This window comes from Micromonospora sp. LOL_023 (assembly GCF_048060115.1).
Classification (GTDB): Bacteria; Actinomycetota; Actinomycetes; order Mycobacteriales; family Micromonosporaceae; genus Micromonospora_E.
Genome location: NZ_JBHMIM010000004.1, coordinates 1 through 57,671, shown reverse-complemented (window position 1 = coordinate 57,671; position 57,671 = coordinate 1). Strand labels below are relative to the sequence as shown.

Sequence of the window (57,671 nt, the reverse complement as noted above, 5' to 3'; positions counted from 1 at the left end):
CGCCGTACTCGATCCTGCAACGCGGCATCGAGGCCCACGTCCTGCCGGCCATCCAGGAGTACGGCATGGGTGTGCTCGCCTGGAGCCCGCTCGCCTCCGGCTGGCTGTCCGGAGCGATCCGCGCCGGCCGGGAGATCGCCACCAGCCGGTCCGGCAAACTGCCTCAGCGCTACGACCTGAGCGTGCCCGCCAACCGGGCCAAGCTCGCCGCGGTCGAACAGCTGGCCACCGTCGCCGACCAGGCCGGTCTCACCATGATCCAACTCGCGCTCGGCTTCGTCACCGCGCACCCCGGCGTGACCGGCGCCATCATCGGGCCGCGCACCGTGGACCACCTGCACGCGCAGCTGGCCGCCGCCGACACCGTGCTGACCGCCGACGTGCTCGACGCCATCGACACGATCGTCGCCCCCGGCATCGACCTCGCCCCGCACGAGAAGCACGACACCCCGCCAGCCCTGCTCGACCCGGCGCTGCGTCGCCGCTGACCTCTCGGATCGGATGGACGGACCTCATGTCACGAACGACCCGGCCCAGCTTCGGCATCATGACCGCCCCGTCCCAGGTCGACTACCGCGACGTGCTGCGGGTCTGGCGCGAGGCGGACACGATCCCGGCGATCGAACACGCCTGGCTCTACGACCACCTCATGCCGATCGGCGGTGACCCGAACGGGCCGACGTACGAAGGCTGGACCCTGCTCGCGGCGCTCGCCGCGCAGACCCGGCGGCTGCGCCTCGGGCTGCTGGTGACCAGTAACCGGTTCCGGCCACCGGCGATGCTGGCCAAGATAGCCGCGACCGTCGACGGCGTCTCCGGCGGACGGCTCGACTTCGGCATCGGTGCCGGCTCCCGGCCCAGTCACCCGCTGGCCCGACGCGAGTACGACGCCCACGGCCTGCCGTTCGACGACTTCGGCCACTCGGTGGGCAGCCTCGCCGAGGCGTGCACCATCATTCGACGCTTGTGGACCGAGACCGAGCCGTTCGACTTCCACGGCACCCATCACCGGCTTACCGCAGCGTTGGGCAACCCGAAGCCGGTGCAGCGCCCGTACCCGCCGATTCTGATCGGGGGACGGTCGGCGGCCGTGCTGCGGGTGGTCGCCGAGCACGCCGACCTGTGGAACATCCCCGGCGGCGACATCGCCGACGCGGCCAGCCGCAGCGCGCTGCTGGACCGCTACTGCGCCGAGATCGGCCGCGACCCGGCGGCCATCACCCGCTCCATCCACCTGCCGGTCTCCTACGACCAGCCCAGCGTCACCCGGGCCGCGATCGGCGAGGCCGTTGACGCCGGCTTCGGGCACCTCGTCCTCGGACTGTCGACGCCCTACCCGGCCGACGTCGCCCACTGGGTCGCCGACCGGATCATCACTACCACGGTAGTCTGAGGAAAGCAGTACTACCGAATACCCGTATGCCAGAGAGGCAGGAATACGCCTCTCTGGCATACGGCGCAAACGGGGGCTCACTGCGTGCGGGCAACTGTGCGTTACTCTTTGTGGTCGCCGAGTCCAATCTGGCTGCACCTCAGCACACATCAAGGAGACTGAGCATGGCGATCAAGCGGATGGACAACGTCCTCATCGTTGTCGAGGACCTCGACGCTGTCATCTCGTTCTTCGTCGAACTCGGCATGGAGCTGGAAGGCAGAGGGCCAGTCGAGGGACGTTGGGTGGAGCAGGTCATCGGGGTCGACGACGTCCGCCAGGAGATCGCGATGCTGCGTACCCCGGACGGGAACAGCAAAATCGAGCTGGCGATGTTCCACACTCCGATGGCGATCAGGCCCGAGCCGAAGGACGCACCCGCCAACACGCTGGGCATCCGTCGCGTCATGTTCGCCGTCGACGACATCGAGTCCGTCGTCGCCCGGCTGCGCACCCACGGCGCCGAACTCGTCGGTGAGCTCGCACAGTACGAGGACCTCTACAAGCTCTGCTACGTCCGCGGCCCCGAGGGCATCATCGTCGGTTTGGCCGAGCAGCTCAGCTGACGGCTGCCGGAGCGGCCCTGGGTCCTCGGATCGTGGGGTCAGTGATCCTCGCTGGGTGCTGTGGCAGGTGGAACGGGGCGAGAACGGCCCGGCGAACGTCACGCAACGCCCCCGGGTCGGGCGACCAGGCTGCCGCGTGATCGTCATAGCAAACACTTCCGGGCTGATCGCGGCTTTCAACACCCGCGACCCCGAACACAAGACCGCAGCCGAGGCGCTGAACCGTGCAGGACTGGTGATCGTTTCACCGTTGGCGCTTGGGGAGATCGACCATATGGTGGCGCTGCGACCACTTACTCCGCATCCGGCGTTCCGGCTACTTCCGGACGATAGGTAGCCAAAGGCCTTTGGTATCTCAAAAAGGTGGTAACCGCCCGGCGGAAGTCGTCGGGGGCTTCGACCCACGGCAGGTGCCCGGATCCGGTGAGGCTCACCCGTTGGCTGTTGGTCAGCGCCCGGTGCAGCGAGTCGACGGCCCAGCGGGGGCGGATGTCCTCGGAGCCGTCGATGATCAGGGCCGGCAGGTCGAGTGTTCGGCAGCGTACGGCGATGTCGGTGTTGGTGATTTCCTGCTTGACCTCGGCGTTGATGGCCCGGCTGCACTCGTAGTTGATGCCCCTCCATGGTGTGGCCATGCGTTCGGCGTGTCGCAGTGCGGTGTCGTGGTCGGCGAAGTCGGCCGACCATTGCAGCACCGCCCATTCGCGTTCCTCGGCGGGCGTTCGGGCGCGGGAGTCGAGGTTTTCCCACCGGTCCAGATGATTCCCGAGCCGCAACCGCAGATTCCGCTGGTAGTGCGGATGCCAGTCACGCCCAGGGTCGATGCCGGTGCCGGAGACGTAGATCAGCTGGCTGACCCGTTCGGGGTGTTCGATGGCGTACCGCAACGCCAGGTGCGCGCCCCACGAGTGGCCGAGCAGAGCCATTCGCGGTCCGGCCAACTGGTCGCGTACCGCGTCGAGGTCGGCGACGAAGCGGGCGACGCTGTACGGCCCGTGCCGCTGCGAGCGTCCGCAGCCGCGCTGGTCCCACCGGATGACGCGGGCCTGATCTTCGAGCAGCCGGGCGACCGGGCCGAGGTAGTCCCACAGACCCGGACCGCCGTGACAGAGCACCAGCGGCTGGCCGGTGCCGGACTTCTCGGACCACAGCCGGCAGCCGTCGTCGCCGCGCACATCCAGGCTCATGGCGTCATTGTCGCGGTGGAGGCGGACGTCGAACATGATCCGGTGGTTGGTACTACTCGCCAACTGAGTACGAAGACGGATGGACCGACCCTGACGCTCATGGCAGATTGCCCTACATGGATGTCGTCGATGCGCCGCGCCGAGCGTCGTTCGGACTGAGCCTTCTCGTTGCGCTCGGCTGGTACGCCACCGTGATCAGTGCGGTTTTCGTCGGAAGGTCAGGGATACCGGCTGCACCGCGTACGGATTGCTCGGTCATGTTCAGCTGCCTGACACCGTATGAAGAGTTCGGCCTGCTGGTGCTCGTCGGCAGTCCGGTCCTCGTTGGTCTGCTGGTCTGCACACTGGTGGTCGCCGGTCTGCTGGCGCGCCTGATCTCCTCGCCGATCGTCGCCGGCACCCTGTCGGTGCTGGGCAGTGTCGTTGTCGTAGCAGTGGTCGGCGCGGTCTGGCAGGGTGCTCGATGAAGCGCCTCGGACTCGGCATGCTGCTCCTCGGTTGGCTCTACGGCGTGCCGTTCCTGCTCATCGTCGGGTTGATCCGACGTTCGTCGTCGCCCTATCTCGAAACCCGTGCGCAGGCGCAGGCGTTCGGTGCGGCCACCGACACCATTCTGACCACCGTCCTGGTGCTCAACCTGGCCCTCCCGGCGGCGGGGATGCTGCTTGCCTGGCTCATCCGCGATAGGTACTGGATTCGCCACTTCGTCGGGTCTCTGGTGGGGGCGGCACTGATCTACTGTGCAATCATGATCGCAGGGCAGGCGGCCACGACACCACTGATCGGTTGGACACCAGTCGACAACGAGCCGCAGCCGCAGGTCACGCAGTGCATCCCGACCAGCGGTGGCCGTAGCTGCCCTGGCGGCTGATCTCGGCGAACAGCCACCGTTGGCGTTGATCCACTACGCCCCATCGACTCGACACGTCGACGCCGAGTCAGCTGACCGCATCCGATCCCGCGCCATCGGGTTGAGTTCGCGTATCGAGAACAGGCGTCTGTGCGGTCATGGGTACGCGGAGTAATGTTTGCCGGAGTGGCGAGAGCCGGGGTGAGCGTCGGCTGTTGCCGCCAGGCAGCTACCTGGGTGGTGAGGTGCGTGTCCCGCATTGTCGATCCGCGCTGGCCGTCAACCTTCCGCGCGTTCCGCCAACAGGCCGGTCTTTCCCTTCGTGACCTCGCGGCGAAGGCTCATTACGCCAAGTCGTATCTGCACGACCTGGAGACCGGTCGCAAGACGCCGACAGCCGAACTTGCCCGCCGCGTCACCGCCACCGACATCAGCACCACCACCATCGCCGGTATCGAGGCTGCCGTCGACGAGCTCGCCACCGCCTATCCCACCACTGCCTCCCACGTCCTGCTGCCGCGTGTCCGCCGGCACCTGACCTACGTCACCACCCTCGTCGGCTCCGGCCGCCGGATGACACTGGACCAGCACCGCCGGATCCTCGTCGCCGGCGGATGGCTGTCGTTGCTCACCGCCACCGTGCTGATCGACCTGCACCGCCGCGACGCCGCCGCCGGGCACCTGCGCGTCGCCGATGAGATGGGCGCGCACACCGGGCATGACGAGATCCGGGCCTGGTGCCTCGAAACCCGGGCGTGGGAGGTACTTACCGGCGGCGACCCGGCCGCAGCGCTCGACCTGGCCCACGGGGCGCAGACCATCGCCCCAACCGACAGCAGCGCCAAGCTGCAGGCGACCGCGCAGACCGGCCGGGCGCTGGCGCTGCTCGGCGACCGACAGGCGACCGGACGGAGACTGGCCCAGTTGGAGCGGATCGTGTCACCGCTGGGTCAACCAGACCGGCCTGAGCATCACTACCGCTACGACCCGGGCAAAGCACGGGCGTACGTGGCAACCACTCTGGCGTGGGTCGGCGACCCGGCTGCGGCCACCGAGGCCAGCGACGTCCTGGCCGGCCTTCTCACCGAGGGGAGCCGGCCGCGGCGGATCGCGTCGGCCCGGCTGGATCTCGGCCAGTCCGTGCTGCCGGTGGACCCGCACGAAGCGGTGGCGCAGGTCGCGGCGGCGGTGGCATCGGGACGGGTCGCGGCGTCGAACTGGTGGCGGGTCGACCGGGTACGCCGAGGCTTGGCGCGGATCGGTGTGCCGGCTCCGGAGCTGGATGAGCTGTGCGAGACACATCAGCCACTGCCGTGATGGCGGACAGCAGCCAGCGCTGGCGGACAGCAGCACTGTAGACCGTCACCGGGTGTCCCGGGCAGGCTACAGGTGGGTCGCATCGCCGTCTGGGTTCGCGACCTGCCAGCTGGGCCCGACGTGTACCCGTGATCGCCTTCCCGCGTCGGGCCCGTCTGCGGCGGCGGCTCGGGGTTGACGTGGAGAGCCACCTCGGGTCGCCGCCCTTCCAACTCTCGTTGAGGGGGCTCGTGATGCTCGGGAAGTGGTTTCAGCGTGCGGATGTGCCGGTGGATGTGGTGTATCCGGTTCCGGGTCGGCGGCGGTACGCGGACCAGCCCACCCGGCCCGCCGACGTGCGGCCGGGCACCCGCACCGACCGGGCTGAGCGGCGTGGCGGTAACGCCGGCCGGGACGCCGTGGCCGTGTCCGCCGGGCCGGGTGCAGTTGGCGAAGGCGCATGTCGGGGGCCGGTCGCGTTGTCGGTCGACGTGGCGTGTTCGCGGATCGGGTCGGCCGATCGAAGAGCTGGGTGGAGAAGGTGGAGCGGGGCGTCCGCAGGTTGCCGAGGTGTTGCGGGTCGACCCGGCCGAGCTGCTTGGCACCGACCGTCTGCCGGAGACCGACAAGGCGGCGGACGGTGTGCAGGCGGTGCGGGCGGCGTTGGCCTGCTACGACGTGTTCGCCGCCGGCTCGCTGGGGCCGGCACCGGACGCCGGGGACGTGGGGCGGCGGGTCGAGCATGCCTGGTCGACGTACCGGCACGGGGATCATCCACGCCTGTTGCGGATGGTGCCGGGCCTGCTGGACGCCGCCCGGCAGTTGCACGCGGGGCGGCCCGAGCAGTCGGTGGTGCCACTCGGGCAGGCGCTACGCGGGCTGGGTCAGGGCCGCCGTGGCGCTCGGCGACCCCGCCGACCCCGCCGACGCCGTCGACCGGCACACGGCGATCGTCCTCCGCGACGGCTGGCTACGGCTGCCGGCCGAGCACCGGGCCGCGTACCTGGTCGACGCCGCACGAGCCCACCTCAACACCGGCAACACGGCAGCGGCCGGCCGGTGGCTCGTCGAAGCCGACCGCGTCGCGCCAGCCGTGGCGACGGCCCTCGGCCTGACCCGCTGACCAGAAGACCTACCGGTACCCCGATTTGGTCTGATCCCCTTGAGGGATTTTGATCCCCCAGCGGGATCAGAGTGAAACAGACTTCGGTGTCCGGGCGGCGGTGGCGCGGTCAGTGTTGCCGGCCCGAGATGTCCTTGGCCAGGCTGACGGTCCCTTCCGGGCAGGGGAGTGGCACCAGTTGGTATCCCTCGCTGCGGTACAGGTCGATGTTGCGCAGGCTCCTGGCGCCGGTGAACAGCAGGATGCGGTGCAGGTCCTGTTGAGCAGCGGCGGCGGCTTCGGCTTCGGCGGCGCGCAGCAGCCACCGACCCAGTCCCTGGCCGCGTACGTCGGGAGCGACCGCGAGTCGACCGAGGTGCAGGTCCGTTCCGTCGGTACGGGTCCGCACCATGCCCAGCAGCCGGCCGTCCCGCCAGAGGCCGGTGGTGTGCCAGTCCGCCAGCCACTCGTGCACGTCGGTCAGCGACTCGTGCAGTGCCGGGATGTCCAGTCTGTCGTTGAGTATGGCCTCGTCCGCCCAGCAGCAGCGCTGCAGCACGGTGACCTGCGGGGCATCGTCGGGAGTCAGCCGTCGCGCGTAGGTGCCGGGCAGCGGGCCGGGCTGGGTCCCGGCTCGCGTGCGTTCGCCCGTCGGGTAGCGGGCGCGCATCGCCTCGTCTGCCGCCGGGCCGGCGGCGAAGGCGAAGGTGCCGTCGTCGACGCGGCGGCCGGTCGCCCGGTCGACCACCACGGGTTCGGCTTCCTGGCCGGTGGTCCGGTCGACCAGGATCATGCTGCGTCGTTGGGCCGGTAGCTGGGAGTTTCCCCAGCCGGCGAGGGCGACGATCACCGGCCGCAGGCTGCGGCCGAGGTCGGTCGGCAGGTACTCGTAGCGGTCGGGGTTGGTCTGGTAGCGGTGCCGTTCGAGCAGCCCGTTCGTGGTGAGTGTCTTGAGTCGGCTGGTCAGGATGCTGGACGAGATCCTGAGATGCTGCTGAAACTGATCAAACCGGGTGAATCCGTCCAAGGCGTCGTGCAGGATCAGCAGCGTCCACCGCTCGCCGACGACGCCGAGCGTCGCCGAGAGCGGGCATTCGCGGTCCTCAAGTCTGAGCCTGCCTGCCACGTCGCCCCCCGCCGTCGGTGCCGCAGCCACGCCGTGACCGCCAGAGTCAGAGCCCAGTAACTTTCACTTCGGAAGTAACTGTACGCCGACTGCGCATCGCGCCCGGACCCGCTCACCCGCCGGTGACAGCCGTGCCGGACGCGGAGCGGACTCCGCGCCCGGCACGAGACCTCCTGCACCTACGGGGCGTCAGCGTCCGGGCACCGCTGCGGTGGTGGTGATCGGGCCGCGATGCAGCCAGTCGACCAGCTCCGGCTCGGCCAGCTTGCGGACCTGCTCCTCGTACCGTCGCAGGTCGTCGTCGCCGAGCAGCTCACGCCACTGGCCGCTGACCCCTCGGTTGAAGAACTGCTGCGGGTCGCGCCACATCGCCAGGACCGGGGCGAACTCGTCGGCCCGGCTGCGCATCGAGTCGAAGGTGGCCGCCCGCACCAGCTCCGGCCACCTCTGCTGCGGCACCTCGATGTCGAGCTGGCGGGCGAGCGCCCGCATCTGGCCCTCAAGGTCGGATTTCAGCTCGTCGTAGTGCAGGAGCAGGACGTTGGAGCGCTGCCGCTGCGCCCAGAACCCCGACATGTGGTGCAGCATCGACGGAAGGCCGATCTGCACGTCGGGGTGTTCCATCCAGGCCCAGAGCCGGTCGTACGCGGATTCCAGGGGTGGTGGCGCGTCGTCGGTGAGCTCGCCGGTCAGGTCGTCGTTGCCGACCGCCGCGTCACGCAGTGCCAGGACCACGTCGTAGTCGGTGTTCTGGAAGTGCGCGTCCCAGGACAGGGCGACGTCGCGGGGGTCGCGTCCCACCGCGATGTAGGTGACCCCGTCGTGGATGGGCAGCCCGTCGAACGGGGTGTGGGTCTTGATGATGCGCCGGTGCTGCTGCGCCTCGTAGAACGCGAACACGTCGGCCTGGCTGCGGGTCTTCATGTCCGGCCAGACGCAGATGTCGTCCAGCCGGTGGGGGAGTTCTGGCGTCTGAAAGATCAGGAGCGCGCAGATGGTCTGGGTCCACGTGGTGCCGCACTTCGCGGGGGTCGAGATGACGATGTCGCCGTCGCGCAAGGGAAACCCCTGCCACCGCTGACTGTCCATGATCGCGTTCTGGTACCGAACTGTCGGTTGGTGCACCGGCCCTCCAGCACTGTCGGTCGCCTGTCTAGCTGAGACAGTTGACTCCACTGTGTATCGCTGTCGGCGCGGATCTTACGCGGGTGACTTCCCGATCGCTCTCTGCAGGCCGAGTATCGGGTGAATGGAGCTGAAATCTAGGGTTTGCCCCCGTACAGTGGGTCTCTCAGTTGCGCCGGAAGGCGTTGCGGCGGGCCAGCAGCACCATCAGCGCGGTCCCCAGCCCGGCCAGCCCGGCGAGGGCCAGCAGCACCAGGCCGCCACGGACCAACCACGTCTGCCCGCCCACTCCCGCTGGCCCGGCGGCGTCGGCGTCCGAGGCGGCGGCGGTCGGCGGCGGGGGCGGTGACTGGGCCGGCACGGCCCGTACGTCGACGGTGACCTCGCCGACGTACGGGGCCGGCGCGCCCACCGTCACCTGCCAGTCGCCGGGCTGCAGGATCGGCCCGGTGGAGTAGAAGCCCCGCCCCTCGCCGGCCGGCTGCAGCTGCATCGGGCCCACGGTCTGGCCGTCCGCACCGGTCGCGGTGAGAACCAGCCGGATGACCTGGGCGGGCCGGTTGCCCTCCGAGTCGGTGACCTGCACGGTGACCCCCGTGGCACCGTCGCCGGCCACATCCAGTTGGAGATTGTCGGATTGCGCCGCCGCCGGACCGGCCACTGGCAGGACCGCCAGCAGCAGGCCGACCAGCACGGCGGCAAGTCCATGGGTGAGACGCATCATCGAAACTCCTCGAAAGAGGCGGGGAAGCAGGGCCGGCCCCGCCCGCCCACGGGTGGGCGGGCGGGGCCGACTCGCTGTCAGAGTTGCTGGTCGGGGCCGATCCGGGTCGGGTCCTCGTCGAGGCGACCCGCACCGGTGACCGGCTTGCCGTCGTTGGCCGCCACCCCGGCCGCGCTGGCCGTGCCGCCGAGGCGCACGATCATCGCGTCGGCGTCGCGGACCAGGGTGTCCCGTACGTCGGTGTCGGTCACCAACGCCGGGTCCGTGGCGAGCCCCTTGAAGGCGGTCAACTGCTGCACCGCCCGCTTGTCGCTGCCGGTGGCCTCGGACAACCGCGCCGCGTCCAACTTGTTGGTCAGCTTGCGGTGCGCCAGGTTCGACAGCCGGCCGGTCGACTTGAACCGGTCGATCAGGTTCTGCATGTCCCGGAACGACGTGGTCACGTAGAACCGGACCGTCGAGGCGGTGGAGTTGCCCGCCTTGTCGGTCGCCGTCACCGTCAACTCGTGCATGCCCAGCGGCAGGGCGTACATCACCTGCACGGTGTCGTTGGCGTACGGCTGGCCGTTGAGCGTGCCGACGACCGTCTCGATGCCGGAGGTCGGGTCGACCGCCTGCCACGAGACGCGCACGTCCTGGCTGTCGCCGTACAGTTGGCCGTCGGCCAGCCCGGAGATCAGCAGGGTCGGCTTGCTGCCGTCGATCTTGACCACGGCGGACTTGAGCGCCTCGACGTTGCCGACGGCGTCGGTGGCCCGGTAGAGCAGCTCGTGCTCCCCGTCGCCGCTGATCGCCACCGGCTCGGTGTACGGCGTCCAGTCGCCATCGTCGAGCGACCACTCCAGCAGGGCCACCCCGGAACCGGCGTCGGTCGAGGTGAGCACCACCGGGATGGTGCCGTCGTGCCAGCCGTTGTCGTTCGCCGGGGCGAACTGCGCCGAGCTGACCGGCGCCGTACCGTCGATCTTGATGGTGACGGACTTGGCCTGCTCGACGTTGCCGGCGGTGTCGGTGGACCGGAACCGCAGCTCGTGGCTGCCGTCGCCGGTCACCGTCACCGGACCGGTGTACGCCGTCCACCCGGTGTCGTCGTCGAGCGAGTACTCGGTGCCCGCCACCCCGCTGCCGCCGTCGTTGTCGGTGGCGTCCAGGGTGACCGTGACGTCCCCGGCGTAGAAGCCGTCGACCGGCTCGCCGGATCCGGTGACCGTCGCGCTGGTCACCGGTGCGGTGGTGTCCTCCTCGGTCGGCTCCGTGCTGAGCCGGAAGTAGTCGAACGAGGCGGTCTTCGACGCCGTCTGGTTGGCGCCGAGGGTGAACACCCCGACCTTCGGGGCTGCGCCGACCGCCGTGCTGGTCAGCGAGTCGAACGTCGTCCAGTCGGTGCCGTCCGCCGAGTACGCGGCCGTGAAGGTGTCACCGGTGCGCGACACCCGCAGGTGCCACACCCCGGAGGTCAACCCGGTGACCTGCGGCTGCGGGTCCTGTACCACCGCGTCGATCTCACTGCGGAACTCGATCCGCCGGCTGACCGCCGCACCGGCCGCGTTGTCCGTGACGAAGTCCAACTTCAGGTAGTTGTCGTCGTCGGCGTACACCAGCAGACCTGCCTGCTGGTACTGCTCGTCGAGCAGGCTGGCGTCGACCTTCGTCTCGATCGTCCAGTCGCCCTCGGGAGCGGTCTGCAGGATGAAGTTCGTCGGCCCGGTGTTGCTACCGGTGTAGATGTCACCGTTGGGCACGTCGATGCGCAACGCCCCGTCGACGACCCGGTACGCGGCCGCGTCCTCCCGCACGATGGCGTCCCACCGGCACTTGTCCAGCGAGCTGCCGTCGAACTCGTCGGACGCCTCGACCGGCCCGGCCGGTGCGTCCGGCGTGAACTGGAACCAGTCGAATACCGCGTCGACCACCGGCGCCACGGTGCCGCCGTTGAGGGCGAACATTCCGATCTGCGGGTTGTCGATGCCGGCGAGCGTCGCCGCCCGCCCGACCGGGGTGAAGGTCTGACCGTCGGGCGACATCTCCGCCGTGACGTTCGTCCCGTCGCTGGTCAACCGCAGGTAGATGGTGTCACCCGCGGGTGCGGCGGTGGCGTCGGTGCCCTCGTTGCGCGGGGTGCCGGCGGTCTCCCGGATGAACTCCACCCGGCGGCTGCCGGAGTGGAGCACGTCCAGCTTGGCGTAGTTGTCGTCGTCGCCGTAGAGCAGCAGGCCAGCCTGCTGGTAGTTGGCGGTCACCGGCAATGTGACCTTGGTGGTGGCCTGCCAGGCGCCGCTGGGCAGCGGCTGCAGGACCAGGTTGGTGGCGTCGTTGCGGGTGCCGTACAGGTCACCGACGCCGGTCGGCAACAGCAGCGCGCCGTCGGCGACCGAGTAGAGCTGGTTCTCCCGGACGATCGTCCACCGGTCACGGTCCAGCTCGTCACCGAGGAAGTCGTCCGAGCGCGCCCCGAAGCAGGACGTGTTCGGTGCCTCCACCCTGATCTGGGCGTACGCGGACGACACCGCGCCCCGAGCGTCGGTCACCGTCAGCACGGCGGTGAAGGTGCCGGGTACCGCGTATGTGTGGCTGGCCGCCAGGGTGTCGGCGGTGCCGCCGTCACCGAAGTCCCAGGCGTACGTCAGCGGAGTGTCGCCCTCGGCGTCGGTCGCCGTACCGCTGAACTCGACGGTGACCGGCGCGGTGCCGGACGTCGGGGTCGCGGTCACGCTGACCTGCGGCGGCGCGTTGTCGGTCACGCCCCGGCCGATGAAGTCCATCCAGTTGACGTTGAACAGCGAACCGGTGCCGCCGGCCGGGTCCCGGGCGACGAAGAACAGCGTTCCGCTGTCCAGCGCGCCGGTGACCGGTGCGGTGACGTCGGTCCAGGACTGCCAGCCACCGGTGCCCGGTACGGTCGCCGTGGCCACCAGCGGGCCGTCGGCCGCGTCGGCTCGGACCTCGATCCGGCCTCCGTTGACCGCGGAGGCGACCCGGAACCGGATCTCGTCGATGCCGGTCAGGCTGGCCGGGTCGACCGACCACCAGTCGCCGTCCTCGATGAAGCCGATGTTCTGGCCGCCGCCGGTCGGGTCGCTGGTGGTCTCCAGCTGTACGCCCGGGTCACCGCCGCCGGTGGAGCCGGCTACCCGCCCGGTCACCGTGTAGTACTCGGCCTGCTTGCGCTTGGGCTGCAGCAGTTCGATGGCCCGGCCGGTGAGCGGCCCGGCACCGCCGACGCCACCGTCGTCGGTGTAGGTGGCCTCGAAGACGGTGAAGACGTCCGCTTCCGCGCCGTGGCCGTCGGCGAGCTGGGTCTGTACCACGCCGGAGCAGCCGGTGTGCTGCTCCAGCGGGTGGGCGTGCTCGTCGTGGCCGAGCAGCACCTGCAGCTGCACCCGGTCACAGTCGATCTCGCCGTCCTCCGGGTCGGTGACCGTGATCGTGTACTGGACCTGGTCACCCCAGTTGAAGAAGCCGCCGGCCGGTGGGAAGGCGATGGTCACCGTCGGGGCGGTGTTGCCGACCGTCACCGGTACGTTGGCCACCGCGGTGCGCCCGTTGGGGTTGGTGACGGTGAGCTGCGCGGTGTAGTTGCCCGCTTCGGCGTACGTGTGGCTCGGGTTGGCCTGCTCCGAGGTGCCGCCGTCGCCGAAGGTCCAGGCATAGGTCAGGGTGCCGCCGTCCGGATCACGTGATCCTTCGCTGGAGAACTGGACGGTCAGTGGTGCCGGTCCGGAGGTCGGCGTGGCGCTGGCCTGGACGATCGGCGCCCGGGCGCCGGCGATGTAGTCGATCCGGTAGATCCCGGAGTCGTCGTTGTTGCCGCCGAAGCCACTGCCCCATTCGATCAGGTACATCGCGCCGTCGGGGCCGAACTCGAAGTCCATCGGCCGGATCATGTTCATTCCGGCCAACAGCTGGTTGATGTCGACCAGTTCGGTGCCGTCGGCGGTCACCTGCATGGTGTACATCTTGGACTGGTTCCACTCGCCGAGCAGCGCCTTGCCGTCGTAGTAGGCCGGCCACTTGCGGTCGGAGACCAGCTCGGCGTCGTAGCGGTAGACCGGTCCGCCCATCGGTGCGCCGCCGCCCCCGATCTCCGGGTAGCGCGGGTCACCGCCGTAGCCGTAGTCCACGGTTGCCGCGATCGCCGCCGGCAGGTTGGTCAGGCCGGTGTTGTTGGGGGAGTCGTTCACCGGGGCCGAGCAGTCAAACTTCGCGCCGCTCGGGCCGGACGGGAACTGGTAGTCGTTGTACGCCTCGTTCGTCCCGGTGCAGTACGGCCAGCCGTAGTTGCCGGGGGTGTCGACGATGTTCCACTCGACCAGACCTCGGGGGCCCCGGTTCGGGTTGTCGGCACCGGCGTCCGGGCCGTAGTCGGCGACGTAGAGGGTGTCGGTGGCCGGGTCGATGCCCATCCGGAACGGGTTGCGGAAACCCATCGCGAAGATCTCTGGGCGGGTCTGCGCGGTGCCCGGTGCGAACAGGTTGCCCTGCGGAATGGTGTACGACCCGTCGTCCTCCGGGTGGATCCGCAGCACCTTGCCGCGCAGGTCGTTGGTGTTGCCGGAGGTGCGCTGCGCGTCGTAGTCCTGCCGGCCGGCCCGCTCGTCGATCGGGGTGTAGGCACTCGACTCGAACGGGTTGGTGTTGTCCCCGGTGGCCAGGTAGAGATTGCCGTCGCTGTCGAAGGCCATCGTGCCACCGGCGTGGCAGCAGGTGTTGCGCTGGGTGTCGACCTGCAGCACGATCTGCTCGCTGGCCGGACTGATCGTGTCCGCGGTGACGGTGAACCGCGACAGCAGGTTGCGGGCGACGCCGTCGTTGCGGGCGTAGTAGAGGTAGACCCAGCCGTTGTCGGCGAAGTCCGGGTCGAGCCGGATGCCGATCAGCCCGTCCTCGTTGCCGGTGAAGACGTCCAGGTCGATTGCGGTGACCGTGCTGCCGGTGTCCGGCTTGACGATCTGCACCCGCCCGTCGCGTTCGATGTAGAAGACGCGGCCGTCGGGGGCGACGTCCAGCTCCATCGGGTTGCTGGTGTTGCTGTCCAGGGTGATCTTCTCGAAGCTCTCGGTCAGCGAGGCGCCGCAGTCGGAATCGACCACGCCGGCCACCGACTGGATGCCACCGAGCAGGTGGTCGAGGAACTCCGGCTCGGCGAACGACTCGTTGGTGTGGCCGCCGCCGGTGTACCAGGACTGGCCGCCGTCGTAGTCACGGCACCAGGCGATCGGATGGTCGGCACCCATCGCGCCGGCGCCGGCGGTGTAGGTGGATTCGTCCAGGCTGGCCAGCACGTGCACGTCGCCGCGTGGGTTGGTCTGGAAGTTGTACCACTCGTCGTAGCGCGACCACCGCGCCGGCAGCCCGTCGGTGGACGGGTGCGCCGGGTCCTCCACGTTGACCGTGGCGCTCTGGTTGGCCGGGTGGTTGGCGAAGTAGGCACCGACGAGTTCGCCGTACCAGGGCCAGCTGTATTCGGTGTCGGAGGCGGCGTGGATGCCGACGTACCCGCCGCCGGCCTGGATGTAGCGCTCGAACGCGGCCTGTTGGTCGGGGTCGAGAACGTCGCCGGTGGTGGAGAGCCAGATGACCGCCCGGTAGTTGGCCAGGTTGTCGTCGGTGAAGGCGGCGCTGTTCTCAGTGGTGTCGACGGTGAAGCCGTTGGTGGCACCGAGCTGCTGGATCGCGGCGATGCCGGTCGGGATGGAGTCGTGCCGGAAGCCGACGGTCTTGGAGAAGACCAGCACCGAGTACGGGTCGTCGGCTGCGGCGGCGGGCGCGGGTTGGGCGACTGGCGGCTGGTCGACCGGCGCGCCTCCCGGGTTACCGGGGGCGGCCTGTGCGGTGTGGGTACCGAGCAGGACGGTCGACAGGAGGGTGATCGAAAGCAGGGCAGCGGTCATGGGGCCGCGCGCGACGTGGCGTCGGCGGGTTCGGGACACGTGGTCTCCTCGTCCTGGTGAACAGGTCATCCCGGGCCAACCCGCCGATGGCCGCCCGAGGCGGCTCGGTGCGCACGCTGCCACGACGCCCGCATCGATTTTGTAAAGCCGCTGGACAAATTAGGGACTGGAGACTGTGTTTCCGGCAAGAGCTGTTCGTGTAACGGTTTCGTAACCGCCCCTGCGTGTCGGTCAATTCAGGAACAAGCCGGGCATCATCGCCAGCGCCGCGAACCGGATCGACCGGCCGACGAAGCAGACGACGGCGAAGACGACCGCCCGCACCTTCGTCCCCCCGGCCAGCACCGTCGTCACCAGCAACGGCGGGATACCGAAGACGGCGCTGGCGAACAACGTGGGCACCAGGAAGGCAGGCTCGTAGAGCCGGCGGTGCTCCCGGGCCACCCAGCCGAACCAGACTTTCAGCCGGCCCCGCAGACCCTGCGGCAGACGCGCGGCAAGCGACGCCGCCGCCCGGCGTACCCGGCCGGGCCGTGGCCGGCCGTCCACCGTCGGGCGGGTCGCGGTCCGCTTCGCCAGCCACTGGTTCAGCCTCGGCGAGCGGATCACCCCCCGGGTGGCCAGGAACATCGCCACCTTGGGGCCGGTCTGGCCAAGTGCCGCGGCGATCCCCAGCGGTAGCGGATGGTACGACGTGGTGGCGGTCAACGCGACGAGGTACGGCTCGACCGGAGTCACCGGTGACACCGCCGACACCGCCCCCAGGGCCAAGGTGGCCAGGAGTACGGCGATCACGAGACGGCTGTGCGTACGCCCGGAACGGTGAGGGCGAGTGGGAGCCTGGCAACGACGACGATCGAGACGATCTTCATTGCGGCGATCGTCAACGCGAACACCACCGGGTACACCGGCGACGGCGCAGCCGCGACCAGCACCACCAGCCCGCCGGTGTTCAACGCCTTCGCCGCCGGCGACCAGTTGTACCGGTAGACCTGTGGATGCACCAGGTGGAAGTAGTTCGGGCTGAGCACCGGCCAGCGCAGGAAACTCAGGCTCAGCAGCAGGTCGACCAGGACGAACTGGGCGAGGAAGATGCCCAGCGGCACGCCCATCGACGGCAACTGCAGGATCAACGCGGCGACGACCACCAGGCAGCAGACCCGGTCGCAGACGATGTCATAGACCGCACCGACGCGGGTCTCCTGGCCCAGCAGCCGGGCCACCAGTCCGTCGAGAATGTCGCCCACCCAGTAGCAGCCGATCGCGGCGGCGGTGAGCACCGCGCTGTCGCCGACGATGGCCAGCACCCCGAGCCAGACCGCGACGACCGTCCGTACCGTGGTGATCAGGTTGGGCACGTTGACGATCGGGCCCCGCGGGCCGGTCACGTAGCCGTGCGGGACATCGGCGCTGCTGCTCCCAGGCGAGCCGGTGTCCCGGATTTCCGGAGACGAAATGGCAGCCCCCGCCTTCACTCGTCGTGCCGCTTGTAGACGGCCAGACCGTAGCACAGCGAGGCGAGCCGGCCGCTCCATCGAAATCGGGGTCAGGGAACCCGCCGCTACACAGGCTCCCCGACCCCGAATCGGTGTCACATCCGCAGCTGCGGCCAGTCGAGCACGTCTGCGGCCAGCGCCGCGACGGTGGCGAGCAGGCCCAACCGCGCCTGCCGCAACCTCGGGTCCTCGGCCATTACGAACACGTCGTCGAAGAAGTCGTTCACCGGGCCGGTCAGCGCACCGGCGATCTCGGTGAACCGGCCCAGATCGGCGCCGTGGTCCAGGTCGGTCTGCACCTGCTTGACCACCTCGTGCAGGCGCACCTCGGCCGGCTCGGTGAGCAGCGCCGGATCGTACTCGGCGGCGACCTCGGCCGGCACGATCCGCCGGGCCCGCTGCAACGCCTCGGCCAGCGCCCGGAACTGCTCGTCGGCCAGCAGCCGGTCCAGCTGGGCCAGCAGCCGGTCCATCAGGTGCGGCCGGTCGGCGTGCGGCAGCACCGCCCGCACCCGGTCCACCGGCTGGCCCTCCTCGGTCAGCAACTGCTCGACCCGGCGGGTCAGGAACTCGGCGATCTCGGCGAGCACCCGGTCGTCGACTTCGACCGGCTGCAACCGGGCCGCCGCCGCGAGCCCTGCGGTCAGCGAGATCCCGGCCAGCCCCGGCTGGGCGCGGTGCACCGCCAGCAGGCCCAGCACCGCTCGTCGGATGGCGAACGGATCACTGCTGCCGGTCGGCAACCCGACGGTGGCGGCCAGCCCGGTCACCAGGTCGAGCCGGTCGGCCAGCGACAGCAGCCCGCCGGGCAGGGTCTGCGGCAGCTGGTCACCGGTGCTGCGCGGCAACTCGGCCTCGAAGATCGCCTGGGCGACCGCCGCCGGCTCACCGGCGTGCTCGGCGTAGTCCCGGGCCATCACCCCGGCGAGGCTGGTCATCTCGGTGACCATCTGCGAACCCAGGTCGAACTTGACCAGCTCGGCACCGCGCAGCAACGTCCGCCGGTCGGCCGCCGACACGTTGATCATGCTGGCCAGCTCGCCGGCCAGCGCGGCGATCCGGTCGGCCCGGTCCGCCATCGACCCCAGCTTGTCGGTGAAGGTCAACCGGCTCAACCGGGACCGCAGCTCGGCCAGCCCGACGGCCCGGTCGGCGCGGTAGAAGAAGGCCGCGTCCTCATAGCGGGCGCGCAGCACCGCCTCGTTGCCGGCCCGGACCAGGTCGGCGTCGATCACGCCGTTGGCGACCGCCACGAAATGCGGCAGCAGCGCCCCGTCGGCGTCGCGCACGGGCAGATACCGCTGGTGCTTGCGCATCACCGTCGCCAGCACCGCCTCCGGCAACTCCAGGTAGCGCTGCTCGAAGGCGCCCAGCAGCGGCGTCGGCTGCTCGACCAGGTCGACGACCTGAGTGAGCAGACCCGCCTCGGCGGCCAGATCGACCTGCCCGGCGACAGTGGTGGACAACTCGTCGGTCGCCGCCGAGATGATCGCGCGGCGTTCGTCCGGGTCGACGACGATACCGGCGTCGCGCACCGTGGCCAGGTAGCTCTCCGCGTCGGACACCTCGACCGTCGGCGCGGCGGCGGTGCGGTGCACCCGGGTGGTCCGGCCGGCGGCCAGGGTGGACACCTCGACCGGCACCACCTGCCCACCCCAGAGGGCGAGCAGCCAGCGGACCGGTCGGGTGAACGCCAGCTGCGGATCCCGCCACCGCATGTTCTTCGCCGACCGCAGGCCGGTCACCACCCCGGCGAGGACCTCGGTGAGGACCTCCACCGCCGGGCGGCCGGGCTCGTCACGCAGCACCGCCAGATGCGGTACGCCACCGATCTCGACCTGGGCCAACTCGGCCACCTCGACGCCCTGGGACCGGGCGAAACCGGCGGCGGCCGGGGTGGGCGTGCCGTCCGGGCGGAACCCGGCGGCGACCTTCGGGCCGCGTACCGTGCGGGTGTGGTCGGCCTCGCGGGCGGCGACCGCGTCGACGACCGCGACCAGCCGGCGCGGGGTGGCCAGCACCTGGACCGCACCGTGGGCCAGCCGGGTCGCGGCCAGCCGGTCGGTGACCAGCTTGGCCAGCTGCTGGCGGCCCGAGCGCACCTCCGCTGGCGGCATCTCCTCAGTGCCGATCTCGAACACCAGCTGTCGGGTCGGGCCGGACTCAGCGGGCGGCGCGGCCGACCGGTCGGCCTGCCCGGCCGGCGACGGCGACACCACCCCGAGCGGGTGACCGAGCTCCTCGCGGCGGCGGACCCACAGCTGGGCCACCTCGCCGGCCAACCGGCGCATCCGGGCGAACTCGGTGGCCCGCTCCGCGGTGGAGACCGCACCCCGGGAGTCGAGCACGTTGAACGCCTGCGAACACTTGAGGACGAAGGTGTGCGCCGGCACCGGCAGCCCGGCGTCGATCATCCGTTGCGCCTCGGCGGCGTACAGGTCCAGCAGCTGCCGGTTGGTGGCGACGTCGGCGTCGTCGAGGTAGTAGCGCGACATCTCGTACTCGCCCGGGCCGAAGATCTCGCCATAGGAGACGCCGGGGGCGTACTCGATCTCCTTGAAGTGGCGCACGCCCTGCAGCGCCATCATGATCCGCTCGATGCCGTAGGTGATCTCGACCGACGGCACGTCCAGGTTGATCCCGCCGGCCTGCTGGAAGTAGGTGAACTGGGTGATCTCCAGCCCGTCCAGCCACACCTCCCAGCCCAGCCCCCAGGCGCCGAGCGCCGGCGACGCCCAGTTGTCCTCGACGAAGCGCACGTCGTGTGCGGCCACGTCGATGCCGAGTGCGGCCAGACTGCCCAGGTAGAGCTCCTGCGCGTCGCCCGGCTCCGGCTTGAGGATCACCTGGAACTGGGTGTGGGTCTGCACCCGGTTCGGGTTCTCCCCGTAGCGGGAGTCATCAGGGCGCACCGACGGCTCGACGTACGCGACCCGCCACGGCTCCGGCCCGAGCACCCGCAGGAAGGTAGCCGGGTTCAGCGTGCCGGCGCCGACCTCGGTGTTCATCGGCTGGACCGTCAGGCAGCCCTGCTCGGCCCAGTACGCCGCGAGGCGGGCCAGCGCGTCCTGCATCGTCAGCACGATTACTCCCCAGGTCGGAGTCCCCAGGTCGGGAACGGCCGGCGGGTCGAGCGGCCCGGACCGGCGGCGGATGATTCCGGGCCATTCTATTTGCCCCGCCGAGGACGGCCGAACGGCCGGTAGTCGTCCCTGCCCAGGCCCGGCCGAACGCACTGGTCCCGCCGAACGCCGGTCAGCCTTTCAGGCCCCACGCGTGGTAGCTGTCCACGGCGAGCCACGCCGAGACCCGTGGGCTCTCCCGGCTCGGGTACGGGTCCCCGGTGTAGTGCCGCGCCAGCAGGTCGATGTCGGCCAGGTCGGGGTCGTCGACCAGGGTGACGCTGCCGTGCAGACTGACGTGCCGATACCAGGACTCGTCGTCGAGCACGGTCAGCGACACCCGTGGATCCGTCCGCAGATGCGCCAACCGTTTGCGGCTGGCGTCGAGGTTGAGCAGCACCCGGCCGTCGATCCACCGATACCAGGTCGCCACGGTCACTGGCGCCCCGGCCGGATTCACCGTGCCCATCACCGCCGGATTTGGCCGTTCCAACATCTCGATCAGATGCTGCGGCAACGGGGGCTTCGCCATCGGTGGATCCTCTCTGCTGACGCGGCGGTCGGGGTGCTACGGCCACTCTACGGTCGGAACCCGCCCTCAGAGCTGGTCACGCAGGCTTTCGATGCGCTCGGTGATTAGAGCCCGCAGTTGGTCGAGTTCCTCGGTCGCCGCCTGAGCGTCCTGGCCGTCGATGGTGGTCAGGACGGCGGCCAGGCCGTCCAGCGTGGCAGTCGCCGCGCCGCTGGCGTACATCTGCTGGTAGAGATCGCGGTACGCGGCCTCGTACACCTCGGTGAACGCCTCGCTGGCCAGGAAACGCTCCTTGAGCGGGTGCCCCGTCATGCGGCCCCCCGGCCCGCCGCCTTCCCCCACGGTGGCAGGCCGGCCGAGGCCACCCATGCCGATGGCGTCGTGCGGCCCGGACGTGGCGTCGCCGCTGAACGTCAGGTTGTGGTCCCAGCTGATCACCGTGAACTTGCGGGTATCCAGGTCGTGGTACAGGTAGTAGTTGCGCCCCGGGCCGGCCATGTCGTCGAAGTTGAGCAGCAGGTTCTGCGCGGCGACGTAGCGGGCGAAGGACTCGACGTCGACATGGTCGGCCAGTTCGGCGTCGAACTCCTCGTCCGAGGCCTCGGACAACCAGCGGATCAGGTTGATCACCGGCTGCAGGTCCTGACTGCCGGTCAGATTGATCTGCTTGAAGTCGTCCTGGTACTCGACCAGATCCTCGCCCTGGTAGTCGAACGACCCGGAAGCCAGCGACTTGTAGAGCACCCCGCTTGTGCCGACCCCGGCGGCGTACTGCTCGTCCGGGTGTTCGACGACGAGTCGGGCGGTGGTCGGCCGGTCGTTGACAGTGAACGAGGTGTACGCGTACCGCTGGGTGGTCATTGCGGCGGTGGCCAGCAGGGACAGCGCCAACGCCTCGTTGGCGACGGCGGCACCGCCGCCCATCCCGCCGACGCGCACCGCGACCTCCTGCAGCCCCTGGTAGCGCCGGCCGTCGACGAACTCGTCGAAGCTGATCAACCAGGGAAGGGTCTCCGGCTCCTCGGCCGCGAGCCCGGCCATGCCCATGCCCATGCCCATGCCACCACCGGGCCCGTTGCCGCCCTGCGGCGCGCCGCCGGGCTGGCCCTGACCGCCACCGAACTGCCGGCCGCCACCGAACCGGCCTTCACCACCGCCGGGCGGGCCTTCGCCCCCGCCGAACTGGCCGCCGGTACGCTGGGCGGTTTCCCCGTCGCGGGTCAGTCCGCTCAGCGTGGAGTTGCCCTTGAGCCGGATGCCCACGCTCGGAATCGCCGTCCCGTCGACGACGAGGTCGGCCGCCAGGTACTCCTTCTCGCCGTCGTCGAAGTAGGCGTCGAGCAGCCGTTGGTAGTCGTCGTCGCGGAAGACCAACGAGAACTCGTGTGCCACCGTCGAGTCGAACAGGTCGACGGTGCCGGCGATGTCGATCGTGACCACACTCGTCGCGCTGTCGGCCGCGCTGGTGACGTAGGGCCGGATCCGAGTACTGCCCAGCACGACCGTGATCACCAGCAGGAAGGTCGCGCAGGCGGCCAGCAGCCGGTAGTTGTGCCGAACGCGGACCGGGATCCGATGTCGCAGTCGTCGTCGGGCCATCACAGGTCCGTCTGGTCGTAGCCGGTGAGTACGGTGACCCGCTGCCCGGCGGTCAGCTCACTCAACGCCGCGATCAACTCACCGGGTTCGGAACCCTTCTTCAGCCGGACCGTGTACATCAACTCGGTCAACGCTCCGCCCCGGATCGATTCCATGCTCACCAGCTCGAACTCGGAGGTCAGCCGCAGCAGCACGTCCTGGATGCCCTGGGTGTGGTCGCCGTCCGGCGGCACCTGCACCTTGACCACCTGCCGTTGCACGTTGAGCGCGAACCAGTCGAAGCGGTCCATCACCACGATGATCAGGCAGATGGCGACCGTCGCGATCACCGCGAGCAGGTAGAACCGGGTGCCGCAGGCCATCCCGATGCCCATCACCAGGAAGATGAAGCCGACGTCGCGGGTTTCCTTGATCGCGTTGCGGAAGCGGACCACCGACAGCGCTCCGACCAGCGCGAACGCCCGCGCGATGTTGGAACCGACGACCAGCATGATCAACGAGATCAGCATGCCGAGGATGATCAAAGTCTGTACGTACGACTGGCTGTACGAGACGTTGCGGTGGGTGGCCCGGTAGACCCAGCCGATGATCGCGCTGAGCACGAACGACAGCGCGAGGGACGCGGCGATGTCGCCCAGGCTGAACGTGCTGGACAGGTCCTGGAAGGTGATTTCCACGTCGATTCAGTCCTTCGCCGATGCGCCGGTGGTGAGCAGTTCGTGGCCCGACCGGTCGACGACCGGTGCGGGTTCGTCGTCTGGCACGTGGAACACCGACCGGGGTGCCCGGCCGAACACCTCCACGCTCTGGCAGTACTTGCTGACCCGGACCACCGACAGGTTGGCCTCGGCGGCGAGGTCGGTCAGCCAGTACGGGACCCGTTCGTTCGCCTTCACCTCCATGATCGAACGCGACGGCGGCACGATGAACCGGTTCTCGGCGTCGGCGCCCAGGTGGAAGTCCCGGTCGCGGCCGCGTACCCGGGTGTCCAGAGTGACCCGCAGCCCCAGGTCGGCGCCGGAGCCGACGAACGCCTGCCGCTGGTAGCCGGTGATTGCCGTCGGACGCAGGTCCAGCCGACTGACCAGCCCGAGCACCTCCTGCACGAAGGCCCGCTGCGGCTCGGAGTGTTCGATCATCGCGCGGGCGTCGCAGAGCTGACGGGCGAGCCGGTACGGCACGGCGATCCGCCGCTTCTGGGTCACCCGGTTGACCCGCTGCTTGATCTCCACGTACACGGTCGTGTCGTCGTCGATGCCGGTCCGGTCGCCGTAGTGCCGGATCCGGATCTTGCGCCGGAACCGCAGACCTTCGATCTTCTCCCAGTAGAAGCGCAGGTCGTCGGTGTCGTAGTAGACGCTCCACACCCCGTACCCGCCGACCCCGGCGTGGCTGTCGCGGCCGAGTCGGCGGGCGAGCCGCTCGCGCAGCGCGGGCACCGCCGCGTTGTCGACGAGGTACTTGATCTCGTACCGGTTGAAGGCGTGCAACCGGGTGGCACCACGCAGGGCATGTCCGGCCCGTTCAGCTCCGGATTCAGCTCCGGGACGGGTCGCTGTCGGTGCCGCCGATTCGGGGCGCATAGGCAGGTCCTCACCTTCGGGTAGGGCGGATTCGGTGCGAAGGTGAGGAGACACCACGCAGATCAGAACAACCGCGGAACGAACTGCAAACTAGAGGTGCACGGAGGCGTCCGACTGGAGGTACGCGAGGTGACCGGCGGTCCGGGCGGTAGCGGGCGACTGACCGGGTATCCACAGCCGGCTCCCAGCCGGCTCCGAGGCACGGCCGGTATTCATAGGGAATGTCCTCATCAGCCGCGACCGAGCACCCGACCGGCACCGGACCCGACCGGCCGCCCCGGATCCTGGTGGTCGACGACGAGCCGAACATCGGCGCCCTGCTCGCCGCCACGCTGCGCCTGATCCGGTTCGATGTACGGGTCGTCGACGGTGGCCGGGCAGCGCTGGTCGCGGTCGAGGAGTTCGACCCGGACCTGGTGGTCCTCGACGTGATGATGCCGGACATCGACGGTTTCGAGGTGGCCCGCACGATGCGCCGGGGCGGTCGTCGACACGTACCGGTGCTGTTCCTGACCGCCCGCGACGCGGTGCAGGACCGGATCGCCGGGCTGACCGTCGGGGCCGACGACTACGTCAGCAAGCCGTTCAGCCTGGAGGAGGTGGTGCTGCGAATCCAGGCGATCCTGCGGCGCAGCGGCGTCGCGACCGTGCCGGAGTCCGCCGGCCGGGTGCTGTGCTACGCCGACCTGGAGCTCGACGAGGACGCCTACGAGGTGCGCCGGGCCGGTCGGCGCGTCGACCTGTCACCGACCGAGTTCAAACTGTTGCGGTACCTGATGGTCAACGCCGGCCGGGTGCTCAGCAAGAGCCAGATCCTCGACCGGGTGTGGAGCTACGACTTCGGCGGTGACGGGCGTATCGTCGAGTCGTACGTCTACTACCTGCGCAAGAAGATTGACCAGCACGAGCCGGCACTGATCCACACCGTTCGCGGCGTCGGCTACACGCTGCGGCTGCCCCGGGCGGTCGACGGCTGATGCGGCGCCGTCGGTGGTCGCACCGGGCCCTGCGCCCGCGTCGGTGGTCGCACTGGACCTTGCGGTCCCGGCTGGTGCTGGCGACCGCGGTGCTCACCGCCGTCGCGCTGGTCCTGGCCAACTCGGCCGGCCTGATTCTGCTCCGACGTAGCCTCACCGACCGGATCGACGAGCAGCTGTCGTCGATGGGCCGGCCGTTCGCCGGAGCCGCCCCGCCATCGCTCGACTCCGACGGGCGACGGCCACGGATGTTCCCCGGGCCGGCGCTGCAGCCCGCCCAACTGGTCAGGTTGTACGAGGCGGACGGCTCCTCTGCGGAGGAGTTCTCCTCCGATCCGGAGATGTCCCCGCCGGAGCTCGACGACTTCGCGACCCTGGTCGAGGCCGCCGCCGCCGGGCGGCCGTTCACCGTGCCGGCGGTTGACGGCGACGGCTCGTGGCGGGTGCTCGCCATCGCCCGCGCCGACGGGGGAGTCACGGTGGCCGCTGTCTCGCTGCGCCAGGTGGACGCCACCGCCGACACCCTGCTGGTCATCGACGTCGTCGTGGTGCTGATGATCCTGCTGTTGCTCGGCATGGTCGCGGCGGCGACGGTGCGGCTCGGGCTGCGGCCGCTGACCCGGATGGAACAGATCTCGGCCGAGATCACCGCCGGTGATCTGTCCCGGCGGGTGGTCGACGACGCCGACCCGCACACCGAGGTCGGTCGTCTCGGTGGGGCGCTGAACTCGATGCTCGACCGGATCGAGGCCGAGGTCGCCGCCCGTACCGCCTCCGAACAGCGGCTGCGTCAATTCGTCGCGGACGCCTCGCACGAGCTGCGTACCCCGCTCACCTCGATCCGCGGCTTCGCCGAGTTGTACCGGCGCGGCGGGGCGGCCCCGGGTCCCGAACTCGACGAGGCGATGCGTCGGATCGAGGCCGAGGCGGCCAGGATGGGTCTGCTGGTCGAAGACCTGCTGCTGCTGAGTCGGCTGGACCAGCGTCGGGTGCCGGTACGGCGACCGGTCGACCTGCTCGCCGTCGCCGCCGACACGGTCCGCGACGCGCACGCCAGGGCGCCGAATCGTACGGTCCGGTTCGCCCCGGCCGAGTCCGGCACCGTGGCCACCCCTGACCTGCAGCCGGTCTCGGTGCCCGGCGACGAACCGGAACTGCGCCAGGTGGCGGCCAACCTGGTGGCGAACGCGTTGCAGCACACCGGACCGGGCGCCGAGGTGACCGTCCGGGTGGGGTGCTTGCCATCGTCCGGCGCCGTACCGCCGGGTCGGCGGATCGCCGCGGTCGGCCGGGACCTGCCGGCGCACGTCTCGCTGGCGGTGTTCGAGGTGGCCGACGACGGCCCCGGCGTACCGGCGGCGCACGCCAGCCGGATCTTCGAGCGGCTCTACCGGGTGGAACCGAGCCGCACCCGGGCCAGGGGCGGCGGATCCGGGCTTGGGCTCGCCATCGCTGCGGCCATTGTGGACAGCCACGGCGGGCGGATCGAGCTGTTCGAACGACCCGGCGGCGGCGCGGTGTTTCGCGTACTGCTGCCGGTTTCGCTGTTGTGCCGGCCCTCGGCGGCCCCCATGCTGTAACCGGGTCGGTGCGCGGTCCGCTGTGGCCGGCCGGAGACTCGAGGAGTTCAGTTGCCCCGGCGCGTACTGACCGGCTACCTCGCGGTGCAGGCTGCCCTCGGGGTCGCGGTGTTCGTGGCGCCGGCCGGTGCCGCGCTGTGGTGGGGGCTGATCGGCGTACTCAGCGTGGTCGCCGTCGGCTGGGGGATTCGCCGGCACCGGCCACCCCGCCGCCGTCCGTGGTTGTTGCTGGCCGGCGGCGTTTCGACGTTGGCGATCGGCGACGTCTGCTACGAGCTGTCGATCCGGGCGGCGGACACGGTCGGTGAGCCGCTGGCAGTCCTGGCCGACATCGCCTACCTCGCCACGTTCGGGCTGCTGGCGGCCGGCGTACTCAGCCTGACCCGCATGACGGTGGCGCTGCGTGACCGTTCCGGCCTGCTGGACACCCTGGTGCTGGTCCTCGTTACCGGGCTGATCACTTGGATGCTGGTGGTGGCACCGGTGTTGGCCGATGTGGACCTGCCGGCACCGGAGAAGGCGCTGCGGGTGGTGCACAGCATCGGTGGGGTGCTCGTCGTGGTGGTGATGCTGCGACTGACGGCCGCCGCCTGGCGGGACCCGACAGTGATCGCGTTGACCGTCGGCGCGACCGGGATGCTCGTCTCCGACGTGTGCTACGCCGTGGCGGAGCTGGGTGCCGGTTGGCAGCCGGGCGGCCCGGCGGAGCTCGGCTGGTACGCGTTTTACCTGAGCTGGGGCGTCGCCGCCTTGCACCCGAACATGGCGCGGTTGGCCACGCCGGCGGATCCGCGTCCGCAGGACATCGCCGCGATGCGGATCGGCCTGGTCACGTTGACCTGCCTGACGGTGCCGGTTCTGCTGGCGATCCAGGCGTTCACCGACGGTCCGGCTGACCTGGCCGATGGACTGGTCGCCGCGGCGGTCGCCGGGCTGACCACGCTGCTCGCGGTGACCCGGGTCGCCGACTCGGTCGCCGGGCACCGTGACGCCGTGCATCGGGAACGTTCGCTGCGGGCGGCGGGAACCCGGCTGCTGTCGGCCACCACCACAGTGGAGGTGGCTGACGCGCTGCGCTGGTCCGTCGCCCGGTTGTTGCCCCCGAAGACCCGACACGAGCTGGTGTTCGCGATCTATCCCCCGGCGGTCGAGTCCGGCGCCGACCAGGTCGACGTCGAGGCGTGGGCCGGTTGGCAACCGCAGGTCGTGATCGGTCACCGGTTGCCGGTCGACGCGGCCCGACGCCGTTGCCGGGTCGTTCCGACCCGGCTGCTGCATCCGGAGTTGGCGAGTCGCCTCGGATCGGCCCCGGCTACCCTGGTGGCCTCGCTCGCGGCCCCGGCTCCGTCGGCGGGCTCCGGCACGGCGCTGCTGGTGACGGCCACCGACGGTGTGTTGACCGCCAGCCAGGACGCGATCGAGGTGCTCGCCGGCCAGGCCGCGCTGGCCCTGCACCGGATGGCGGCCACTGAGGAGTCGGCCCGCCGGGACCGGGACCGGTACCTCAACCTGGTCGCCGGCAGCACCGGCGACGCCGTGATGATCATTGGCTCGGACGGGCGCGTCCGTTATGCCAGTCCGCCCTGCGGCCAGCTGCTGGGGGTCGAGCCGCAGATTCTCGCCGACTGGCACGACGTGCTGCACCCGGACGACCAGCCGCAGATGATCCGGCTGCTGGCCGAGGCCGGCGAACGGGACGACGGGTCGGCGGCGGGTGCCCAGTGGGTGTTGCGCCGTCCAGACGGCAGCCACGTGCTGCTGGAGGTCCGCTGTCGGGATCTGCGCCAGGTGCAGGGTGTCCGCGGGCTGGTGCTGACCATGAGCGATCTGGCGGACCAGCGGCGGCGGGATTCCGAGCTGGCGCGGCGGCGGCTCGACCGCAGCGCACCGGGCCAGAACCGGCGCAGCCTGCGGCACCGGTTCCGGTGACAGCTGACGGTTAGCGCGCTACCTAGATCCGGTAATATTAGGACTTGTCCAAAATTATTGCTTTCGGCTGTTGTGCCGGCCAGTGCGGAAGGTCAAACATCCCGCCGCTGGCCCGTTGTGTCACCCGGCCCCGCCTGGTTAATATTTTCTTGCGCGCCCCTATCGCCCGCTTCCCCCGTGGCAGGCGATCGGGGCGCGCTTTTCTGTGACTGACACCCTGCCGCCGCTTCGTCCCTACTGGTCTGCGGAGCTGCCCGCCGCCGAAAGGCACAGAGGACACAGGGCGGCCTTCAGTCCATGATCGGCTGACCCGAGTCCGCTGCACCGCCCGGTTTCACCGGGGCCGCCGGCTCAGATCCAGCGGCCGCCCAACCACATCCGCGACGACCAGTCCTCGTACGGCAGCGCCTCGCCGACGAAGATCGGATAGAAGTACGCGAAGCAGATCGCGACCAGCAGCAGGTACGCGCCAACGATCACCGCACCCACCATCCGACGATCACTGCCAGTCGGATCCGAGACCGCCGGCTGGCCGTACGGCGTCACGATCGCGCCGAGGACGTAGGTCACCGCCAGCACGAGGAACGGCAGCGCCGGAGCGGTGTAGAAGGAGAACATCGTCCGGTCGTCGGCGGCGTAGTAGAACCAGGGCAACAGACCGGCCCCGGCCCCGGCCAGGATCGCCCCGGCCCGCCAGTCGCGCCGTGCGACACCGAGCCAGAGCAGCGCCGCCAGCGCGGGCAGGAACGACCACCACAGCAGCGGCGTACCCAGCAACAGCACCTCCTCGGCGCAGCTGGGCGCGCCGCAGGCGGCCTGGTCGGTCCAGTGGAAGGCGACCGGTCGGCCCAACAGCAGCCATTGCCACGGCCACGACTGGTAGCGGTGTTCGGTCTCCAAAGTGCTGTGGAAGCCGTACGCCTGGGTGTGGTAGTGCCACAGGTTCTGCAGTGCGCCGAGGAACGGCGGCTCCGACATGCCGTTGTCCGCCCGGTAGTGCCGCAGGTAGCCGCCGTCGGTCCCCAGCCAGCCGGACCAGCTGACGATGTACGTGCCGAGGATCAGCCCTGCGCAGAGCACGAACCAGCCAGCTTCGTCGACGACCGTGTCGCGCCACGGTCGGCGGACCCCGGCCGACCGGCGGGCACCGACCTCCCAGAGCAGCACCAGCAGGCCGAAGACCGGAATGAACCACAGCGCGCTCCACTTGACCGCCAGCCCACAGCCGAGCAGAACCGCCGCGAGCAGCCGCCACCACGGCACGCCGAACGGCGGACGGCCCGCCCGGCCCGGCTGGCTGGGGTCGAGCCCATTGTCGATGGCCCGCAGCCAACGGCGGCGGGTCCAGTCGCGATCGACCACCAGCGCGGCGAACCCGGCGAGCACGAAGAAGGCCAGGAAGATGTCGAGCAGCGCGGTGCGGGACAGCACCAGATGGAATCCGTCCAGGGCGAGCAGCAACCCGGCGGCGCAGCCGAGGGCGGTGGAGCGGAACAGCCGCCGGGCCGTCCTGGTGATGATCAGGACCATCAGGATGCCGGTCACCGCCGCGGAGATCCGCCAGCCGAACTCGGTGAAATCGAAGATACGGATGCCGATACTGATGATCCATTTACCCAGGGGTGGGTGCACCACGTACGCGGGGGTGTTGTTGGTCTCGTCCCACTCGAAGCCGTACGCCAGCAGTTCGTTGCCTTCGTTGGCGTAGTAGACCTCGTCGAAGATCAGGCCCGGCGGGTGGCTCAGATTGAGCAGCCGCAGCACCCCGGCGATCACCACGACCACGACGGTGGCCAGCCACGACCACGGCTCCAGCCAGCTGTCCAGCGGGGCCAGTCGGCGCCGCAGCACCGCCGGCAGGGCGCCCTCGCCGGCAGAGTGCGCGGCGGCACCGCCGGTCGGGTCGACGCCGTCGGACCGGCTGCGGCCCGTCGGGTCGGTTTCCGTCGAGCCGAGGGCCGCCGGGCTGGCCGGTCGAGTCGTCACGCCCGCCGCCGCTGGCTCACCGCTTGTCGCTTCCGAAGCTGCCGCCGAGATCACCCAGTGATCGTAGGCCGCCGACCCCCGATTAGGGGACCGTCGGGCACCAGCTGCCATCACGAGTCGTCGATATCTCTCACCAACCGGTGATCAGGAATCCCGCGCCCAGCAGTGTCGGCGCCGCCAACGCCACCAGCGTCGCGCCCCGGCGGGCGGGGGCGGTGGCCAGTCGCCGCGCGCCGCTGCCCCAGACCAGCAGCACCCCCAGCAGCAGGATCAGCGCCCATCCGACGACCCAGCGCAGGTGCAGGACGACCTGGTCCGGGTCGACGTACGCGGTGTCCCGCTCGTGGTGCAGCATCCGCGCCGGGAACCGGTCGTCCGCCGCCTCGTCGGCCGGCGGTACGCCGAGCAACCGGACCGGGTCGACCGTCAGACCGGTGTGCGAGACGAACACGCCGAGGCACCGTTGCCGCAGCCCCTCTCCGGTGCAGCCGGTCACCGTGGCGGTGCCGGCCGTACCCCGGCCGACGGCCAGCCACAGCGGCTCGGCGCTGACCCAGCCGAGAAACGCCGCTGCCGCGCAGACGACCAGGATCCAGCTCAACCCGGTCGCCGGCCGCCGGGCCGGGCGTCGTCGTCGCGCCGGCACCTGCCGGGGCGGAGTACGGCCAACCGGCACGACGCGTGCGGGAGCTGCGGCCGGGGCGGGTGCCGAGGTGGGAGCCCCGGCCGGGGCCGGGGGCACTTCGGATTCGGGCACCAGATCTTCGTCGGCCGCAGGCTCCGGTGCGGCCTTGCGCAGCGGGACGGGTGGGACGTGCGGCGCCGAGCCGAGCGCCGGGTTGGTGGTGCCGCCGTGCCACCAACTGCCCTCCGGGCCGGGTGCTGCCCAGGGGCTGGGCACCTTTCGTCGCGGTGGTGTGCGGCGCTGCGGCACCCGCGGCTGCTCGGCAGCCGCCTTCCGCGTGGGCGTCGCCGCCTCCCGATCTCCGCCAGACTCCGGTACGGCTGATTCCCCGGTCACCTCGTCATTTGACACCCCGGACAGCGGTGCCAGGGCGAAGCCCTCGGGCGTGTCGCGCATCGGTGACCTACCTCGGCGACTCGTCCCGCTGGTCAACCCGTTCGCGTACGGGCGGTGACAATCATTAGGCTGGGGCCATGAGTCACGTTCTCGCGGCGGTCGCCTGGCCCTATGCCAACGGGCCCCGCCACATCGGCCACGTTTCCGGCTTCGGCGTTCCGTCCGACGTGTTCAGCCGGTACATGCGGATGGCCGGCCACGACGTACTCATGGTTTCCGGCACCGACGAGCACGGCACGCCGATCCAGGTGCAGGCCGACCGCGAAGGGCTCAAGCCCCGGGAGCTGGCCGACCGGTACAACCGGGTGATCGTCGAGGACCTGCACGGACTCGGGCTCTCCTACGACCTGTTCACCCGGACCACCACCGGTAACCACTACCAGGTGGTCCAGGAGCTGTTCGAGGCCCTGCACCGCAACGGCTACATCGTGGCGAAGACCACGCTCGGGGCGATCTCCCCGTCCACCGGGCGGACCCTGCCCGACCGCTACATCGAGGGCACCTGCCCGATCTGCGGCTACGACGCCGCCCGGGGCGACCAGTGCGACAACTGCGGCAACCAGCTCGACCCCGTCCAGCTGATCAACCCCCGTTCGAAGATCAACGGGGAGACGCCGAACTTCGTCGAGACCGAGCACTTCTTCCTGGACCTGCCGGCGTTCGCCGAGGCACTCGGCAAGTGGCTCGACTCGCGCGACGGCTGGCGGCCCAACGTGCTGCGGTTCTCCCGCAACCTGCTCGACGACCTGCAGCCCCGGGCGATCACCCGGGACCTGGAGTGGGGAGTGCCGATCCCGTTGGAGGGCTGGCGCGAGCGCGGCGACAAACGGATCTACGTCTGGTTCGACGCGGTCATCGGCTACCTGTCCGCCTCGATCGAATGGGCCCGCCGATCGGGTGACCCGGACGCCTGGCGGCGCTGGTGGACCACGGACGACGAAGGCAAGGACGCCCGCGCCTACTACTTCATGGGCAAGGACAACATCGTCTTCCACTCGGTGATCTGGCCGTCGCTGCTGCTCGGCTACTCCGGCGAGGGCGGCCGTGGCGGCGAGCCCGGCCAGCTCGGCCGGCTCAACCTGCCGACCGAGGTGGTCTCCAGCGAGTTCCTCACCATGGAGGGGCGCAAGTTCTCCTCCTCGCGTCAGGTCGTCATCTACGTCCGCGACTTCCTGGCCCGCTACGACGCCGACGCGTTGCGCTACTTCATCGCCGTCGCCGGGCCGGAAAGCCAGGACACCGACTTCACCTGGGCCGAGTTCCGCCGCCGCAACAACGACGAACTCGTCGCCGGCTGGGGCAACCTGGTCAACCGGTCGATCTCGATGGCCGCCAAGAATTTCGGCGCCATCCCACCGATCGACCCGGCCGGGCTGACCGAGGCCGACGAGGCGCTGCTGGCAACCGGCCGGGCCGGGTTCGCCGCGGTGGGGGCGCTGATCGAACGGCACCGGCAGAAGCAGGCCATCGGCGAGGCGATGCGGGTGGTCGCCGAGGCCAACCGCTACCTCTCCGAGCAGGCGCCCTGGAAGCTCAAGGCCGACGCGGACAAGCCCCGGATGGGCACCATCCTGCACGTCGCCCTGCAGGTGGTCGCCGACGCGAACACGCTGCTCACCCCGTTCCTGCCGCACTCCGCCCAGCAGATCCACGAGCTGCTCGGCGGCACCGGCGTACACGCGCCGATGCCGAGGATCGTCGAGGTGGACGACCTCGACGGCGGTCCGGCGTACCCGATCCTGACCGGCGACTACCAGGTGGGTGCCCGGTGGGAATCCGCGCCGATCGAGGCCGGCCGGCCGCTGGCCGCGCCCAAACCGGTGTTCCGCAAGCTCGACGAGTCGATCGTCGACGAGGAGCTGGCCCGACTCGACCACTGATCCGACGGTGGTCGCTGTCTACCTGGGTGGGCTGCTGCTCGGCCTCGGCCTGATCATGCCGATCGGCCCGCAGAACGTCTTCGTCGTCGACCAGGGGCTGGCGGTCGGCCCTGCTCGTCTTCGGCGCTGTCTTCCTCACCTACCTCGGCGTGCGGTCCGTCCGTACCGCCGGCGGTCAGCTCGCCGTCGGCGCGCCGGACGGACCGGGGATGGCCGCCCAGGCCCGCCGCCATCTGACGCTCCGGGCGATCGCCTGGTTCGACCGGCTGTCCGGCGCGATCATGTTGGGCTTCGCCGGCTACTTCGTCGTCGAGCTCGTCCACCTGGTCAGCGGGTGACGGCGCTGGCCGGGCGTCCGTGACGCCGTCGCGCGGAGAGCTCACGGTCACTTCGCCGAAGGTGGTGGCCTCGTTACCCACTCGCCTGAACTGCTCGTAACCAAGGGATGTCATCGCCGAGGGCGGGTCGGTGAACCGCCTGAATCCGGGCGTGTGATGCTGTCCACGATGACCTCGATCCGTAGTCGTGCTGGCCAGGACCCAGCGGGAGCTGTCTCGCAAGGCCAAGGGCTCCAACAACCGGGCCTCGTCGAAGACGTGCTCGACGTGCGGCGCGATGCGCAACAGGCTGTCGTCGAACGTTCGCTCGTGGACCTGCCCGTGCGGCAGTACCCACGACCGGGCTGTAGACGCGGCGAAGGTGGTTCTGGCGGCCGGGCTGGCCGTGTCGGCCTGCGGAGATGGTGTGAGACCAGCCCGCACCTAGTGTGGGAGGGCAGTCGTCGATGAACCAGGAAGGTCCGACCGTGAGGTCGGAATCCCCCGGCCCCGGCCGTGGGGAGGAAGTCAAGCAGCCAGCTGAGACCCGCCGGCAACGGGCGGCCCGGCGTACCGGTGAATTCCCGCCGGCACCCGCGCCGCTGCCGGTACCGGTGATCGACAGTCACACCCACCTCGACCTGACCGTCGCCGAACCGGGCGCACCTGGCCGGGACACCGGCGACGACCCGGTCGCCACCCTGGTCGCCGGGGCCGCTGCGGTCGGCGTCGACCGGCTGGTCCAGGTCGGCGTCGACCTGGACTCCTCGCGCTGGGGTGCCGAACTGGCGGCGCGGGTGCCGGCGGTGGTCGCCACGGTGGCGCTGCATCCCAACGAGGCGCCCCGGCTGGCCGACCTGGACGAGGCGCTGCGCGGCATCGAGGCGCTGGCCGCCGCCGACCGGGTACGCGGCGTCGGGGAGACCGGGCTGGACCACTTCCGGACCGGACCGGACGGGCTGGCGGCGCAGGAGGCCAGCTTCCGGGCGCACATCGCGATCGCCAAGCGGTACGGCAAACCGTTGGTGATCCACGATCGGGACGCCCACACCGACGTGCTGCGGGTGCTCGACGACGAAGGCGCACCGGCCACCGTGGTGATGCACTGCTTCTCCGGTGACGCCGACTTCGCCGCCGAGTGTGTCCGCCGTGGCTTCGTGCTCAGCTTCGCCGGCACGGTGACGTTCGGCAACGCGGCGGCGCTACGGGCGGCGGCCGGGGTGACCCCACTGGACCAGCTCCTGGTCGAGACCGACGCGCCCTACCTGACGCCGATGCCGCACCGGGGCCGGCCGAACGCCTCCTACCTGATCCCGCACACCGTCCGGTCGTTGGCCGAGACCACCGGTGCCGACCTCGACGAGCTCTGCGCGGCGATCTCGGCGACCGGCGAGCGCGTCTTCGGCCCGTGGTGACCCGGTGACCGAGCTGCTCGGCCCGGCGCGGCTGCGGGAGCTCGCCACCAGCCTCGCGGTGGCACCCACCAAGCGACTCGGGCAGAACTTCGTGCACGACCCGAACACCGTACGGCGGATCGTGGCCGCCGCCGAGCTGCCGGCCGGGTCGGTGGTGCTGGAGGTCGGCCCGGGTCTCGGCTCGCTGACCCTGGGCCTGCTCGACCAGGTACGCCACCTGCACGCGGTGGAGATCGACCCGGTGCTGGCCGGCGCGTTGCCGCAGACCGTCGTCGACCACGGCGGGGACCTCGGCCGGCTGACCGTGCACACCGCCGACGCGTTGCGCATCACCGCCGCCGATCTGGGCGAACCCGCGCCGACCGCGCTGGTGGCGAATCTGCCGTACAACGTGGCGGTGCCGGTGGTGCTGCACCTGCTCGCCGAGCTGCCGAGCCTGCGTAGTGGACTGGTGATGGTGCAGAAGGAGGTCGCCGACCGGTTGGTCGCCGGCCCGGGTTCCCGGACGTACGGCATCCCGTCGGTGAAGCTGGCCTGGTACGCCACGGCCCGGACCGCCGGCAAGATCCCGCCGAGTGTGTTCTGGCCGGTGCCCAACGTCGACTCCGGCCTGGTGGCGTTCGTGCGGCGGGAGCCGCCGTCGATCCCGCCGGGCGAGACGGCCGACCGGTTCCGCCGGCGGGTCTTCGCCGTCGTCGATGCGGCTTTCGCGCAGCGGCGCAAGACCCTGCGGGCGGCGTTGGCCGGCTGGGCTGGCGGCGCCGACAAGGCGGCCGCGGTTCTCGTGGCGGCCGGGGTGGACCCCGCCGCCCGTGGCGAGGCGCTGACCGTGGCGCACTTCGCATCGATCGCCGCGGCAGCGCAGCTGGCCGCTCCGCCGGCCGAGTAGGCTGGCTGCCGTGATCGTGACGAGAGGTGTCCGCGTGGCCCGTGCCAGCTGGGGCTTTCCCCGGTGACCGAGGCATGGCGGCCGGGCGACGACGACGAGCGTTCCCGCCGCGGTGCCCGCGGCTCGGTCAAGGTGCGGGTGCCCGCCAAGGTCAACCTTCGGTTGGCGGTCGGCCCGCTGCGTCCCGACGGCTACCACGAGATCAGCACCGTCTACCACGCCATCGGGCTCTACGACGAGCTGACCGCCCGACGAGCCGACACCCTGACCCTGACCATGGACGGCGAAGGCACCGGCGAGTTGGCGTTGGACGATTCCAACCTGGTACTGCGCGCGGCCCGCGCGTTGGCCACCCACGCCCGGGTGCCGGCCCATGCCCGCCTGCACCTGCGTAAGGCGATCCCACTGGCCGGCGGGTTGGCCGGCGGCAGCGCCGACGCCGCCGCCGCGCTGGTCGCCTGCGACGAGCTGTGGGGGATCGGGCTGTCCCGCGACGAGCTGGCCGTGCTCGCCGCCGACCTCGGCTCGGACGTGCCGTTCCTGCTGCACGGGGGCACCGCGGTCGGCACCGGGCGGGGTGAGTCGGTCAGTCCGGTGCTGGCCCGACCCACCACCTGGCACTGGGTGGTGGCGGTCGCCGACGGCGGCCTGTCCACCCCGCAGGTCTACGCGGAGCTGGACCGGCTGCGGGCCGCCGGCGCGGCACCACCACCGGTCGGCCCGGCCGACGAACTGCTCACCGCGCTACGCCAGCGGGATCCGCAGGTGCTGGCCGGCGCGCTCGGTAACGACCTGCAGCCGGCGGCACTGTCGCTGCGCCCGGCACTCACCAAGGTCCTCGACGCCGGAGTGGCCGCTGGCGCGTTGGCCGGACTCGTTTCCGGATCCGGCCCCACCTGCGTGTTTCTCACCCCGGACGCGGGCACCGCGCAGGCGGTGGCGCAGGCGCTCGAGGCCGCCGACGTCTGCCGTGCCGTGCACCTCGCGAACGGGGCCGTGGTCGGTGCCCGACTAGTGTGACCGAGTCGACCACCGGTCGGCCTGAATCTCAGCACACGGTGAACGAACCTCGGAGCATGGTGAATATCGTCAATCTGGACCGGGTCTCCAAGGGCTACGGTGCCGCAGGTCAACTGCTCACCGAGGTGTCCCTGGGACTGGACGACAGCGACCGGATCGGCGTCGTCGGCCTCAACGGAGCCGGCAAGTCGACCCTGCTGCGGCTGCTCACCAAGGCCGAGGAACCCGACTCCGGGCGGGTCACCCACCGCCGCGACCTGCGGGTCGCCGCGTTGCCGCAGTCGCTGAACCTGGCCGGCGAGGCCACCGTACGTGACGTGGTGCTCGGCACCGCCTGGCTCGCCGAGGGCTTCGGTGCCGAGCACGAATGGGCCGGCGACGCCGGGGTGCGGGCCGTTCTCGACGGACTCGGCATGCCGTACCTCGGGTTGGACCAGCCGGTCGGGCCGATGTCCGGTGGCGAACGCCGGCGGATCGCCCTGGCCGCGCTGCTGATCCGCCCCGCCGAGCTGCTGATCCTCGACGAGCCGACGAACCACCTGGATGTGGCCGGCGTCGCCTGGCTGGCTGAGCATCTGGTGCAGCGTCGACGTGGCGCGCTGGTGGTGGTCACCCATGACCGGTGGTTCCTCGACGAGGTCTGCACCGACACCTGGGAGGTCGTCGACCAGACGGTCCGCGCGTACGAGGGCGGGTTCGCCGCCTGGACGTTGGCCCGGGCCGAACGGGACCGGGTGGCGGCGGCCACCGAGGCGCGCCGGCAGAACCTGCTGCGCAAGGAGATCGCCTGGCTGCGGCGCGGGCCGCCGGCGCGCACGTCCAAGCCCCGGTTCCGCATCGACGCCGCCAACGCGTTGATCGCCGACGTACCGCCGCCGCGGGACACGGTGTCGCTGCACCGGCTGGCCACCACCCGCCTCGGCAAGCAGGTCTACGAACTCGAGGAGGTCACCGCGTACGCCGGGGAGAAGTTGATCCTCGACGGGTTGACCTGGCGGATCGGTCCGGGCGACCGGATCGCGGTGGTCGGGGCCAACGGCGCCGGCAAGACGACCCTGCTGCGACTGCTGGCCGGGGCGCGTACCCCGCAGCAGGGCCGGGTGCTCACCGGTTCGACGGTCCGGCCAGCGTTTCTGTCCCAGGAACTGGCCGAACTGCCCGGCCAGCTGCGGGTGTTGGAGGCGGTGGAGGAGGTCGCCCGCCGGGTGATCTTCGGGGATCGGGAGCTGTCCGCGACCCAGTTCGCCGAGATGTTCGGCTTCACCGACCGCCGGTTGTGGACGCCGGTGGGTGACCTGTCCGGCGGTGAACGCCGCCGACTGCAGCTGCTGCGGCTGCTCGCCGCCGAGCCGAACGTGCTGCTGTTCGACGAGCCCACCAACGACCTGGACACCGACACCCTGGCCGCGTTGGAGGATCTGCTCGACTCCTGGCCGGGCACCCTGGTGGTGGCCAGCCACGACCGGTACCTGATCGAGCGGGTGACCGACGAGGTGTACGGCATGTTCGGCGACGGACGGCTGGTGCACCTGGTCGGCGGGGTGGACGAGTACCTGTCGCGGGCGGCGGCCGCCGACCCGGCGTCGGCGGCTCCCGCCGCCGGCCGGGCCGGTGCCGCTGCCCGCGCCGCTGGTTCGGCGGCGGGCACGGCTGGCTCGGCCGCTGGCGGCGGCGCGACCGGGGATGCCGGTGGTGGATTGTCCGCCGGCGATGTGCGGGCGGCCCGCAAGGAGCTGGCCCGGCTGGAACGTCAGGTCGGCAAACTGGACCAACAGGAGTCCGCGTTGCACGAGGAGCTCGCCCGGCACGCCACCGACTTCAGCCGGCTCGCCGAGCTTGACGCGCGGCTGCGCGAGGTGCAGGCGCAGCGTGGCCGCGTCGAGGAGCAGTGGCTGGAGCTCGCCGAGCAGGTGGACTGATCCCGGGCTGGTGAGCCAGGCCTCGCTGCGGCAGGGCCACCCGCCGCTGGCCGGGACCGATGAGCGACAATCGTCGGCGACCACCTCCCGTCCGGCGTTGGAGACAGACCCCATGTCGCACACCCCCGTGAACCACCCGGCCCGGCCGATCTACCGGGCGATCGCCGCGCTGACCGGCCTCTATCTGGCCATCTTCGGAGTGCTCGGGGTCGTCACCACTTTCGGTGACGCGCCGTTCGCGCAGGACGACACGCGGGTGCTCGGGCAGGGCGCCAACCTGGGCTTCTCGGCGTTGTGCCTGCTGCTGGGGGTGATCGTGCTGGCCGGGGTCGGGCTCGGTCGCAACATCGACGCGGCGATCAACACCGCCCTGGCCTGGGCCCTGATGGCGTTGAGCCTGGCCGAGCTGGCCGTGCTGCGTACCGACGCCAACTTCCTCAACTTCACGGTCAGCACCTGCGTGGTCGTCATGACCATCGGTCTGGTCCTGTTGATGGCCGGCATGTACGGCAAGATGGGCAGTGAGGAAGAGGCCAAGGCCTGGCGGGACGGCCGGCTGGTGCTCTGACCCGGCGCCCCGCGACCGCTGGCTCCGTCGCAGGGCCGCCCAACTGCCGGTTCTGCTGCGCCTGGCCCGCTCCCTGGGTGAGAATCCGCAGGTGGGTGCCCGCGTACCTGTCGCGGGCCAGGGTCCGCGACAGGAGCAGCCGCCATGGTGCACATCCCGGTCAACCATCCGCTGCGACCGCTCTATCGCACCATCGCCGGGCTGACCGGGCTGTACGTCCTGGTCTTCGGCATCGCCGGAACCCTCGCCACCTGGGGCGATCCGCTCTTCGCCCGCGACGACGTCTGGGCGCTCGGGTTGCGCACCAACCTGGCGTTCTCGATCGCCTCGATCGGCTACGGCGGGCTGATCCTGATCGGTGCCATCATCGGCGGCCAGGCCGGGCATCTCGCCAACCTCACCATTTCGGTGGTCTTCATGGTGACCGGACTGTTGATGATGGCCCTGCTGCGTACGGACGCCAACTTCTTGAACTTCTCGATGTCGACGGTGGTCGTGTCGCTCATATTCGGCCTGATCTTCCTGGCCACCGGTCTGTACGACAAGGTGGGGCCGGTCGACGAGTCCGATGCGCAGAAGCGGTACCGCCGCGGGGTCGAGCAGCCGGCGCAACAGCAGGCCCACCGGTGACGGTCAGCTGTCCGTCCGGTCGGCTCAGCGTTCGCGCTGCCGGGTGAGCAGGGTGGGCTTGGCCTCCAGGTGGGACAGGCCGTTCCAGGAGAGGTTGACCAGGTGCGCGGCGACGGTCTCCTTGCGTGGCTTGCGCACCTCGAGCCACCAGCGACCGGTCAGCGCGACCATGCCGACCAACGCCTGGGAGTAGAGCTCGGCGAGTTTGGGGTCATAGCCGCGGCTCTTGAACTCGGCGCCGAGGATGTGCTCCACCTGGTGCGCCACGTCGTTCATCACGCTGGAGAAGTTGCCGGCGGCGGAGAGCACTGGTGACTCCCGGACCAGCACCCGGAAGCCGGCCGTCTCCGTCTCGATGTAGTCCAGCAGCGCCAGCGCGGCCTGTTCCAGCAGCTCGCGCGGGTGTCCGGCGGTGAGTGCGGTGGTGATCCGGTCGAGCAGGGCGCGGACCTCCCGGTCGACGACGACCGCGTACAGCCCTTCCTTGCCGCCGAAGTGTTCGTAGATGACGGGCTTGGAGACCTTCGCCCGGGAGGCGACCTCCTCGATCGAGGTGGCGTCGAACCCACGTTCGGCGAAGAGCTGCCGGCCGATGGTGATCAGCTGCTCGCGTCGTTGCGCGGCTGACATTCGGACCCGCGAACTGGACTTGGCCGGCGCCGCCGGTCGTGGCGGCGGCGCCGGTGTCGGTGTCGGTGTCGGCGCGGTTGTCGGACCCCGCGCGGCGTCACCGTTGGTGATCGAATTGTCAGTCACTTGGCCCATCCTGCCAGTGCCGGGCTACCGGACAGCCGCCCGGCACCGTCCGGATCAGGCTTCGGTGACCGCCTTGACGCGCTTGGCGGCGATTCGTTCCGGCTTCGGCCAGCGCACGTTCGACGCGGCGCCGGTCTTCTCCAGCAGCCAGATCACCCGTGCCGAGATGTCGATCTGACCGCGCAGCACCCCGTGCCGGGCGCAGGTCGGGTCGGCGTGGTGCAGATTGTGCCAGCTCTCCCCGAAGGAGAGGATGGCCAGCGGCCAGAAGTTGGACGCCTTGTCGCCCTGGCGGACATCGAAGGGGCGCTCACCGTAGACGTGGCAGACCGAGTTGATCGACCAGGTGACGTGGTGCAGCAGTGCCACCCGGACCAGGCCGGCCCAGAAGAACGCGGTCAGCGCGCCCTGCCAGGACCAGGTGACCAGGCCGCCGATCAGCGCCGGGGAGACCATGGTGACCACGACGAGCACCGGGAAGAGCTTGTCGAGTCGCCGCATGTCCTTGTCGGCGAGCAGGTCGGGGGTGAAGCGCTCCTGGTTGGTCAGGTCGCGGTGGAACAGCCAGCCCATGTGGGCGTAGAACAGACCCTTGGTGAGGCCCCAGACGCTGGGGCCGAACCGCCACGGCGAGTGCGGGTCGCCCTCGACGTCGGAGAACGCGTGGTGCCGCCGGTGGTCGGCGACCCACTGGATCACGTTGCCTTCGATGGCCAGCGAGCCGGCGACCGCCAGGGTGATCCGCAGCCACCGCTTCGCCTTGAACGAGTTGTGGGTGAAGTAGCGGTGGAACCCGACGGTGATGCCCAGCCCGGCGACCACGTAGAAGACCAGCCCGATGATCACATCCGACCAGCCCAGCCAGCCGCCCCAGGCGACCGGGACGGCGGCGACGACCGCGAGGAAGGGGATGATCACGAAGGCCCCGAGCGCGATCAGGATGCCGGCCGACTGCTTGCCGACGGTCAGTGGCTTGGGGGCGGGTCCGGGGGTGGCCTGTGGCGGTTCGAGCAGAGCGGTGGACATGGCACCTCACAGCGGTGACGGTTCGACCGCGTGCGCCGGGGGCGTTCAGAGCCGTTGCGCTAGCGGTGAAGATCGGAAACTTACGCCTACGTCACCGTAACCTACGGAGGCGTAGTTTTCTACGGTCCGGGCGACGGCGGTGCGCTGAGATCGCCCACGGCACGATAAGCTGTGCGGGTTGCCCGATCGGCCGTGGTGTAATTGGCAACACCTCGGGTTTTGGTCCCGATATTCTAGGTTCGAGTCCTAGCGGCCGAGCTTCCCGTGACGTTCAGCCTCGCTGTCGCGACGTCGAGCGTCTCGCCCGGTCAACCAGAAGCGCCGCCGCCCTGACGGGAGCATTTCTCGTGATCCAGCCCCGGTCCCGTACCGTGGTCGTCCTCGCCGCCGGCGAAGGCAAGCGGATGAAGTCCGATCTTCCCAAGGTGCTGCACCCGCTGCTCGGCCGGACCCTGGTCGGGCACGTGCTCACCGCCGCGTCCGCCGCCGCCGCCGACCGCACCCTGGTCGTCGTCGGACACCGGGCCGAGCAGGTCACCGCCCATCTGTCGGAGATCGCCCCGGCGGCGGTGCCGGTCCTGCAGGCCGAGCAGCACGGCACCGGGCACGCGGTACGCCTGGCGATGGCGGCGGCCCCCGAAGCCAGCGGCACGGTGGTCGTGCTCAACGGCGACGTGCCGCTGCTGCGCCCGGAGACGGTGGCGAGCCTGATCGACGCGCACGAGTCGGCCGGTGCCGCGGCGACCGTGCTGACCGCCGAGGTCGCCGACCCGACCGGCCTCGGCCGGATCATCCGGGACTCGACCGGCGGCCTGGAGCGCATCGTCGAGGAGCGCGACGCCACCGCCGAACAGCGCCGGATCCGCCAGATCAACGCCGGCATCTACGCCTTCGACGCGGCCGGGCTGCGCGACGCGCTCGGCAAGCTCTCCACCGACAACGACCAGGGCGAGGAGTACCTGACCGACGCCGTCGGTCTGCTGGCCGCCGCCGGTGCCCCGGTCGGTGTGCACGTCGCCGTCGACGTCACCGAGACACTGGGCTGCAACGACCGGGTGGAGCTGTCCCGACTGCGTCGGCTGCTCGCCGACCGGATCAACGAGGGCTGGATGCGCGCCGGGGTGAGCATCCTCGACCCGGCGACGACCTGGATCGACGTGACCGTCGCTGTCGACCGCGACGCGGTGATCGACCAGAACACCCAGCTGCGTGGCACCACCACGGTCGGTGCCGGTGCGGCTGTCGGGCCCGACGTCACCCTCGTCGACACGACGGTCGGCGCGGGCGCCACCGTGCTGCGGTCGCACGCCGTACAGGCCAGGGTGGGCGCGGGGGCGAGTGTCGGGCCGTACGCCTACCTGCGACCGGACGCCGACCTCGCCGAGCGGGCCAAGGTCGGCACCTTCGTCGAGGTGAAGAAGTCACAGATCGGACCCGGTGCCAAGGTTCCGCACCTGAGCTACGTCGGGGACGCCACGATCGGCGCCCGGGCGAACATCGGCGCGGCGACGATCTTCGTCAACTACGACGGGGTCCGCAAGAGCCACACCACCGTCGGCGAATCCGCCTTCGTGGGCTGCGACAGCAGTCTGGTCGCCCCGGTGGAGATCGGCGCGGGGGCGTACGTCGGGGCGGGCAGTGTGGTCACCAACGACGTGCCGCCCGGTGCCCTCGCCGTCACCCGGGCGGCCCAACGGATCGTCGACGGCTGGGTGCGGTCACGCCGGCCCGGCACCGCATCGGCCGACGCCGCGGCCAGGGCCGGCGAGGCCGCTGGTGGTGAGGCAGCCCACCATCACGATGCTGGCGGCACCGTTCCGGGAGATACTGCGACTGACTAGTCCAGCGGCGTGTGACCCACCAGGTCGGCGACCGCATCACCCTGACGGGAGCAGACGTCTCGATGGGCAGTATCGTCGCCGAGAACCGTAAGAGCCTCATGCTTTTCTCCGGCCGGGGGTTTCCCGAGCTGGCTCAGGAGATCGGCGAGGTGCTCGGCGTCGCGCCCACCCCGACCGACTCGTACGAGTTCGCCAACGGCGAGATCTTCGTCCGGTTCAAGGAGTCGGTGCGCGGCTCGGACGCCTTCGTCGTCCAGTCCATCACCCACGGAGTCAACCGTTGGGTGATGGAAACACTGATCATGGTCGACGCGTTGAAGCGGGGCTCGGCCAAGCGGATCACCGTGGTGCTGCCGTTCTATCCGTACGCCCGCCAGGACAAGAAGCACCGCGGTCGGGAGCCGATCTCGGCCCGGCTGATCGCCGACCTGCTGCGGACCGCGGGCGCCGACCGGATCCTCACCGTCGACCTGCACACCGCGCAGATCCAGGGATTCTTCGACGGGCCGGTCGACCACCTGTTCGCGATGGGCATCCTGGCCAGTTACGTGGAGGAGCGCTTCGCCGGCCGGCCGATGACGGTGGTCGCGCCCGATTCCGGCCGGGTAAGGGTCGCCGAGCGGTGGACCGACCGGCTCGGGGGCTGCCCGCTCGCCTTCATCCACAAGACGCGGGACCCCCTCAAGCCCAACCAGGTGGTGGCGAACCGGGTGGTCGGCGACGTCGAGGGCCGGGTCTGCCTGATCGTCGACGACATGATCGACACCGGTGGGACGATCATCAAGGCGGCGGAGATCCTCTACGCCGCGGGCGCCTCCGACATCGCGGTGGCGGCCACCCACGCGTTGTTGTCCGATCCGGCCACCGAGCGGCTGAAGAACAGCCGGATCAGCGAGGTGGTGGTGACCAACACGTTGCCGTTGCCGGCGGAGAAGCAGCTGGACAAACTCACCGTGCTGTCGATAGCGCCGCTGCTGGCGCGGGCGATCCGCGAGGTGTTCGACGACGGTTCGGTGACCACACTGTTCGGCGGGCTCAGCTGAGCTGAGCCGGGGACTGCCTGAACGCGATCATCTGCCTCGGGTAGACTAGTGCGGTTGCCACGGCGAGGGTGCCCTGCGGGCCGCTGCTGACCAAGCGCTGCCGCACGGAAGCACCGTGATCGACGCGGTGCTCCGGGCACTGCCCATTGGACGAGCGCCCCGCGTGCCCCTTCGCCCGGCACCGCTGACATCGCGTCCGACTCTCCGGAGCCGGATCAGGTTCCCCCGCACGCACTGCCAAACTTCCAGGAGTACTCCCGTGTCCGAGGTAAAAATCAGCGCCGAGCCCCGCACCGAGTTCGGCAAGGGCGGTGCCCGTCGTACCCGTCGGGCCGGCAAGGTGCCCGCCGTGCTGTACGGCCACGGCGAGAAGCCCAAGCACATCGCGTTGCCCGCGCGTGAGTTCGCCGCCGCGATCCGCCACGGTGGCGCCAACCAACTGTTCACCATCGACATCACCGACGGCACCCAGGCGCTCGCGCTGACCAAGGCGATCCAGCGGGACCCGATCAAGGACACCTTCGAGCACGTCGACCTGCTGCTGGTCCGTCGCGGCGAGAAGGTCACCGTGGACGTACCGGTGCAGTTGGTCGGTGAGCCGGCCCGCAGCACCCTGGTCATGCACGAGAACGACACCCTGTCGGTGAGTGCCGACGCGACCCGGCTGCCGGAGTCGTTGGAGGTCTCGATCGAGGGCCTGGAAGCGGGTTCGCACATCACCGCCGGCGACGTGAAGCTGCCGGCGGGCGTCGAGCTGATCGTCGACCCGACGACGGTGCTCGTCGTCATCTCCGGGGCCCCGACCGCCGAGCAGCTCGACGCCGAGGCCGGCGTGGCGACCGAGGAGCCGGCGGGCGAGGAAGGCACCGCCGCGCAGCCGACCGAAGCCGCCGCGCAGCCGGCTCAGGCCTGACCTGCCGCGTCCAAGGGCCGGTGCCACGCACGCCACCGGCCCTGGCGATCCGGGCGTCCCGTACCTGGCCCTGCCGGCGCGGTGACGCCTTGATCCGTTCCAGGAGGTGTGGTGGACACGACACCATGGCTGGTGGTCGGGCTCGGTAACCCTGGCAAGGAGTACGCCCGGAACCGGCACAACGTCGGTTTCCTGGTCGCGGATCTGCTCGCCGGTCGGGTGGGTGCCCGGCTGAGCCGGCATCGGCGGGCGGCGGCGGAAACCGCCGAGGGGCACCTCGGGTTCGGCGGGCCGAAACTGGTGCTGGCCAAACCGCTGACCTACATGAACCTGTCCGGTGGCCCGGTGGCGACGCTGGCGCAGTTCTACAAGATTCCGATCGAGCGGATCGTCGCGGTTCACGACGAGCTCGATATCGACTACGGTCGGCTGCGGGTGAAGCAGGGCGGCGGCGAGGGTGGCCACAACGGTCTGCGGTCCATGTCGAGGTCACTGGGCGGCAAGGACTACCTGCGGGTCAGGTTCGGCATCGGGCGACCCCCCGGCCGGCAGGATCCGGCCGACTACGTTTTGTCAGATTTCTCGACAACTGAACGTAAGGAACTCGAGTTTCTCGTCGATCAAGCCGCTGACCTGGTGGAAGCGCTGGTCGTCCGAGGGCTGGACTGGACCCAGAACCAATACCACAGCACCTGAGCGCGGCTGTGTCGTTACAACTGGGACAGCTGGATCGTGAACCGGGCAGGACCCTGTCCGTGGACTTCGGGGGAGAGCCCGGTGTCGCCGGGTAGGCAGAAGAGGAGCCAGATGAGCACGCCGCCGGTAACCGACGCCGCATTCGCCCGATGGCTCGCCGGCCGTGCCGGCGAGTCGTTGCTCCAGGTCCGCGAGGAGCTGGGGTACGCCGACCCGACCGCACTGAAGACAGCCGGCGACAAGGTCGCCCACGATCTGCTCCGTACCGAGTTGGCCCGCTGGCGCCCGGCGGACGCGGTTCTCTCCGAGGAGGACGACGGCTCCCGTCAGGCGTTGCCTGACCCGGACAACGCCGCCGCAACCGCGGGACCATCGCGGCTCACCGCCGACCGGGTATGGATCATCGACCCGCTCGACGGCACCCGGGAGTTCTCCGAGCAGGGCCGGGTCGACTGGGCCGTGCACGTGGCGCTCTGGTCCCGGCAGGGCTCCACCCCGCACCGCCTCGTCGCCGGCGCGGTCGGGCTACCCGCCCAGCACCGCACGATCAGCACCGAGTATCCGCCGCCGTACCCGCCGATGCCGGCGCCCGGGACCACCGACGGTGCGATCCGGCTGGCCGCCAGCCGCAGCCGCCCCCCGGCGTTCGTCACCGCGCTGGCGCAGGAGATCGGTGCCGAGCTGGTGCCGATGGGCTCGGCCGGTGCCAAGATCGCCGCGGTGATCGCCGGGGACGCCGACGCCTACGTGCACGCCGGCGGCCAGTACGAGTGGGACTCGGCCGCTCCGGTGGCCGTGGCGACCGCCACCGGGCTGCACGCTTCCCGGATCGACGGATCTGCGCTGCAATACAACGAGGCCAACCCGCGGCTGCCAGATCTGGTGGTATGTCGACGGGATCTTGCCAGCAAACTGCTCGCAGCGTTGCGGCGGCATCTGCAGGTATCCTGACCTCTGATCTCCAGCTTGCCAACCGGAAAGGTCTGGTATTCGGATGACCAAGCTTCGGACCACCCACCACGACCGGAGGTGGGCGCGATGAGTGCCACCACCGCCTACCGCGTCTCCCATCTCGACGCGCTGGAATCGGAGAGCATCTTCGTCATGCGCGAGGTCGTCGCCGAGCTGGAGCGCCCGGTGCTGCTCTTCTCCGGCGGCAAGGACTCGATCGTGATGCTGCGTCTGGCGCAGAAGGCGTTCGCTCCGGCCCGGATCCCGTTCCCGGTGATGCACGTCGACACCGGGCACAACTTCCCCGAGGTGCTCGACTACCGCGACCGCCGGGTCGACGAACTCGGGCTGCAGTTGGTCGTCGCCAGCGTGCCGGAAGCGCTCGAGTCGGGTCTGGTGCGCGAGTCACCCGACGGCATGCGCAACCGGATCCAGACTCCGGTGCTGCTGGCCGCGGTCGAGAAGTACCGGTTCGACGCCCTGTTCGGCGGTGCCCGCCGCGACGAGGAGAAGGCCCGGGCCAAGGAGCGGGTCTTCTCCTTCCGCGACGAGTTCGGCCAGTGGGATCCGAAGAACCAGCGCCCGGAGCTGTGGTCGCTGTACAACGGCCGGCACCACCCGGGCGAGTCCATCCGGATCTTCCCGCTGTCCAACTGGACCGAGCTGGACGTCTGGCACTACATCGCCCGCGAGCAGATCGCGCTGCCGTCGATCTACTTCGCCCACGAGCGCGAGGTGATCGAACGCGACGGCATGCTGTACGCCGTGAACGAGTTCATCACCCCCCGCTCCGGCGAGACACCGTTCATCGCCCAGGTGCGCTACCGCACCGTCGGGGACGCCTCCTGCACGGCGGCGGTCAGCTCCCCGGCTGACACCGTCGACAAGGTGATCGACGAGGTCGCCGCCACCCGGATCACCGAGCGCGGGGCGACCCGTGGTGACGACCGGGTCAGCGAGGCCGCCATGGAGGACCGCAAGCGGGAGGGCTACTTCTGATGACGGTGACGGCTGAGACCACTGAGGCCCCTACCGCCCGGAGCATGGACCTGCTGCGGTTCGCCACCGCCGGCAGTGTCGACGACGGCAAGTCGACCCTGATCGGCCGGCTGCTCTACGACACCAAGTCGCTCTTCACCGACCAGCTGGAAGCGGTCGAGGCGGTCAGCGCGGCTCGGGGCGACGAGTACACCAACCTGGCGCTGCTCACCGACGGACTGCGTGCCGAGCGGGAACAGGGCATCACCATCGACGTGGCGTACCGCTACTTCGCCACCCCCCGGCGCAAGTTCATCATCGCCGACACCCCGGGGCACATCCAGTACACCCGCAACATGGTCACCGGGGCCTCCACGGCGGATCTGGCGCTGATCCTGGTCGACGCCCGCAAGGGGCTGGTCGAGCAGTCCCGCCGGCACGCGTTCCTCTGCTCGCTGCTGCGGGTGCCGCACCTGGTGCTCTGCGTCAACAAGATGGACCTGGTGGGCTGGGACCAGTCGGTGTTCGAGTCGATCGCCGACGAGTTCACCACGTTCGCCGCCAAGCTGGAGGCACCCGACCTGTCGGTGATCCCGATCTCCGCGCTCAACGGCGACAACATCGCCACCCGGTCGGAGAAGACCCCCTGGTACGAGGGACCGTCGCTGCTGCACCACCTGGAGCACGTACACATCGCCTCGGACCGCAACCTGGTCGACGTACGGTTCCCGGTGCAGTACGTGATCCGCCCGCAGTCGACCGTCGTCACCGACTACCGCGGCTACGCCGGGCAGGTCGCCTCCGGGGTGCTCAAACCCGGCGACGAGATCATGGTGTTGCCGTCCGGGCTGACCAGCACGATCGCCAGCATCGAGACCGCCGACGGGCCGGTCGCCGAGGCGTTCCCGCCGATGTCGGTGACCGTCCGGCTCACCGACGAACTGGACGTCTCCCGCGGCGACCTGATCTGCCGGCCGCACAACGCGCCCACCCCGGCTCAGGACATCGAGGCGATGATCTGCTGGATGGACGAGACGCGGCCGTTGCAGGTCGGTGCCAAGTACACGATCAAGCACACCACCCGTACCGCCCGGGCGGTGGTCCGCGGCGTGCAGTACCTGCTGGACGTCAACACCCTGCACCGTGACGAGTCGGCCGGCCAACTCGGCCTCAACGACATCGGCCGGGTGAAGTTCCGGACCACGGTGCCGTTGCTGACCGACGAGTACCGGCGCAACCGCACCACCGGCGGATTCATCCTGGTCGACGAGTCGACCAACCGGACCGCCGCCGCCGGCATGATCATCGAAGCCGGCTGACCAGTGCTCGACTGATCGGGTGCCGGGCCCGGCCGAATCGGCCGGCCCGGCACACTGCCACCAGCGTCCCGAGCCGCCTCACCAGCGTCCGTAGACGGGTGCGCGGCCGGCGGCCAGCGCGCTCAGCGCGGTGACGATGTCCCCGCTGCGGCGGTCCAGCAGCATCGTCGGCACCATCAGCCGGGCTCCGGGCGGCACCGCCGGATGCGGCGTCTGCGCGTCGATGAAGATCAGGTCCTCCAGCCAGCTGCGGCGGACCAGTACCCCGGAGACCGCCTCCCAGGGCAGCCAGACCGGGTTGGCCCGGAAGCTGCCGTTGGCCACCCAGACCCCGGTCCGGTCGGCGGCCAGCACCGGGCCGCGACCGATGAACCGGCCGTGCCACAGGGCGACCACGGCCGTCAGCAGCCCACCGAGGCCCAGTGCCGGTAGGCCGACCAGCGCCAGCGTCAGCCATCGGCCGGCGTCGAGTTCCCGGGCGACCAGGTACCCGACCCCGGCGAGGAGCCCGCCGGTCAGTAACCAGCCGGCGGCCGCCACACCGCCGGCGACGGCCAGGAATCTGTGCCCTTGCACCCGGACCAGGTACGGAACGATCTCCGGCGGCCGGTCGGTCATCGCCTGTGTCACGGGCATCCTCCAACGGGTCTATTGTGTCCCGGCGAGGTTAGTGGATCCGCTCGGCTCCAGCACAGGGCAGGGCGGTGAAGCACACCGGCGCGGTGAATCCGCTGTCCGCGTACGCCTTGTCGACCGCGGCCGCCACCTGCCCGGCGGCACCCGCATCGACCAGGGCCAACACGCAGCCGCCGAAGCCGCCGCCGGTCATTCGGGCACCGTACGCCCCGGCGCCGAGCGCCGCGTCGACCGCGACGTCCACCTCCGGCACGGTGATCTCGAAGTCGTCGCGCATCGACGCGTGTGACGCCGTCAACAGCGGCCCGATCTCGGGTACCCGACCGGTGTGCAGCAGCGCGACGGTGTCGAGCACCCGCTGGTTCTCGGTGACCACGTGCCGGACCCGGCGGCGCATCGTGTCGTCCGGCAGCCGGTCCAGCGCGGCCGGCAGCCCGTGGACCGGCACGTCGCGCAGCGCCGGTACACCCAGCACCGCCGCCGCCCGCTCGCAGGTGGCCCGGCGGGCGGCGTACTCGCCGGAGACGTGCCGGTGCGGGGCCTGGCTGTCGACGACCAGGATGGCCAATCCGGCGGCGGCCAGATCGAACGGGATCTGCTCCACCGCCAGGGACCGGCAGTCCAGGAACAGCGCGTGCCCGGCACGGCAGCGGATCGACGCCGACTGGTCCATGATCCCGGACGGCACGCCGACGTAGCCGTTCTCGGCCCGCTGCGCGAGCGCCGGCCGTTGATCGACCGGCAGCCGGTCGGTACCGATGCCGCCGAGGTCGACCAGGGCGGTCAGCACCGCCGCCTCCAGCGCGGCCGACGACGACAGGCCGGCACCGAGCGGTACGTCGGAGGCGATCGCCAGCCGGGCGCCGGGTACGGCGAAGCCGGCTTCCCGCAGCGCCCAGATCACCCCGGCGACGTAGCCGCCCCAGCCGTCGACGGCACCGGGCCGGGCCACGTCGGCGGCGCTGATCACGATCTGCTCGCCGGACTGCTCCGACCAGACGGTCCAGCTCTGGTCCGCTGCCGGGCCGGGCTGGTCCGCCGGGCCCGCTGGGCCGGACTGGTCCGCCGGGCCCGCTGGGCCGGACTGGTCTGCCGGGCCCGCCGGGCCGGTCCGGTCTGCCGGGCCCGCCGCGACGACGGTGCGGTGCGGCAGGGCGAACGGCAGCACGAAGCCGTCGTTGTAGTCGGTGTGTTCGCCGATCAGGTTCACCCGGCCGGGGGCGGCCCAGACCCCGGCCGGCGGGCCGCCGTACCGCTGCTCGAAGCCGTCACCGGCGCGGCCAGCAACCGTCATGACCGTGCCTGCCGGTGCGGCCGGAACGCCCACGCGTCGGCGACCATCTCGGCCAGGGTCGGCTTGGCCGGCCGCCAGCCGAGCTCGTCGTGCGCCCGCCGGGAGGAGGCGACCAGGGTGGCCGGGTCGCCGGCGCGCCGGGGCGACATCTCCACCGGCACCGGGTGCCCGGTGACCTGGCGGACCACCTCGACCACCTCGCGGTTGGAGAAGCCGTTGCCGTTGCCCAGGTTGTAGATCCGGTGCTCGCCGGCGGTCGCCGCGTCGAGGGCGAGCAGGTGCGCCCGGGCCAGGTCCTCGACGTGGATGTAGTCGCGCACGCAGGTGCCGTCGGTCGTCGGGTAGTCGTCGCCGAACAGCTGCAGCTTCTCCCGCCGGCCGGCGGCCACTTCGAGCGCGATCGGGATCAGGTGGCTCTCGGGCTCGTGCCGTTCGCCCAGTGCGGTGCCGTCGGGCCGCAGGTACGCACCGGCGACGTTGAAGTAGCGCAGTGACACCGCGGCCAGCCCGTGCGCGGTCGCCTCACCGGTCAACGCCAGGTCCACGGCGAGTTTCGTCGCCCCGTACGGATTGGTCGGGGCCTTGGTCGCCTGTTCGGTGATGGGTAGTTCGGTGGGGTTTCCGTAGACCGCGGCGGTGGAGGAGAAGACGAAGCGGCGTACGCCGGCGGCGCGGGCGGCGTCGATCAGCGCCAGCGAGCCGACGACGTTGTTGTGCCAGTACCACTCGGGGTGGGCGACCGATTCACCGGCGGCGATCAGGGCGGCGAAGTGCAGCACCCCGTCGAAGCCGGCCTGCGGGGTCAGCACGCTCGCCGCCTCGTGCACGGGGGCCTCGACGAACGTCGCGTCGGGGGCGATCGCGATCCGGTGTCCGGTCCGCAGGTCGTCCAGCACCACCACCTCGTGCCCGGCGTCGATCAGCAGTCGGGTCACCACGCTGCCGATGTACCCCGCGCCCCCGGTAACCAGGAGTTTCACAGTCGCTTCTTCCTTCCCGCCGGACCGTCCGGCCTGCATTCCATCACATTGCGCCATGAACCAACAGACTCGAAGCCGCAATCCAACACAGTCGAACACTCGTCGTCGGTGGGTCCGGCCGGCCGGTCACCAGTCGATGCTGTCAGAATTGCTGACATGTCCGAGCCCACCTTCCGCCCCCGGGTGCTCTCCGGTATCCAACCCACCGCCGACTCGTTCCACCTCGGCAACTACCTGGGTGCGGTGCGCAACTGGGTGGCGATGCAGGACACCCACGACACCTTCTACTGCGTCGTCGACCTGCACGCGATCACCGCCGGGCACGACCCCGCGGTGCTGCGCCAACGGACCCGAGTGGCCGCCGCGCAGCTGCTGGCGGCCGGGCTCGACCCGGACCGGTGCACGCTGTTCGTCCAGTCGCAGGTGCCCCAGCACGCCCAGCTGAGCTGGGTGCTGGGCTGCATCACCGGGTTCGGCGAAGCCAGCCGGATGACCCAGTTCAAGGACAAGTCCGTCAAGCAGGGTGCCGAGCGGGCCAGCGTCGGGCTGTTCACCTACCCGGTCCTGCAGGCCGCCGACATTCTGCTTTACCAGGCCGACGCCGTCCCCGTCGGCGAGGACCAGCGACAACACCTGGAACTCACCCGGGACCTGGCACAGCGGTTCAACTCGCTGTTCGGTCCGACCTTCACCGTGCCCGCGCCGTTCATTGTCAAGGCCACTGCCAAGATCCTCGACCTGCAGGATCCGACGGCCAAGATGTCCAAGTCGGCGTCCTCGCCGGCCGGCATCATCGACCTGCTGGAAGAGCCGGCACGCTCGGCGAAGAAGATCCGCTCGGCGGTCACCGACACCGGCCGGGAGATCATCTACGATCCGGAGAGCAAGCCCGGCATCAGCAACCTGCTCACCATCTACGCCGCGCTCACCGGCCGGACGCTCGACGAGCTGACCGCCGCGTACCAGGGCAAAGGCTACGGTGACCTGAAGAAGGACCTGGCGGAGGTCGTGGTGGAGTTCGTCCGGCCGATTCAGGAGCGCACCCGCGGCTACCTCGACGACCCCGCCCAGCTGGACAAGATGCTGGCGATCGGTGCGGACAAGGCCCGCAGCGTCGCCGCCGCCACGCTGGCCGCGGTCTACGAGCGGGTGGGTTTCCTGCCGCCGGCGGGAAACCGCTGACCGTGGCGCTCATCGGTGCGCCACCGGCGCCGGGGCAGCTGCGGATCGGGGTCGCCATCGACGTCCCGCAGCCGTGGGGCGAGGAGCTGACCCGCCGCCGGGCGCAAGCCGGCGACCCGGCAGCGGAGTTCGTGCCGGCGCACATCACCCTGCTCAGCCCGACGAACATCGCCGAGACCCAGCTGCCGCAGGTCGAGGCGCACCTGGCCGCAGTGGCCGCCGCCCACCCGCCGTACCCGCTGCACCTACGGGGCACCGGCACCTTCCGGCCGATCACCGACGTGGTCTTCGTCGCGGTGGCCGCCGGGATCAGCGAATGCGAGTCGCTCGCCGCCGCGATCGGCGAGGCCGACCAGTTGGTACGGGAGAGCCGGTTCGCGTACCACCCGCACGTCACCGTGGCCCACGACGTGTCGACCGAGGCGTTGGACAAGGTCTACGACGACCTCGCCGGGTTCGAGGCGGCGTTCGACGTCGACTCGTTCACCCTCTTCTCACACAACGGCGAAGGACGTTGGCGCCCCTACCGGGACTTCCCGCTCGGCGGCTGACCGTGCCGGCGCCTCGCCCGGTGCGCGGATGCACAAGGATGGCGGCGTGAACCTACTCGGCCGGCTCGTCGCCGGTGTCACCGGCGGACTGGACCGGGCCCGGCGGCGATCCGTGCGCTTCGACCACCTGTGGCGGGCCGGCGAACGGTACAACGAGGTGTTCGGCGGCCGGCTCGCCGCGGCGATCGCCTACTACGGGTTCTTCGCGGTCTTCGCCCTCGGCCTGGTCGCCTACTGGGTCTTCGGCGCGATCGTGGAAGGCAACGAGGAGGTCAGCGAGGCGGTCGCCGGGTTCCTGGAGCAGAACCTGCCGTTTCTCGACCTGACGCAGATCCAGGACAACAGTGGCCGGGTCGGGGTGGTCGGTCTGGTGCTGCTCGTATTGACCGGCATCGGCTGGGTCGAGGCGATCCGGTCGTCGCAGCGGCTCATCCACCGGCTCAACCAGCAGCCCGGGTACTTCGGCGTCCGGCAGGCCGTCGACCTCGGCGTACTGGTCGGGGTGTTTCTGCTGATCGGCATCTCGGTGGGCGCGGTGGACGCGCTGCGGTCGCTGCTGCGCTGGGCGTTCGGCGAGCAGTCGGTCGTCGCCGCCGTCTCCAGCGTGCTGCTCGCCATCGTGATCAACATGGTGCTGGCGGCGGCGCTGCTGGTCGCGGTGCCCCGGCTGCACATGCCGGCCCGCCGGCTGGTCACCCCGATCGTCGCCGTGGCGCTGGGGATCACCGTGCTCAACACGGCGGGGCGCTTCTACGTCGGCCGGTTCGAGCGCAACCCGGCGTACACCGTCGTGGCCGGCGCGGTCGGTCTGCTGATCTACCTCTACCTGCTCAACCAGTTGCTGCTGTTCGGCGCGGCGCTGGCCGCGACCAGCCGGCACGGCCGGGTCGTCGACGTCATGAAGCGCCGACGGCCCAGCGTCGGCGCCGCGCAGTCGGCCAAGCCGGTGCAGCCGGCCGAGGATCCCGGGTCAGCGCCAGAAGGAGTGAATAACGCAAAAGGCGCCGAGCCGGCCGGGTCGGGCCGCGATGATCGGTCGCGTGGGGGCACTAGTCACACTTGAGCTGCCGGACGACTCTCCGGCGCACACGATGCCGTGGATCATCACCTTCGGGCCGCTCGGTGAGCAGGACGGGGACTGGGAACCGGTGGTGTGCGGGCCGTACGAGCGGGCGCACGCCCTCGCGTTGGCCGAGACGGTCGTCGCCGACGAGGAGCTGATGGCCGTGGTGGAACCGCTGCTCACCCTGATCACCGTCGAGGAGATCCGGGCCGAGCTGGCCGCGACCCAGGCCGCCGGGGACGAGGACCCCGGCGACTACGGCGACCTGGACGACCTGGTAGGCGGCGGTGCCGACGCCGAACCGCAGGAGCGGCACGTCGAGCCGTCACCGCCGCCGTCGCCCGAGGAGGTGCGCGCCGGCATGGCCCGCATCGCCAGCATGCTGACGACCCGGAGCTGACGACCCGGAGCTGACCGGCAACAAGTGGCGCCTGGCACGGTGGTGCCCCGGGACCATTTCTGGTCCCGGGGCACCGTCACCACCTTCGCCCCCCCACCACAAGGGGTCTACCTGCCCAACCGCCCGGCGGCGACACCAGCTCGACGGACGACCAGGTTCTGCGGGCGGTCTACCCCAGTTCGGGGCGAGGTAAACCCCGATCAGCGCAACGCGAACCAGGCGGCCGCGTCGACTGGCAGAACGGCTGCCCCGTCCGCCCCGGTCGGCACCGCCTCGCTGGCGATGAGTACGGTGCCGTACCCGGGGATCGTGACCGGCGCGCCGCTGAGGTTGACCACACAGACCAGCTCATCGGCGTCGGCGTCGGCGTCGGCGGCGGATTCGGCGTCGGTGGTGCGGCGGAACGCCAGCACACCCGGCTCAGTCTCCAGCCAGGTCAGCCCGGTGCCGTCGCCGGCCGGGGCGTCACGCAGCGCCGGGTGCCCGGCCCGGATGGCCAGCGCCCGCCGGTACAGCTCCAGCGTCGAGGACCTGTCGGCGGCCTGGGCCTGCGCGGTCAGCGGCGCCCAGCCGGCCGGGGCCGGCAGCCACGACGCCGTCGACCCGGCCGGCCCGAAGCCGTACGGCGGGTTCTCGCCACTCCACGGCAGCGGCACCCGGCAGCCGTCGCGGCTGGCTCCGGTCCGGCCGAACGCCGGGTCCTGACGCAGATGGTCGGGCAGGTCGAGGACCTCCGGCAGGCCCAACTCCTCACCCTGGTAGAGGTAGGTGCTGCCGGGCAGGGCGAACATCAGCAGCGCGGCGGCGCGGGCCCGGCGCAGCCCGACCTCGCCGTCGCCGTACCGGGTGACGTGCCGCTGCTTGTCGTGGTTGGACAACACCCAGGTGGTCGGCGCGCCGACGATGGTCGCTTCGGCGAGCGCGGTGTCGATCACCTTGTGGAACGAGTCGGCCGACCAGGTGGCGTCGAGGAAGTCGAAGTTGAACGCCTGGTGCAGCTCGTCGGGGCCGATGTAGCGGGCCAGCCGCTGCGGGGTCTCCGCCCACGCTTCGGCGATCGCCATCCGCCCGCCGGGGTAGCTGTCCAGGATCGGCCGCCAGGTGCGGTAGATGTCGTGCACCTCGTCCTGGTCGAAGTAGGGCAGCCGGCCCTTGCCGAGCAGTTCGATCTGCCGGCGGCCGGTGGTGGCCGAGGTCCAGCCGATGTCCGGCAGCCCGTCGGCCTTGATCATCCCGTGGGCGACGTCGATGCGGAACCCGTCGACACCCCGGTCCAACCAGAAGCGCAGCACCTGCTCGAACTCGGCGCGCACCTGCGGGTGGCGCCAGTTCAGGTCCGGCTGGGCCGGGTCGAACAGGTGCAGGTACCACTGTCCGTCGGGCAGTCGGGTCCAGGCCGGCCCGCCGAAGATCGACTCCCAGTCGTTCGGTGGCTGGTCGCCGTGGTCGCCCCGGCCGTCGCGGAACATGTACCGCTCGCGCTCCGGCGACCCGGGCGCGGCGGCGAGCGCGGCGACGAACCACGGGTGTACGTCGGAGGTGTGGTTCGGCACGATGTCGACGATGATCCGCAGGCCGAGCGCGTGCGCGTCGCTGATCATCTCGTCGAAGTCGGTGAGGTCGCCGAACATCGGGTCGACCTCACGGTAGTCGGCGACGTCGTAGCCGCCGTCGATCATCGGGGAGCGGTAGAACGGGGTCAGCCAGAGCGCGTCGACGCCGAGGTCGCGCAGGTACGGCAGGCGGCTGCGGATGCCCTGCAGGTCACCGATGCCGTCGCCGTCGGAGTCGGCGAAACTGCGCACGTACACCTGGTAGACGGCGGCGGTGCGCCACCAGTCGTCCCGGGCGGTACGGGGGTTGGCCTGGGCAGGATCGATCGTCACGAGGTCCCCGTCCTGTCGGTGCGATTCGTGGCTCTGCTCCGAGCATGCCTGCCGAAGACTGCAAGAGTCAAGCAATCCTTGCGCAAGCCGCCCCGCCACCCCCCAAGATCGCGACGATCTTGCACTTATCGATAGAAAATTTGGACATATCTTCTCGATAACTGCAAGTCACCCGGTCCCCTTGGGGAGGACGCCGCGCAGGCGTGAAAATGGTGGGTAGGTCGCCCGCCGACGCCGAACGATCTTGGTCTGTCCAGGCCGTCTGCAAGTCTGGCGCCGGGGCCACGGACCTCACGGGTCACGCATTGTCGCTTCGAGCACGCCGGTCAGATTT

At 70.5% G+C, this 57,671-nt stretch carries 50 protein-coding genes and 1 tRNA gene (1 of these 51 running past the window's edge); 31 read left to right on the top strand and 20 right to left on the bottom strand.

What is annotated here, in order from left to right; genetic code table 11:
* The 3 genes from ACFHVL_RS03460 to ACFHVL_RS03450 form a co-directional block, all read left to right on the top strand.
* On the top strand, positions 1–488 hold the 3' portion of the coding sequence (locus ACFHVL_RS03460; RefSeq protein WP_416625458.1) for an aldo/keto reductase. The gene continues 532 nt to the left of window position 1, outside the view; the window shows 488 of its 1,020 coding nt (coding positions 533–1,020); the start codon falls outside the window, past its left edge; its stop codon occupies positions 486–488.
* A gap of 59 nt (positions 489–547) precedes the next feature.
* Positions 548–1,393 carry an LLM class flavin-dependent oxidoreductase gene (locus ACFHVL_RS03455; protein ID WP_416625456.1) on the top strand — a complete coding sequence of 282 codons (846 nt, stop codon included), beginning with the start codon at positions 548–550 and terminating at the stop codon, positions 1,391–1,393.
* A gap of 164 nt (positions 1,394–1,557) precedes the next feature.
* On the top strand, positions 1,558–1,998 hold the full coding sequence (locus tag ACFHVL_RS03450; protein WP_416625454.1) for a VOC family protein: 441 nt from the start codon (positions 1,558–1,560) through the stop codon (positions 1,996–1,998).
* A gap of 293 nt (positions 1,999–2,291) precedes the next feature.
* On the opposite strand, the gene ACFHVL_RS03445 is transcribed toward ACFHVL_RS03450, so the two are convergent.
* A complete protein-coding gene (locus ACFHVL_RS03445; protein ID WP_416625453.1) occupies positions 2,292–3,185 on the bottom strand; it encodes an alpha/beta fold hydrolase in 894 nt (297 codons plus the stop codon).
* A 116-nt stretch (positions 3,186–3,301) separates the two neighbouring features.
* Here ACFHVL_RS03445 and ACFHVL_RS03440 point away from each other — a divergent pair, with 116 nt between their 5' ends.
* The 4 genes from ACFHVL_RS03440 to ACFHVL_RS03425 all read left to right on the top strand — a co-directional run bounded on the left by ACFHVL_RS03440 (position 3,302) and on the right by ACFHVL_RS03425 (position 6,454).
* On the top strand, positions 3,302–3,652 hold the full coding sequence (locus ACFHVL_RS03440; protein ID WP_416625451.1) for a hypothetical protein: 351 nt from the start codon (positions 3,302–3,304) through the stop codon (positions 3,650–3,652).
* The gene (locus ACFHVL_RS03435; protein WP_416625449.1) at positions 3,649–4,056 is read left to right on the top strand and encodes a hypothetical protein; all 408 of its coding nucleotides are present in this window, start codon (positions 3,649–3,651) and stop codon (positions 4,054–4,056) included. Before ACFHVL_RS03440 ends, ACFHVL_RS03435 begins: the two co-directional genes overlap by 4 nt.
* 228 nt (positions 4,057–4,284) lie before the next feature.
* Positions 4,285–5,352, top strand: coding sequence for a helix-turn-helix domain-containing protein (locus tag ACFHVL_RS03430; protein ID WP_416625447.1), 1,068 nt, complete (start codon positions 4,285–4,287; stop codon positions 5,350–5,352).
* Positions 5,353–6,226: 874 nt separating this feature from the next.
* On the top strand, positions 6,227–6,454 hold the full coding sequence (locus tag ACFHVL_RS03425; RefSeq protein ID WP_416625446.1) for a hypothetical protein: 228 nt from the start codon (positions 6,227–6,229) through the stop codon (positions 6,452–6,454).
* Positions 6,455–6,563: 109 nt separating this feature from the next.
* On the opposite strand, the gene ACFHVL_RS03420 is transcribed toward ACFHVL_RS03425, so the two are convergent.
* From ACFHVL_RS03420 to ACFHVL_RS03370, 11 genes are all read right to left on the bottom strand, one after another.
* A complete protein-coding gene (locus ACFHVL_RS03420) occupies positions 6,564–7,559 on the bottom strand; it encodes a GNAT family N-acetyltransferase (RefSeq protein ID WP_416625444.1) in 996 nt (331 codons plus the stop codon).
* 189 nt (positions 7,560–7,748) lie between these two features.
* Positions 7,749–8,684, bottom strand: coding sequence for a sulfotransferase domain-containing protein (locus tag ACFHVL_RS03415; protein ID WP_416625443.1), 936 nt, complete (start codon positions 8,682–8,684; stop codon positions 7,749–7,751).
* A 166-nt stretch (positions 8,685–8,850) separates the two neighbouring features.
* Complete coding sequence (locus ACFHVL_RS03410; protein ID WP_416625442.1) at positions 8,851–9,405, bottom strand: hypothetical protein; 555 nt, start codon at positions 9,403–9,405, stop codon at positions 8,851–8,853.
* An 80-nt stretch (positions 9,406–9,485) separates the two neighbouring features.
* Entirely contained in the window at positions 9,486–15,338 is a 5,853-nt protein-coding gene (locus ACFHVL_RS03405) for a ThuA domain-containing protein (protein ID WP_416625440.1), read from the bottom strand.
* Positions 15,339–15,530: 192 nt separating this feature from the next.
* Positions 15,531–16,094: a hypothetical protein gene (locus tag ACFHVL_RS03400; protein ID WP_416625439.1), complete on the bottom strand. Its 564-nt coding sequence runs from the start codon at positions 16,092–16,094 to the stop codon at positions 15,531–15,533.
* Positions 16,091–16,687, bottom strand: a complete 597-nt coding sequence (locus ACFHVL_RS03395; protein WP_416625438.1) for a CDP-alcohol phosphatidyltransferase family protein — start codon at positions 16,685–16,687, stop codon at positions 16,091–16,093. The genes ACFHVL_RS03400 and ACFHVL_RS03395 overlap by 4 nt, the downstream gene beginning before the upstream one ends.
* Before the next feature lie 203 nt (positions 16,688–16,890).
* Entirely contained in the window at positions 16,891–19,869 is a 2,979-nt protein-coding gene (locus tag ACFHVL_RS03390; protein WP_416625665.1) for a glycine--tRNA ligase, read from the bottom strand.
* Positions 19,870–20,050: 181 nt separating this feature from the next.
* The gene (locus ACFHVL_RS03385; RefSeq protein ID WP_416625436.1) at positions 20,051–20,449 is read right to left on the bottom strand and encodes a TIGR03618 family F420-dependent PPOX class oxidoreductase; all 399 of its coding nucleotides are present in this window, start codon (positions 20,447–20,449) and stop codon (positions 20,051–20,053) included.
* Between the two features lie 66 nt (positions 20,450–20,515).
* Positions 20,516–22,048, bottom strand: coding sequence for a CotH kinase family protein (locus tag ACFHVL_RS03380; RefSeq protein WP_416625434.1), 1,533 nt, complete (start codon positions 22,046–22,048; stop codon positions 20,516–20,518).
* Positions 22,048–22,725: a DUF4956 domain-containing protein gene (locus ACFHVL_RS03375; RefSeq protein ID WP_416625432.1), complete on the bottom strand. Its 678-nt coding sequence runs from the start codon at positions 22,723–22,725 to the stop codon at positions 22,048–22,050. The genes ACFHVL_RS03380 and ACFHVL_RS03375 overlap by 1 nt, the downstream gene beginning before the upstream one ends.
* Before the next feature lie 6 nt (positions 22,726–22,731).
* Positions 22,732–23,631 (bottom strand): polyphosphate polymerase domain-containing protein, encoded by a 900-nt coding sequence (locus ACFHVL_RS03370; RefSeq protein ID WP_416625430.1) that lies wholly within the window; start codon positions 23,629–23,631, stop codon positions 22,732–22,734.
* Between the two features lie 221 nt (positions 23,632–23,852).
* On the opposite strand from ACFHVL_RS03370, the gene ACFHVL_RS03365 reads away from it, so the two are divergent.
* From ACFHVL_RS03365 to ACFHVL_RS03355, 3 genes are read left to right on the top strand one after another with little or no spacing between them, the layout of a single operon-like run.
* Entirely contained in the window at positions 23,853–24,608 is a 756-nt protein-coding gene (locus ACFHVL_RS03365) for a response regulator transcription factor (protein WP_416625428.1), read from the top strand.
* Positions 24,608–26,188 carry a sensor histidine kinase gene (locus ACFHVL_RS03360; RefSeq protein ID WP_416625427.1) on the top strand — a complete coding sequence of 527 codons (1,581 nt, stop codon included), beginning with the start codon at positions 24,608–24,610 and terminating at the stop codon, positions 26,186–26,188. Before ACFHVL_RS03365 ends, ACFHVL_RS03360 begins: the two co-directional genes overlap by 1 nt.
* A gap of 51 nt (positions 26,189–26,239) precedes the next feature.
* On the top strand, positions 26,240–28,117 hold the full coding sequence (locus ACFHVL_RS03355; RefSeq protein WP_416625425.1) for a PAS domain S-box protein: 1,878 nt from the start codon (positions 26,240–26,242) through the stop codon (positions 28,115–28,117).
* A gap of 351 nt (positions 28,118–28,468) precedes the next feature.
* On the opposite strand, the gene ACFHVL_RS03350 is transcribed toward ACFHVL_RS03355, so the two are convergent.
* Together ACFHVL_RS03350 and ACFHVL_RS03345 are read right to left on the bottom strand one after the other, a co-directional pair.
* Positions 28,469–30,214, bottom strand: a complete 1,746-nt coding sequence (locus tag ACFHVL_RS03350) for a dolichyl-phosphate-mannose--protein mannosyltransferase (RefSeq protein WP_416625423.1) — start codon at positions 30,212–30,214, stop codon at positions 28,469–28,471.
* 19 nt (positions 30,215–30,233) lie between these two features.
* Positions 30,234–31,184, bottom strand: coding sequence for a hypothetical protein (locus ACFHVL_RS03345; protein WP_416625422.1), 951 nt, complete (start codon positions 31,182–31,184; stop codon positions 30,234–30,236).
* A 77-nt stretch (positions 31,185–31,261) separates the two neighbouring features.
* On the opposite strand from ACFHVL_RS03345, the gene metG reads away from it, so the two are divergent.
* The 9 genes from metG to ACFHVL_RS03300 all read left to right on the top strand — a co-directional run bounded on the left by metG (position 31,262) and on the right by ACFHVL_RS03300 (position 39,822).
* A complete protein-coding gene (metG, locus tag ACFHVL_RS03340; protein ID WP_416625420.1) occupies positions 31,262–33,064 on the top strand; it encodes a methionine--tRNA ligase in 1,803 nt (600 codons plus the stop codon).
* 149 nt (positions 33,065–33,213) lie between these two features.
* Entirely contained in the window at positions 33,214–33,402 is a 189-nt protein-coding gene (locus ACFHVL_RS03335; protein WP_416625418.1) for a hypothetical protein, read from the top strand.
* A 187-nt stretch (positions 33,403–33,589) separates the two neighbouring features.
* Complete coding sequence (locus ACFHVL_RS03330) at positions 33,590–33,829, top strand: zinc ribbon domain-containing protein (RefSeq protein WP_416625416.1); 240 nt, start codon at positions 33,590–33,592, stop codon at positions 33,827–33,829.
* Positions 33,830–33,869: 40 nt separating this feature from the next.
* Positions 33,870–34,796 (top strand): TatD family hydrolase, encoded by a 927-nt coding sequence (locus ACFHVL_RS03325; protein ID WP_416625414.1) that lies wholly within the window; start codon positions 33,870–33,872, stop codon positions 34,794–34,796.
* Positions 34,797–34,800: 4 nt separating this feature from the next.
* Entirely contained in the window at positions 34,801–35,685 is an 885-nt protein-coding gene (gene rsmA / locus ACFHVL_RS03320) for a 16S rRNA (adenine(1518)-N(6)/adenine(1519)-N(6))-dimethyltransferase RsmA (RefSeq protein WP_416625412.1), read from the top strand.
* A gap of 63 nt (positions 35,686–35,748) precedes the next feature.
* Positions 35,749–36,705: a 4-(cytidine 5'-diphospho)-2-C-methyl-D-erythritol kinase gene (locus ACFHVL_RS03315; RefSeq protein ID WP_416625410.1), complete on the top strand. Its 957-nt coding sequence runs from the start codon at positions 35,749–35,751 to the stop codon at positions 36,703–36,705.
* Between the two features lie 56 nt (positions 36,706–36,761).
* Complete coding sequence (locus tag ACFHVL_RS03310; protein WP_416625408.1) at positions 36,762–38,624, top strand: ABC-F family ATP-binding cassette domain-containing protein; 1,863 nt, start codon at positions 36,762–36,764, stop codon at positions 38,622–38,624.
* Positions 38,625–38,736: 112 nt separating this feature from the next.
* Complete coding sequence (locus ACFHVL_RS03305) at positions 38,737–39,192, top strand: DUF4383 domain-containing protein (protein ID WP_416625406.1); 456 nt, start codon at positions 38,737–38,739, stop codon at positions 39,190–39,192.
* A gap of 144 nt (positions 39,193–39,336) precedes the next feature.
* Positions 39,337–39,822: a DUF4383 domain-containing protein gene (locus tag ACFHVL_RS03300; RefSeq protein WP_416625404.1), complete on the top strand. Its 486-nt coding sequence runs from the start codon at positions 39,337–39,339 to the stop codon at positions 39,820–39,822.
* 24 nt (positions 39,823–39,846) lie between these two features.
* Here ACFHVL_RS03300 and ACFHVL_RS03295 read toward each other — a convergent pair whose 3' ends face one another.
* Together ACFHVL_RS03295 and ACFHVL_RS03290 are read right to left on the bottom strand one after the other, a co-directional pair.
* Complete coding sequence (locus tag ACFHVL_RS03295) at positions 39,847–40,452, bottom strand: TetR family transcriptional regulator (protein ID WP_416625663.1); 606 nt, start codon at positions 40,450–40,452, stop codon at positions 39,847–39,849.
* Positions 40,453–40,632: 180 nt separating this feature from the next.
* Entirely contained in the window at positions 40,633–41,604 is a 972-nt protein-coding gene (locus ACFHVL_RS03290) for an acyl-CoA desaturase (RefSeq protein WP_416625402.1), read from the bottom strand.
* 186 nt (positions 41,605–41,790) lie between these two features.
* On the opposite strand from ACFHVL_RS03290, the gene ACFHVL_RS03285 reads away from it, so the two are divergent.
* The 8 genes from ACFHVL_RS03285 to ACFHVL_RS03250 all read left to right on the top strand — a co-directional run bounded on the left by ACFHVL_RS03285 (position 41,791) and on the right by ACFHVL_RS03250 (position 49,345).
* Positions 41,791–41,862, top strand: a tRNA-Gln gene (locus tag ACFHVL_RS03285).
* An 89-nt stretch (positions 41,863–41,951) separates the two neighbouring features.
* Entirely contained in the window at positions 41,952–43,445 is a 1,494-nt protein-coding gene (glmU, locus tag ACFHVL_RS03280; protein ID WP_416625401.1) for a bifunctional UDP-N-acetylglucosamine diphosphorylase/glucosamine-1-phosphate N-acetyltransferase GlmU, read from the top strand.
* 62 nt (positions 43,446–43,507) lie between these two features.
* Positions 43,508–44,488: a ribose-phosphate diphosphokinase gene (locus ACFHVL_RS03275; RefSeq protein ID WP_416625399.1), complete on the top strand. Its 981-nt coding sequence runs from the start codon at positions 43,508–43,510 to the stop codon at positions 44,486–44,488.
* Between the two features lie 259 nt (positions 44,489–44,747).
* Complete coding sequence (locus tag ACFHVL_RS03270; RefSeq protein ID WP_416625397.1) at positions 44,748–45,401, top strand: 50S ribosomal protein L25/general stress protein Ctc; 654 nt, start codon at positions 44,748–44,750, stop codon at positions 45,399–45,401.
* Positions 45,402–45,509: 108 nt separating this feature from the next.
* Positions 45,510–46,097, top strand: coding sequence for an aminoacyl-tRNA hydrolase (gene pth / locus ACFHVL_RS03265; RefSeq protein ID WP_416625395.1), 588 nt, complete (start codon positions 45,510–45,512; stop codon positions 46,095–46,097).
* Between the two features lie 111 nt (positions 46,098–46,208).
* Positions 46,209–47,048 (top strand): 3'(2'),5'-bisphosphate nucleotidase CysQ, encoded by an 840-nt coding sequence (locus ACFHVL_RS03260; RefSeq protein ID WP_416625394.1) that lies wholly within the window; start codon positions 46,209–46,211, stop codon positions 47,046–47,048.
* 87 nt (positions 47,049–47,135) lie between these two features.
* Positions 47,136–48,047 carry a sulfate adenylyltransferase subunit CysD gene (cysD, locus tag ACFHVL_RS03255; RefSeq protein ID WP_416625393.1) on the top strand — a complete coding sequence of 304 codons (912 nt, stop codon included), beginning with the start codon at positions 47,136–47,138 and terminating at the stop codon, positions 48,045–48,047.
* Between the two features lie 5 nt (positions 48,048–48,052).
* Positions 48,053–49,345 carry a sulfate adenylyltransferase subunit 1 gene (locus ACFHVL_RS03250; RefSeq protein ID WP_416625661.1) on the top strand — a complete coding sequence of 431 codons (1,293 nt, stop codon included), beginning with the start codon at positions 48,053–48,055 and terminating at the stop codon, positions 49,343–49,345.
* Between the two features lie 78 nt (positions 49,346–49,423).
* On the opposite strand, the gene ACFHVL_RS03245 is transcribed toward ACFHVL_RS03250, so the two are convergent.
* The 3 genes from ACFHVL_RS03245 to galE are packed head-to-tail and all read right to left on the bottom strand — an operon-like array spanning position 49,424 to position 52,294.
* Positions 49,424–49,975, bottom strand: a complete 552-nt coding sequence (locus ACFHVL_RS03245) for a hypothetical protein (protein ID WP_416625391.1) — start codon at positions 49,973–49,975, stop codon at positions 49,424–49,426.
* A 37-nt stretch (positions 49,976–50,012) separates the two neighbouring features.
* Positions 50,013–51,275, bottom strand: a complete 1,263-nt coding sequence (gene galK, locus ACFHVL_RS03240; RefSeq protein ID WP_416625389.1) for a galactokinase — start codon at positions 51,273–51,275, stop codon at positions 50,013–50,015.
* Positions 51,272–52,294, bottom strand: coding sequence for a UDP-glucose 4-epimerase GalE (galE, locus tag ACFHVL_RS03235; protein WP_416625387.1), 1,023 nt, complete (start codon positions 52,292–52,294; stop codon positions 51,272–51,274). The genes galK and galE overlap by 4 nt, the downstream gene beginning before the upstream one ends.
* A gap of 117 nt (positions 52,295–52,411) precedes the next feature.
* Here galE and trpS point away from each other — a divergent pair, with 117 nt between their 5' ends.
* The 4 genes from trpS to ACFHVL_RS03215 are packed head-to-tail and all read left to right on the top strand — an operon-like array spanning position 52,412 to position 55,451.
* A complete protein-coding gene (gene trpS, locus ACFHVL_RS03230; RefSeq protein ID WP_416625385.1) occupies positions 52,412–53,437 on the top strand; it encodes a tryptophan--tRNA ligase in 1,026 nt (341 codons plus the stop codon).
* Positions 53,434–53,988, top strand: coding sequence for a 2'-5' RNA ligase family protein (locus ACFHVL_RS03225; RefSeq protein ID WP_416625659.1), 555 nt, complete (start codon positions 53,434–53,436; stop codon positions 53,986–53,988). Before trpS ends, ACFHVL_RS03225 begins: the two co-directional genes overlap by 4 nt.
* Before the next feature lie 46 nt (positions 53,989–54,034).
* Positions 54,035–55,051 (top strand): YihY/virulence factor BrkB family protein, encoded by a 1,017-nt coding sequence (locus tag ACFHVL_RS03220; RefSeq protein ID WP_416625384.1) that lies wholly within the window; start codon positions 54,035–54,037, stop codon positions 55,049–55,051.
* A complete protein-coding gene (locus tag ACFHVL_RS03215) occupies positions 55,029–55,451 on the top strand; it encodes a hypothetical protein (protein WP_416625383.1) in 423 nt (140 codons plus the stop codon). Before ACFHVL_RS03220 ends, ACFHVL_RS03215 begins: the two co-directional genes overlap by 23 nt.
* Positions 55,452–55,651: 200 nt before the next feature.
* Here the strand turns inward: ACFHVL_RS03215 and ACFHVL_RS03210 are convergent, their stop codons facing one another.
* On the bottom strand, positions 55,652–57,331 hold the full coding sequence (locus tag ACFHVL_RS03210) for a glycoside hydrolase family 13 protein (RefSeq protein WP_416625657.1): 1,680 nt from the start codon (positions 57,329–57,331) through the stop codon (positions 55,652–55,654).
* Between the last annotated feature and the right edge of the window lie 340 nt (positions 57,332–57,671).

Excerpts from the sequence above, each read along its gene's own strand:
- ACFHVL_RS03455 (WP_416625456.1), top strand. The coding sequence starts at position 548 with ATGACCGCCCCGTCCCAGGTCGACTACCGCGACGTGCTGCGGGTCTGG.
- ACFHVL_RS03450 (WP_416625454.1), top strand. The coding sequence starts at position 1,558 with ATGGCGATCAAGCGGATGGACAACGTCCTCATCGTTGTCGAGGACCTC.
- ACFHVL_RS03445 (WP_416625453.1), bottom strand. The coding sequence starts at position 3,185 with ATGAGCCTGGATGTGCGCGGCGACGACGGCTGCCGGCTGTGGTCCGAG.
- ACFHVL_RS03440 (WP_416625451.1), top strand. The coding sequence starts at position 3,302 with ATGGATGTCGTCGATGCGCCGCGCCGAGCGTCGTTCGGACTGAGCCTT.
- ACFHVL_RS03435 (WP_416625449.1), top strand. The coding sequence starts at position 3,649 with ATGAAGCGCCTCGGACTCGGCATGCTGCTCCTCGGTTGGCTCTACGGC.
- ACFHVL_RS03410 (WP_416625442.1), bottom strand. The coding sequence starts at position 9,405 with ATGCGTCTCACCCATGGACTTGCCGCCGTGCTGGTCGGCCTGCTGCTG.
- ACFHVL_RS03390 (WP_416625665.1), bottom strand. The coding sequence starts at position 19,869 with ATGCAGGACGCGCTGGCCCGCCTCGCGGCGTACTGGGCCGAGCAGGGC.
- ACFHVL_RS03385 (WP_416625436.1), bottom strand. The coding sequence starts at position 20,449 with ATGGCGAAGCCCCCGTTGCCGCAGCATCTGATCGAGATGTTGGAACGG.
- ACFHVL_RS03380 (WP_416625434.1), bottom strand. The coding sequence starts at position 22,048 with ATGGCCCGACGACGACTGCGACATCGGATCCCGGTCCGCGTTCGGCAC.
- ACFHVL_RS03370 (WP_416625430.1), bottom strand. The coding sequence starts at position 23,631 with ATGCGCCCCGAATCGGCGGCACCGACAGCGACCCGTCCCGGAGCTGAA.
- ACFHVL_RS03365 (WP_416625428.1), top strand. The coding sequence starts at position 23,853 with ATGTCCTCATCAGCCGCGACCGAGCACCCGACCGGCACCGGACCCGAC.
- ACFHVL_RS03360 (WP_416625427.1), top strand. The coding sequence starts at position 24,608 with ATGCGGCGCCGTCGGTGGTCGCACCGGGCCCTGCGCCCGCGTCGGTGG.
- ACFHVL_RS03350 (WP_416625423.1), bottom strand. The coding sequence starts at position 30,214 with ATGGCAGCTGGTGCCCGACGGTCCCCTAATCGGGGGTCGGCGGCCTAC.
- ACFHVL_RS03345 (WP_416625422.1), bottom strand. The coding sequence starts at position 31,184 with ATGCGCGACACGCCCGAGGGCTTCGCCCTGGCACCGCTGTCCGGGGTG.
- metG (WP_416625420.1), top strand. The coding sequence starts at position 31,262 with ATGAGTCACGTTCTCGCGGCGGTCGCCTGGCCCTATGCCAACGGGCCC.
- ACFHVL_RS03310 (WP_416625408.1), top strand. The coding sequence starts at position 36,762 with ATGGTGAATATCGTCAATCTGGACCGGGTCTCCAAGGGCTACGGTGCC.
- ACFHVL_RS03305 (WP_416625406.1), top strand. The coding sequence starts at position 38,737 with ATGTCGCACACCCCCGTGAACCACCCGGCCCGGCCGATCTACCGGGCG.
- ACFHVL_RS03300 (WP_416625404.1), top strand. The coding sequence starts at position 39,337 with ATGGTGCACATCCCGGTCAACCATCCGCTGCGACCGCTCTATCGCACC.
- ACFHVL_RS03295 (WP_416625663.1), bottom strand. The coding sequence starts at position 40,452 with ATGTCAGCCGCGCAACGACGCGAGCAGCTGATCACCATCGGCCGGCAG.
- ACFHVL_RS03290 (WP_416625402.1), bottom strand. The coding sequence starts at position 41,604 with ATGTCCACCGCTCTGCTCGAACCGCCACAGGCCACCCCCGGACCCGCC.
- ACFHVL_RS03275 (WP_416625399.1), top strand. The coding sequence starts at position 43,508 with ATGGGCAGTATCGTCGCCGAGAACCGTAAGAGCCTCATGCTTTTCTCC.
- ACFHVL_RS03260 (WP_416625394.1), top strand. The coding sequence starts at position 46,209 with ATGAGCACGCCGCCGGTAACCGACGCCGCATTCGCCCGATGGCTCGCC.
- cysD (WP_416625393.1), top strand. The coding sequence starts at position 47,136 with ATGAGTGCCACCACCGCCTACCGCGTCTCCCATCTCGACGCGCTGGAA.
- galK (WP_416625389.1), bottom strand. The coding sequence starts at position 51,275 with ATGACGGTTGCTGGCCGCGCCGGTGACGGCTTCGAGCAGCGGTACGGC.
- galE (WP_416625387.1), bottom strand. The coding sequence starts at position 52,294 with ATGCAGGCCGGACGGTCCGGCGGGAAGGAAGAAGCGACTGTGAAACTC.
- trpS (WP_416625385.1), top strand. The coding sequence starts at position 52,412 with ATGTCCGAGCCCACCTTCCGCCCCCGGGTGCTCTCCGGTATCCAACCC.